Source organism: Plebeiibacterium sediminum (genome assembly GCF_026013605.1).
In the GTDB taxonomy this organism is placed as follows: domain Bacteria; phylum Bacteroidota; class Bacteroidia; order Bacteroidales; family Marinilabiliaceae; genus Saccharicrinis; species Saccharicrinis sediminus.
Genome location: NZ_JAPDPJ010000054.1, coordinates 1 through 42,430, shown reverse-complemented (window position 1 = coordinate 42,430; position 42,430 = coordinate 1). Strand labels below are relative to the sequence as shown.

Genomic DNA, 42,430 nt, shown 5'->3' with positions numbered 1-42,430 from the left:
TGAATCTTTACTTGGCCTTCAAAGCTTTTGATATTGATTTCAAAAAAGAAATGAACATATAAACAAACTCTGACACAGAATTTTGAACATACCCCAAGAATTTATGATTTTACTATATAAAATGGCTATAAATCTTATAATGTTGGCTTCATAGCTTACAAGAATGACATTTTTTGTTACAATTTTGGGTTAAATACCTACAAGGATGGCGTTTTGACTTACAAGATTGGGTCAAAATCTTACAAGGTTGGCATTTTGACTTACAAGGTTGGGTCAAAACCTTACAAGGATGGCGTTTTGACTTACAAGGTTGGGCCAAAATCTTACAAGGATGGCATTTTGACTTACAAGGTTGGGTCAAAACCTTACACGGATGGCGTTTTGAGTTACAAGATTGGTTTAATTCCTTACAAAGAGTGTAATAGGTGATTTTAATTTCCACAACTATTGGGGAGTAAATTACACTGTGCGGGTATACTAAGCTCAATTTCAGAATCGATAAGTGATAATAAAAATAAACACTTTAAAGGCACTATATCATTAGATTTATTTTTTGTAATATACCATTCCCACAAAACTTCCTCATTGGATATTGTATCACCTTCTGACAAAAACATATTAGTAGGAACATAAACACTAACTTCATATTTATCATACACCATAACCACCCTATACCAATCTACTACATTTGAAATACTACTAACATCAACAAATTCACCTTTAATAGGTGGCTTAAAGCTTTGACCCAATGAATCACCCATACTTATTGAAAAAGCATTAATTATTTGCTCTTTTTCTCCATTAATATACAAGGTAATCTTAATGAGATTTGTTGAACATGACTGTGAAGTGAGATTTTGACTTAAACACACATTTGAAACAAAAAGAATCAATATAATAATCCTAACTATCATAAACTATTTACTAGCTATCTCGAAATTTAGCATATCGTAACCAGTGAAATTTACATCATGTAAATATGATAAATTATCTCAACTTAAAACAATATAACTCTTTACAATAGTTGCCAGGATTTAGTTCCTTATTATTGCAACGCTCGGCATAGTTCAAGTAAACTTGACTCTGCTCTCTCTTAACGCAATAATTGCAATCCGGATAAAATATATTATCATCCGGATTACAAAACCTTAGTTCTTATCTCAAGTGATAAAATCATTCAATCCAAACCACTGTATATGATTTACAGCACGTACATTGCACGGAAAGAATTTCCGCGCTAACAACCGTGATATATCGGAGCCTACGGGGTAGGAAATTTATCTAAATTTTTCCCATTCCTCATCTGTTATGGACTCGAGCTTTTCTATAACTACAGGAATTTGATCTTTGGCTTTAATAATATCCGGATAGTCTTTATAATACTTCTGATCTTTCTCATCCCATGTATCTAAAAAATCAATAATAGGTTGCGCCCAATACTGCTCGTAGATATCATTAGCAGATGCAGGTGTATCATTAAGTATTTTACTTAAAACAACATCGTGGTAAAATCCTATCGCAAATTTATCCCAATGAAAATAAGATGTGATTTCTTTGTTGTTAAAAACAGGTTTCCATAATGCACCAGTAGCAGCATTATCTCGTATTGTTCGTCTTATACCTTTATAACTACCGTTTTTTTCGAACCACGGAATAACAAACTCACGGAACAATTTCTCAAATTTCACAGGAGCAACATCATATGTTTTATATGACAATTCTATTTGCCCCATATATGTTAAGTCTAAATCTGAAGAGAAGGCATTATCCAAAAGAATCCTAATCAACCTTCCTTTTACTGTGTAATCTCGTTCTGCAATTTTTTCTACAAAATCAGTTATCAATATATTTTCAATATAAAGTCCGATTGAAACACCCAAAGTTCCATTCATAAGTATAAAACGCAAACCAACTTCCTTATTCTTTTTGAAGCCCTCTCTTTTTGACTTAAGATACTTAAAACCAAATTCTTTAGCCAATTCCACCATCTTAGGTTCAATATACATTTTATAGCTCATAATCTATATTAAGTTTTTTAGTTTCAATATTTAATGTCTTTTCCAGATTTGCGTTTTCAAGAATATTTGTCTCATTGAGTTTTCCAAAAATATCCTTAGCATTTGCCCCCCGTTCTCGCGGATTTAGCGCAGCGTAATCCGTGAAATTTACATCATGTAAATATGATAATTTATTTCAATTAAAAACTATCTATCATTTTTGATTAGTTGGTAGGATTTGCAATCCGGGTTTATCTACTAATTATAAGTAACCAATTTCTGTGTTTCCAAAATAACATCAAGTAAATAAGGTAACTCAGCATAATTTCTTGCTGAACTATACAGGTAATCTTCAGCATTAGCTACAATCATATCTTCAACAGGATTTTGATGTATATAATTTAATTTCTGATCAAAGAATTGATTGCTATAAATCACTTCTGCATGATTACCATCTTGCCAAACTTTATAAGTCTGATCCCTTTTTAAATGCTCACAATATTTTTGAAATAGATCAAGCATCCACTCTCTGCGGCTTTCTGGTTCTTCTTTTATCTGCTTTACTATCCTCTTTGAAGTATGTTTTTTAAAATCTCTTAATATATCTGTTAACGCATATCCTTCTGCTGCAGAACAAATCATATGCAAATGGCTACCCATCAGAACCCATCCATATATTTCTAAACCTTTATTATGCTGACAATATTTTAGCGATTCAACAATGAGCATTTTATGGTTCTTGCGAGTAAAAACATCTATCCAGCCTACTGTGGTCATGGTAACAAAGTAAGCTGCTTGATTATCGAATATTTTGTATTTATCGGACATAGGGCTATGGGGTTGATTGTTATATCTGATAAAAATAGCAAAATATATTTTCATTAATTGACCAGATTATAAATCCTTACCCTTTTGCATAAGAGATAGAATCATTCATTCCAAAATCCCTGTATATGATTTATAGCTTGCTCCCCGTTCGCGCGGATTTAGTGCAGCGTAATCCGTGAAATTTGCATCATGTAAATATGATAAATTATATCAACTTAAAACAATATAACTTTGGGGAAGAGTGGCCAGGATTTAGTTCCTTATTATTGCAACGCTCAACATAGTTCAAGTAAACTTGACTCTGCACTCTCTTAACGCAATAATTGCAATCCGGGTAAAATATATTATCATCCGGATTACAAATCCTTAGTTCTTATCTCAAGTGATAAAATCATTCAATCCAAACCCCTATATATGATTTACAGCACGCACATTGCATGGAAAAAATTTCCGCCTAACAAACGTGATATATCCGAGCCTACAGGGGGGCGACTATAACCCACTACAATTCTCTTCTATCCATATCCCATCTTTCTTCAAATACACAATCTCATCAGTATTAAATGGAAAGCCTTCAATGGGTTTTCTAACTTCCCAAATACTATTTATTTCATCTAACTCTTTAAAAACGGCATGATATCTACCTGGTTCTGCAAATCCAACTCCAAAATGCTCTGCCTCTTCAGCCGTTATTGGCTCAAGTGTATACTTACCATCAATCAAATTCCAAATTCGCATTGAATAGCCGTCAATTTCACCCCATGTTTCTATTTTAAATGCACTATCTATTCTTTTCTTTCTAACAACTTTTGTATAATATTCATGACCTTGTATATACTCTGGAACAAATCCTAAATTCACATCCTCAATATCATGACTCACTAATGTTTTGTAATCTGTACTATAACCATACAACTTACCTTTATATTCCGCATATGAATATCGCAACCTTAATTCTATCATACTATTAATATTTTATAAATATTTCATGTTTCGCATCAAATACACCAACTAACCTTTCTGTACCATCATCAAGAGTTTCATAAATGGCCGCTCTTTTAAATTGTGCTCCACCACTTACTTGCAATTCAGGCACACCTAAAACACCATTACTACCCGCAGTGAAACCATGACCAGTATTGGGATATTTTGTTGCACTAGGTAAACCAATTTTACTTGTTTCATCTGTTGTGAAACGGAGTTTATACTTTGCATTTGATGGTGTAAAAGTATTATCAATAGAATTATAATCCCCGTTCGCGAAAATTTAGCATAGCGTAATCCGTGAAATTAACATCATGTAAATATGATAAATTATCTCAACTTAAAACAATATAACTTTTGGGAAGAATGGCCAGGATTTAGTTCCTTATTATTGCAACGCTCAGCATAGTTAAAGTAAACTTGACTCTGCACTCTCTTAACGCAATAATTGCAATCCGGTATTTAATCACAAAACACATAATCCACCCTACATTACAATTTATTTTTACCAAAACCGTTTAAAATAAATATCTTTGAATTCTAATAAACAGGAATTTCTTATTATGAAGATTATTTATAAATATATCATACTTTTTTTATTGAGTGTTGTTGCTATTAATACCAATGCTCAAATTATTGCAAATGGTAATACTGATCAGGCTACTTCAAATTCTGGTGCCCCCATTTTTCTTTTTTCAGATTTATCAAGCGGTTCTTTAAGTGTAAGCACTTTGCCTGAAAGTACCTATACCTGGTATACATACTCTGGAACAGGTTGGAACCAAATTCAAAGTAGCAATAATCCTACTTTAACAACTTCATTACTAGAAACCGGTTACAGGGTTGTTAGAAACAACACTACCTCAACTGATGAATTTTTCTGTTGGGTATTTCAACCTGAAATAATTTCAGCTGAAATAGAAACCACAACTTTTGATTGTATAAATCTTGACCTTGCTGTAATTCCCCAAGTTAAAACGCTTACATATTATAATTTCACAAATGGATCCCCTATTACATTAGATTATTCATACTCGTATCAATGGGAATCCTTGCCAGCCGGAGAAATTGATGGCTCAACAGAAGCCATTCCTGAAATTACTTCTCCTTATGAAAATACAAGTTACACAGTTAATCTGAGTGCATTTAATGGAGCTGCTACAACAACAGCAACAATAGATATTGAAGCTATAGCTGTTTCAGCTGCATTCTCATTTACACCAACGGACAGAGAAAACTATAACGAACTTCAAGAACTTAATTATAAAGGATCTGCACCTATGTCTGTTGCCTTTGAAAGTGAGTCATTAGGCACTATTACTGATTACGAATGGAACTTTATTAAAAATGCATTCGGAGATGATGAAGCTTACACCTATGCTCCACATTTAGAGCCCAACACCAACTTTACCTTTGAAGAAATTGGAACTTACAATATTACACTCACTGTTTCTAACATTTTTAGTGGATGCTCGAATATTAAAGAAATTGATACACCTTTAGAAGTAATAGAAATAAAACTTGAGGCTCCAAACGTTTTTACACCTAACGGTGATGGTATCAATGATGAATTTGTAGTAGTTTATCGATCTATTAAAAGCTTTAAAATGGTAATCGTAAATCGTTGGGGAAGAAAGGTTTTTACTACCACAAATCCGGCCGAAGGTTGGGATGGCAAAATTAGCGGAAGAGAAGCCTCTGAAGGAGTCTATTTTTACTACATAGAAGCCAAAGGATTTAATGAAGGTGAAACATTAGAGAAAAAAGGACCATTACATTTAATCAGAGGAAAAAAATAACCCATAAAAAATCCGGTATCAGAAAACAAATACCGGATTAATCATCAACAATTCACTAGAGGAATATTATACCTCCGCTAACTCTTTCTGGTAATCAGCAAGAAGTTGTTCCTGAACATCATGTGGCACAATATCGTATTTTGCAAATTTTAAAGTAAACATTGCTCTACCCCCAGTTATTGAACTTAACGACGTAGAATATTTATCCATTTCTTTTAATGGAACTTTAGCCTTAATTACCTCAAATCCTTTTTCACTATTCATTCCTTCAATTAATGCACGGCGACCTTGTAAGTCACTCATCACATCTCCCATCCTGTCCGAAGGAACTTTTACTTCAACATCATAAACAGGCTCAAGAATTTTTGGTCCAGCCTCTCTAAAAGCAGTGCTAAATGCATTCCTTCCTGCCAGTTTAAATGAAATTTCATTTGAGTCTACCGCATGCATTTTACCATCATAAACACAAACTCTGATATCACGGGCATATGAACCTGTCAATGGACCTTCTTCCATTTTTTCCATAATACCTTTTAAAATAGCTGGTAAAAAGCGTGCATCAATAGCTCCACCCACAATACAATTATGGAAAATAAGTTTACCTCCCCAAGGAAGCTTCACTGTTTCTGTTCCCCTAACATTCATCTTAAATTCCTGACCATTGAATTTATAAGATGTTGGATCTGGCATCCCTTCTTCGTATGGCTCAATAACCATATGAACTTCTCCAAACTGACCTGAACCTCCTGATTGCTTTTTATGTCGGTAATCTGCTCTTGCCGCTCTGGTTATTGTTTCGCGATAAGGAATTTTTGGACGATCAAAAACAACAGCCAATTTATCGTTATTCTCAATACGCCATTTCATTGTATTCAAATGAAACTCCCCTTGTCCGTACACAATAATTTGTTTTAACTCCTTAGAATATTCAATAATAAGAGTCGGGTCCTCCTCATGCATACGTTGTAATACTTCACCTAATTTTTCATCATCATGTTCATTTATTGGTCTGATGGCAGTTCTGAACTTATAGTCCGGATAATGAATAGGCTCAAATACATAATTACAACCCTTATCATTTAAGGTATCATTTGTTTTTGTTTCTTTCAGTTTAACTGTAGCACCAATATCTCCGGCAACCAGTTCACTAATTTTAGTTCTGTTACTACCTGCCACACAATATAGCTGTGATAATCTTTCTTTAGCACCTTTGGTCATATTAACCAGATCCATTCCTTCTGCCACTTTACCCGACATTACTTTAAAGAACGACACTTCGCCTAAGTGAGGCTCTATACTGGTTTTAAATACAAATATTGATGCAGGTCCTTCTGATGAACAGCTAACTTCTTCTGCATCTTTAGTAATAGGTTTTGGCATTTCAGACACAAATGGAACAATATTTCCTAAAAACTCCATCAGGCGCCTTACACCCATATCTTTAATTGCAGAAACACAGAATACTGGAAATAAATCGCGGGCAATAAGTCCTTTTTTCATTCCTGATCTCATCTGATCTTCATCCAATGTTCCTTTGTCAAAGAAAAGTTCCATTAAATCTTCATCATTTTCAGCAGCAGCTTCAACCAATGCGTTATGCAGTTCATCAGCTCTCTCCTTTTGATCTGCAGGGATATCTAAAATTTCAGGTTTTCCTCCATTTGGTCCCCACTGATACATCTTCATTTTTAATACATCTACAAGCGCATTAAAACCTTCTCCTACACTTACTGGGTATTGTACAATAACTACTTTACTTCCAAAACTTTCAACGGCCTGCTCAATAGTCTGTTCAAAATTTGATTTTTCGTGATCAAGCTGGTTTGCTATAAAAATAACCGGCTTCTTATATTGTTCGGTATATCTAAAGAGATTTTGTGTTCCTACTTCAACACCTTGAGTCGTATTTAATAACATCAAAGCTGTATCTGTTACATTTAAAGAAGTTACAGCTCCTGTAATAAAGTCGTCAGAACCGGGACAATCAATAAAATTGATTTTCTTTTCCAGCCATTCGGTATACATAACTGATGAAAAAACTGAGTAACCATACTCATGCTCCACCTTGTGATAATCAGACACTGTACTATTGTTGTCGATATTGCCTCTGCGGTCAATAACACCACCCTCAAGTAACATAGCCTCGGCGAGGGTGGTTTTACCCGAGCCAGCACTACCAAGTAGGGCTATGTTCTTAATTTGATTTGCTTGATATACCTTCATAAAACTTAAATTTGCGGTCCTCTTAACAATCAAATTTCAACATTAAAGTACAGCCCAACGTTCCAGGCTTTATAATCACTGTAAATGCATGAATATTTAAATTTCGGAGATGACCATGTTAATAAATTAAGGGATGAAGAGATCAATATTTGTTACCAAAGTATTCATCTCCAGGGATTGTCTTCAAAATTAGCAATATTTAGATAAGAACCAAGTAATCTGACGTTAAAGTTCATTGGTTCTGCAAAGTTTTTCAACCCAATTCAAAATTTTATCGAATCTTCAGTTTTTTCATTTCCCTTATTGATAGTGTCCGTATTAAGTCGTAATTTGAGCCTTGATGCACTAGTCGCATTTTGGTGTTTTCATATGCCTGGTTTGAATGATTTTTAGTGCAACAGATAACCGAAAGGACTAATGGTATAACATGGATCACCGCTATTAACCTTAACACAACACATTATGAATATAGAGGGAAAAGGGAAGAAACTGAAGATTATTATTCCAGAGGCAGATAAGGTATATCAACGTTCATTATATGAGGCCATAGTTTTTGCAGCCAAAAAATACACTCTGGCAGGAACCACCGTAACAAAAGGCTTTATGGGATATGGAGCAAACGGACTGGCCGATTCATCAAAAGCATTTGACATTTCGCACGAACCTCCTATTATAATTGAAATTGTAGATAAACAGGAACGCATTGAAGATTTTTCAAAAGTTGTTGCAGGACTTCTGGAAAAAGCAGATGGAGCCGGAATTATTTATATTGAGGATGTTGATATTGTAGCCTATCGTAAACACGAAAAAGCAAAAGTATATTAGTGCTTTAAGATATATCAGTTTTATTTGGAGATGTTGTTAAATGCTATTTATTTTGGCACTATGAAACAACTATGCCGAAAATTTATAGCTCTGGCAATCCTTATACTTGCCCTGTTACCTGTGTATTCACAAAATATGATCAAAACAAAAGTTCCTAAACTGGTTGTTTTTGTTAATATCGATGAATTACAAACCGAGCATCTCTTAAAATTCAAGAATAAATTTACGAAACACGGATTTAATCAGATTATTGAAAGAGGTACCTTCTTTCACAACTCTGATTATGAAACTTCCACCACTTATAAGGGAACCAAGCTTACAAATTTTTATACCGGCACCTATCCTGGTATGCATGGTATTATCAGCGACAAGTGGTATACTTTAAACCAACCAAACATTTCAAAGGCTTATTCATTTAATGCTGCCGATGCAGTAAATCATCCGGATTCCGGCTATTTCAGCACTTCTGAAATTCTTTCGAGCACAATAGCTGATGAACTGTTAATCATGAACCGGGGCAAATCAAAAGTTGCCTCTGTGGGAATTACACCTGAAGACATTGCTTTCCTTTCGCATTCTGATCAAACATCTCAATATTGGTTCGACAGAACAACAGGAAAAATGGTTTGCTCTTCTAAAGATTCATTGCAACAATGGGTTCAGAAGTTTAATTCAATGAAGTTTGCGGATATGTATATCAATCGTCAATGGGGACCGGCTTTTGACCTTAGAAACTACAATGAGTTTGTTACTGGTGGTGATAAGGAAATGAGGCATTTTATGTACGATTTAAAAGCTCCTGATCATAGTTTGATGCCATACAGTAAATTACCAGGAACTCCTTTTGAAAATTATCTAATACGAGATTTTGCTGCCTCTCTCGTTATTAATGAAAACCTGGGCAAAGATGAGTTTACGGATATTCTTTCTGTTAATTTTACATGCAAACCATTTATTGAAGACGAAATTGAGCTCTTTGATGCAGAAGTGGAAGACATGTTATTAAGATTAGATGAGCAAATCGAATCCTTTATTCAAGTTATAAAAGACAATGTAGGACTGGAACAAACCTTATTCATCTTTACATCTACACCTACTATTAATTGGGGCTTAAAAACATTGCAAAACAATAATATTAGCACTGGTTATTTTAACGGACAAAAAACATCGGCACTGCTTAATTTATATTTAATGGCTATTTATGGCCAGGGGAAATGGGTTAAAGGCTATGAAAACAAGCAGTTCTATTTAAATCACGAACTCATTAAAGAAAAGGATATTTCTTTTGAAGAGATACAAGATAAAGCTGCCAGATTTTTACTTGAAGTTTCCGGTGTGCAAAACACCATAACAGGCATTAATTTAAGAACCAATAATTATACAAACGGAGTTTATGGCCTGATGCAGAAATCCTATTACTTTGGTCGTTCAGGCGATTTATTTGTATCACTTAAACCCGGTTGGATTGAAGAGATTAAAGAGAATCAGAAACACTCATTTAAATCAAACCGATGCACCATACCAATGATATTTTTTGGCTGGAACATCAATCCTGCTCAGATCGTTGATAAGGTAAAAATGATTGATGTGGCACCAACTATTTCAACAATTCTTGAAATACCAAAACCCAATGGTGCCATAGGAAAGCCTATCAACGAAATTATAAAACAGATAGACCTTAAGAACTAAGATTCAGGCCTGAATTCGATTTATATTGAATTCAGGTTCTAGTATGCTGATACTATTTCTTTAAACTCCTTTAGTAAGGATAGATCTTTTTCAAAAGCATTACCAACAACAATAATATCAGCACCTGCATCACAGGCTGCTTTTACTTTTTCCTTGGTATTTAACCCACCTCCAACAATCAGCGGAATAGAAATATTTTGCTTAACCGCCTCAATCATTTCTACCGGAACCGGATTCAACGCCCCACTTCCACCCTCAAGGTAGATAAGTTTTTGTCCCAGCATCTCTCCTGCCATAGCTGTTGCAACGGCTATATCTGTTTTTAGAGCCGGAATTGGTTTTGTTTGACTCATATATTCAACAGAGGTAGTTGTACCTCCATCAATTAATATATAACCTGTAGAAATCACTTCCATACCTGAACTTCGAATAACCGGAGCTGAAGCCACATGATTACCAATAAGAAGTTCCGGATTACGACCTGAGATTAATGAAATAAATAATATTCCATCTGCATTAGTTGTAAGTTGTAACAGGCTTCCGGGGAATAGTAGTACAGGAATTGACAGATGTTTCTTTAAAACATCAACTGTGCTTTCTGTTTTCTTTGTAACCAAACTCCCTCCTACCAAAATAAGATCCGGAGCAGCGGTTTCCATTGCAGTAATAATCTTCAGAATGTTCTCTTCCGGAAACTTATCCGGATCAATAAGAACACAAAATACTTTCTTGTTCGCCTTCTTTTTATCTAAAACTGATTCTAAAATCATAAAAACACCTTAACAATGGTAAACCAAATAAAAATCTTTGGAAGTAATATATTTATAGGTCAACTCAACCTCTTTATTCAAACAAAACAATGCATTTATATCACCTTCTTCGCTTAATTTGAAAGGATAACACTTCAGATCCCGATTGAAAATAACACTTTTTTCATCGAAGATTTTATACATCGCTTCCTTCAAGCTCCATAATAATGTAAAATATTGGAGCTGTTGCGATTCTGGAATAAATGCTTTTTCATCTGCACTAACAAACCTGTCATACACTTTAATAACTCGTTCACTGGGATGCTCAATATCCACTCCTGAGAACTCACTTTCTGACAATGCAACTGCAGCAAAACCTTTTGTATGGCTAATGCTTAAATTAAACGATGAATTCTCTAAAACCGGTCTTCCTGAATCCAGATAGCTTATTACCGGATCTTTCTGAAGTAATGCTTTTAACAAACATCGAGTGGCCAAAAATTCTAATTTACGCTTATCTAACCTAAAGGAATTAAGCCTGTCCATTTCTGCTCCACTCAAATTCAACTGCAGCAATAGTTCTTCAACAGATTCAGTAATCTCCCATACCGCTAATATCCCGCCATTAGCTTCTTCCTTTTTTAAATATACAGGCATTACTTTGTTTTAGGTAAAGATTTCCACTCAAAGGTTTCCATCATATGCATGATATCCTCTTTTACAAAATCAACCACTGGTGCTAAAGAATCTTTATTGGGAATGGCATTAAAATATAATGAACCACGAAGAAAATTACGAACACTATCTGTTAAAAAGAACTGAATTGAAGATGCAGCATCTCCTTTTATATCGTACAAAATACCATATACTTTTTTTTCCGGAGCCATAAAAAGCTTTTCGCCAATTGCATCTGCTTTAATAGAGTGCTTATAGGCTAACTTTCTGTTGTCTTCCAGCATATCAGCCAAATTATTTTTAACAACCTTATAACTCAGGTGAATTTTACCATTATAAGCAGGATAATCGATGTTGATCCAATAAGGCTCAGCATTTACAGCTTTATCCTGTATGATTCTTGTATATTGAGGATATTCAAAAAAGTAAGGATATTTATTTTCTAGAGAATCATATTTATGTTCAGGAAATGAAATTCTAAAATACGCTCTTGGTTTAGGTGTAGGTGTATTTTTACAACTCCAAACCAATAACATAAGTATAGCCAAAGTAACACCTCTTTTTATTAATATCTTAAATTGCATAGCTTACTTATGATTTTTGTTTTTTATGTTCGTATTTTACTTTTTTAATTCTTCTGGAATCCACAGATGTAACCGTAAATGAATGTGAACCAAAACTAATTTTTTCATTCTTATCCGGTATCTCTCCTTTCATTTCTAAAAGTAATCCGGCTAAGGTTTCAGCCTCACCTTTAATTCCATCAAAAACATTTTCACTGATCTCGGTCACTTTATAAAAGTCATTCAATAAAGTTTTGCCTTCAAATAATATACTACCATCAGGCTGTAATGCATAAAGTGATTCTTCATCATCCATTTCGTCACTTATTTCACCAACAATCTCCTCCAGAATATCTTCCAGAGAAACAATTCCTGATGTTCCTCCATACTCATCAACCACAATTGCCAGGTGAACTTTATTCAACTGAAACTCCTCTAATAAATCATCTATCTTTTTGGTTTCAGGAATAAAATATGGTGCCCGCATTAATTGTTGCCAATCAAAATTCTCACCTTCATTTAAATATGGCAATAAATCTTTTACATAAAGCACACCTTTAACATTATCCGGGGTATTTTCAAAAATCGGAATTCTACTATAACCGGAATCAATAATAACAGAGAGTACTTTATTGTAATTGCTGGTAATATCAATGTCAATTACATCTATTCTGGGCGTCATAATTTCTGCGGCACTGATATTTCCAAACTTCACAATTCCTTCCAGAATATCTTTTTCATCTGTAATTTCATCACTGGTTAACTCGAGAGCCTGTGAGATATCATCCAACGAAATCATGGTTGATTTTTTTGCAATCCTTCTGTTTACAAAATTTGAAGAACTCACTAGTAGTATACTCAATGGACTAAAAACTCCTTTTATGACCATGATGGGATAAGCCATCACTTCAGCAAAACGTTTTGAGAATTTAGATGCATAAACTTTTGGTAAGATCTCACCAAAAAACAGAATTATTGCTGTAATACCAATTACTTCAACAACAAACTTAATCCATTCAGGTTTACCAAAATGCACTAATGAATTGGTAATAAATGCTGATAAAATTACAATTCCTACGTTTACAAAATTATTGCCTATAAGGATTGTTGCTAACAGCTGCTCCGGATTTTTTAGATGCTGTAATATTTTTTTACTCGTCTTATTATTCATCTCTTCAATTTCACTAATATCCTGAGGACTTAATGAAAAGTATGCTACTTCTGATCCAGATAGCAATGCAGAAAAGCACAGGAGAATAAACAATGCAAATATTGCCACTGATGTTCCTATTGTTAATGGCAAAAATTCAACAGCCATCATTGATGGCAATATATTTGAAATAATCAGGTCCGTTTCCAAGAATAAAATGATTAAGTGAATATTTAGAATGGTAAATCATCCTGATCTGAAGATTCACCAAGAATATCATCATGGCCCATTGTATTAGGCATTTGATTCTGATTCATCGGAGAATTATGATTTGGCATCTGTTGTTCCATTGTATTGGATGGTCCGTTGCTACCTGGATTATCAGACTTACGGCCTAACAACTGTATATTATCAGCATAAACCTCTGTGGTATATCTCTTGTTACCATCTTTATCATCCCACGATCTCGTACGAAGTTTACCCTCAATAAAAATCTGGGTTCCTTTTTTAACGTAGCTTTCAACAACCTTTGCCAAACCACCCCACACTACAACATTGTGCCATTCTGTACGGTCAGGAATTTGCTGACCGGAACTAGTTGTAAAACCACGCTCTGTTGTAGCAAGTGGAAAATTAGCTACAGCTCTGTCGTTTTCAAAATATCTTATTTCAGGATCCTTTCCTACGTTTCCTATTAAAATTACTTTATTTACTGACATATTCTTTTTTCAATTTTCTTTAAGAATGATAAAAATACAAAACTTAAATTCGTTTACAAATATACCATGAATAAGTATTATTGCTTATTAAATTGTACATTATAATATATGCTTACAAAAATTATCCAGTGGCTTAGGTAATGCATATTCTCCTATATCATTGAAATTTATTAACTGATAGTCAGGTGGTAAATTAGTATTATCAAACTTCACCTGTAAACTTATGATTCGAATATATAATGTTTGATGTGTCAGTTTATGCTTACTGCTGTTTACAGAATTTATAGTAGCTCCTTTAATAAATGCATAATTACAATTGCTTAAAACAATCTCTTCTGATTCTTCTTTACTCGTTTCTATTAGAGGAAATTGATACAATCCTTTCCAAATATCATTTTCATTGCGTCTTTGAATAATTGTTTGATTGTTTTGATCAATAACAAATAGAAAGTTCAGGAACCGATGTCTTATTTTTAGCTTTTTTTCTTTTACCGGAAGCTTATCAACCATACCGGTTTTTAAGGCAACACACTCTAATTTAAACATACAACCATTACATTTCGGAAGTTTTGGAGTACAATATATGGCACCAAATTCCATCAATGCCTGATTAAAAGTTCCATGATCTCCATCATCATTGAGTTCGTGAGCTAACGTTTCTACTTCCTTTTTCCCTTTAGAGCTATTAATAGGTGTATCAATACCAAAAATCCTCGTCAATACTCTGAATACATTCCCATCCACCACAGTTCGGTGTTCATTATAACAAATAGAACTAATTGCAGCTGCTGTATATGGTCCTATTCCTTTTAATTTGATCAACTGATCATAGTTATTTGGGAATTCACCTTTCAAATTGTAAGCAACCTCTTTTGCCGCCGCATGCATATTTCTGGCCCTGGAATAATACCCCAGTCCTTCCCATTGCTTAAGCACTTCATCTTCAGCTGCATTTGCCAAATCGAACACTGTTGGAAAGCAATTTACAAAGTTGATATAGTAATTTAATCCTTGATTTACACGGGTTTGCTGAAGTATAATTTCAGATACCCAAACCTTGTAAGGATCGCTTGTTTTACGCCATGGAAGATCACGTTCATTCTGTTTATACCACACAATCAGGCCTCTACTGAATCTTGACATTGAATTAATTTTTATCAAAAATAACCTTTTTGTTTTTTTTTATTTCGAAATCGTTATATCTTTGCAGTCTGAATTTTTAGAAAATTAATGTAATTAGTTGATATAAATAATTTTAAAGAGATATGACAAAGGCTGATATCGTAAACGAGATTTCTAAGAATACTGGAATAGAAAAAGTTACAGTACAAAAAACTATTGAAGCTTTTATGGATACTATAAAAGGTTCATTAGTAAAAGGAAAGAATGTTTATTTGCGTGGATTTGGAAGTTTTATCGTTAAAGAAAGAGCAGAAAAAACAGCTCGTAACATTTCAAAAAACACAACAATCATCATTCCTAAACACTATATTCCAGCATTTAAGCCTTCTAAAACTTTTGTAACAAAAGTTAAGAACAACGTTAAGTAACTGGATATTAATAAGTAAAAAAGTTGGATTATGCCAAGCGGAAAGAAAAGAAAAAGACATAAGATGGCTACGCATAAGCGTAAGAAAAGGCTTAGAAAAAATAGGCACAAAAAGAAGAAGTAATCTTCACCATTTTATTTAGAAAAGATTATAAAGAACAAACATTCGAAGTTATTTCTTCTTGTTTGTTCTTTGTTTTATGTACATGTTTGAAACCTGATATAAATGTATATTAGGTGTAATAGAATTTATTGTAAATACCTACTATAGTGAGTGCAGAACTATTTGTTGATGTATCTCCCGACGAGCTTTCAATAGCATTGCTCGAAGACAGAAGGTTAGTTGAGCTAAGACGCGAACGAAGCAACGTTCAATTTACAGTGGGTGATATTTATCTCGGAAGAGTTAAAAAAATCATGCCTGGATTAAATGCTGCCTTTGTGGACGTTGGTTACGAAAAAGATGCTTTTTTGCATTACTTAGATCTTGGACCCCAGTTTCGTACACTGAAAAAGTTTCTCAACATGACCAAAACTGCCAAAAAGGGAGGAGTTGCCTTACACAAAATGAAATGCGATCCGGATATCGATAAAAACGGTACCATTTCAGAAGTTCTCTCCGTAGGTCAGGAAGTTTTGGTGCAAATAGCTAAAGAGCCCATTTCAACAAAAGGGCCAAGGTTAACTTCCGAATTGTCAATTGCAGGGCGTAACTTAGTTTTAATGCCTTTCTCAGATAAAGTTTCCGTAAGTCAAAAGATAAAATCTGCTGAAGAAAGAAACAGACTGAAAAAGTTATTACAAAGCATTAAACCCAAAAATTTTGGAGTTATCGTTCGAACTGTAGCCGAAGGCAAGAGGGTTGCTGAACTAGATAAAGAACTCAAAACACTTTGTCGACGTTGGGATGAATCAACAGCTAAGCTGTTCAACCTAAAACCTAGAGCATTGGTTATTGGTGAGATTGGACGTACCTCTGCCATTCTCAGGGATATTATGAGTCCCTCTTTTAATAGTATTTATATTTCTGATAAAGAAATGTGTAAAGAGGTAAAAGAGTACGTGGGTTTAATTTCACCCGATCGAGAAAAAATTGTGAAAGAATTCAAAGGAGACGTTCCTTTATTTGATCAATTTGGTATTGAAAAACAAATTAAATCGCTTTTTGGAAAGACCGTATCATTCAAAAGCGGGGCATATCTTATTATTGAACACACTGAAGCACTACATGTAATTGATGTGAACAGTGGCAACAGAGCTAAAACAGCTGCAAATCAGGAAAACAACGCCTTAGAGGTAAACCTTGCAGCTGCCGATGAAATTGCTCGCCAATTGCGACTTAGAGACATGGGTGGTATCATCGTTGTTGATTTTATTGATATGCAGAAAGCAGAACACCGACAAAAGGTGCATGAACGAATGAAGGAAGCTATGAACTCGGATAGAACCAAACATAACATTCTTCCTCTTAGTAAATTCGGATTAATGCAAATCACTCGTCAGCGTGTTCGACCAGAATTAGCCATTGAGACCAATGAAACGTGCCCAACTTGTTTTGGTACTGGCAAAATTGCACCAGCCATCCTGCTGGAAGAGAAATTGGAAGACAGCATTAGAAAAGCTGTTGAAGGACAAAAGAAAAGAAAATTGACCCTGAAGGTTCACCCATATTTGGGAGCTTATTTGAAAAAAGGTTTTCCATCCATATTTTTAAAATGGAAAATGAAATATTCATTTGGGCTGAAATTGATTCCTTCTGCCTCTTTAAGCTTTTTGGAGTTCAAGATCTTAGAAGAATAAAAAAAAGGGTTGTTCAAAAGAACAGCCCTTTTTCATCTTTTTATATTTTATTTTTTAAGCTCAGATGGAACTCACAAAATAGGATCATCTTCTTTTGTGAGATAAACCTACTCAAGATTCGTTTCATATCAATAAAACATATCTTTAATTAAAAGAAACATCTCCCAGATTTTTCGTTTTTTCATCCTCTTGTTCTTCCTGAAATTTAGCTCCTAAGAAGGCTAAATAATTACTGAAAGACTTAATGGCCTCCTGAGTTCCTTTGGATACCTCTTTACCTTGTAATCTTAGCAGAAACTGACTATAAATACCTGTAAGACATAATTCGATCTCATTACTTAAGCTCTTTCCTGTTTTCTCATCAAATTCCTTAATAAAGGGTAAGGTTGCATTATAAATATGACGATATGCGACTTCAGTAGATTCGTTCAGCAATTGTACATGCAGCCTGTTTAAGTCATTAACCAGATTAGAAATAACCTGTAAATGCCCTTTTTCCTGGATTTGCTCCAGTTTCATCATTTCAATGAGGTTATCATACCAATCTATTGTTTCCTGCAGCAAATCACCCGACATATTATATTGAGGGATAATACCAGTTTTAATAGCTTCAATATCGAACTTATAAGCCCTTATTAAATCCTCAATTTGCCACATATATAATATGTACTCAATAATATTACTTTGTCTTTTTTCTCTTGCTACAATCATCCTGTATCAGTTATCTGTTATTTTAAGCGCTAATATATAATGTAATGATTAGAAGTCCCAATCATCAACTTCGTCCAGTTTATCAAGCTCTCTGCGTTCTTTTTTAGTGGGTCTGCCAAGTCCCTTTCGTCTCCCCATTGCATTAGACATCCGGGTAAGTTCCATTAACTCTATTTGATCATCTGTAGTAACTTCTTTCATAAAATCAGGAACCAATTTTGCACCCATTCGCTTACCACTAATAGCCAAAACTTTAAATGAACGGGTAATAGGTGGAAATTTTACATTAATCGTCATACCAACCTTTACTACCCTGGAGTTTTTTACTGGCTGTCCATCAATCATAACCCTGCCCTTTTTTATTGCCTCTGCTGCTATACTACGGGTTTTAAACACTCTAATGGCCCACAAATACTTATCAATACGAACACCTTCATCCATAAAGCTTATTTTTTATTGTATTCATTCATAGTTCTGGAGGCGCCTATTGTAACAAACCCCTTAACCATCTTAATGGCATGATCAATTAACAATGGTAATTCTGCAAATTCACCATCTGACCATTTTCCCAACACATAATCGATCTGCTTTCCTCTGGAGTAATTATCACCTATACCAAACCTGATCCGACTGTAATTATTATGACCAAAGAGTTCTTGAATATTCTTTAATCCATTATGTCCGGCATCACTTCCTTTCTGCCGCATACGAATTGACCCGAAAGGTAATGCTAAATCATCTACTATAACCAATAGATTCTCAGGCAGAATTTTCTCCTGCTGCATCCAATATCTAATTGCTTTTCCACTTAGGTTCATGTATGTACTTGGCTTTAATAAGATTAAATTCTTTCCTTTAAACTTATAATTTGCAACAGCACCATATCTTAGGTTTTCAAATTTTAGATCCTCTTGTTTCGCAAGCTCATCTAAAACATTAAAACCAATATTATGTCTGGTATCAACATACTCACTTCCAATATTACCTAATCCCACAACTAAATACTTCATTTCGCCCGGTATCTTTTCCTTTTTATTTTTAAATAAAAACCTAAAAATCATATTTTCCGCATTAATGGTTTACGGATAAAATACAAAAGCCTCCATATTAGAAATATGGAGGCCCCAATATGTAATAAAATTACAATTAGCTTTGTTGCTGTGCTGCTGCACGAGCTGCTCTTGTAAGCTTAACTGCAGCAACTGTAGAGTTCTTAGCATTTAATAATTCTAAGTTATCAAAAGCTAACGCTCCAACTTGAATTGAGTCACCTAATTTAAGTGCATCAATATTTACATTTAATGTATTTGGTAAATTAGCTGGTAAACCTTTAACACGTAATTTACGTTGTTCAAGAGTTAATCTACCCCCTGCTTTAACACCTTCTGCAAAACCTTCAAGTTTAACTGGTATTTCAATAACTACAGGCTTATCTTCAAAGATTTGTAAGAAATCAATATGAAGAATTCTATCACTTACTGGGTGAAATTGAATGTCTTGTAAGATAGCTTCAACTTCAACTCCATCAACTGTTAACTTAACGATATATACATGTGGTGTATATACTAAAGCTTTAAGTTGCTTTTCTTCGATAGCGAAATGAACTACTTCATTTCCACCATAAAGTACTCCAGGTACTTTTTCTTCTTTACGAAGTTCTTTGGTAGCTTTTTTACCAATAACTTCTCTCTTTGAACCTTTTAATTCAATCTTTTGCATTTTCTTAATTTTATGTGCTACTCAAAATAAATCATTAGTAATGAAACATTTACTTCCCATCACACGATTTGCCCTAAGGCGGCTGCAAAGATAATCAAATTATATTAAAAATTGATTACTAATTGACTTATAATAATAAACTTTTTCAATCGTATCTGCCAATAACTCAGCAATTGAAAGAACTTTTATCTTTTTAGATTCCTTTTTTAAAGGAATAGAATCTGTAACAAATAATTCTTCTAATGAAGAGTTTTCGATATTTTCATATGCAGAACCTGAAAGAACAGGGTGTGTAGCAATTGCTCTTACACTTTTTGCTCCTTCTTCCATCATCATATCGGCAGCTTTTGTTAAGGTTCCAGCTGTATCAATCATATCATCTACAATGATCACATTTTTATCCTTAACATCTCCAATTATTCTCATTTCGCTTACCACGTTGGCTTTTGCCCTTGATTTATGACAGATTACCATAGGTGTACCAAGAAATTTAGAATAAGTACTTGCTCTTTTACTACCACCCACATCTGGTGAAGCTATTACCAAATCATCAAGATTCATACTCTTGATATGTGGTAAGAAAATAGAAGACGCATACAGGTGATCAACCGGAAGATCAAAAAATCCCTGAATTTGATCTGCATGAAGGTCCATTGTAATTAACCTGTCAATTCCTGCTGCAGTAAGCATATCAGCGGCTAATTTAGCCCCGATAGATACACGGGGTTGATCTTTTCTATCCTGACGAGCAAGACCAAAATACGGTATCACGGCAACAATTTTATATGCCGAAGCTCTTTTGGCTGCATCAATCATCATTAATAACTCCAACAAATTATCTGCTGGCGGAAATGTTGATTGAATCAGGAATACATGAGACCCCCTGATTGTCTCCTGAAAACCCACGGCAAACTCGCCGTCACTGAAGTTCAACTTTTTAATATTTCCCAAATCCCTACCGGAATAATGACTTATTTTCTCGGTCAAATAACGGCTAGATGTTCCCGAAAAAATTTTAATGGGTGCTTTTGGTGGCATCGCAAATTGTTGTTTTTCTATTAATTATTTTTAAGACGCTGCAAAGATATAAAAATCATCATTGTTATAACTGCCACAGCGCGCTATTTAAATTGTTTCCTTATAGTTAGAAATTTCTTTAAGTAAGATGAACTCTTACCAACTTTTATTTACTTCATCAATAAAAGATAAAATCTCTTCCTGCCCCTCTTTTTTTACTGCAGATGACACAAAATACTGAGGTAATTCATCCCAATCCTCCAAAAGAGCATTTTTATAGTCGGTTGTATTTTTTTCAATTTCTTCAGGTTTAAGCTTATCAGATTTTGTAAATACAATAACAAAAGGAATACCCCAGTTACCCATTTGAAACATAAACTCTAAATCTACCTTTTGCGGTTTATGTCTGATATCAATCAAAATAAACAAGCACATCAGGTTAGATCTATGTCTTAAATAGCCATCAATGATTAACTTAAATTCTTTCCTTTGGGTTTTCGATACTTTTGCATAACCATATCCGGGTAAGTCAACCAAATACCAATCATCATTAATAACAAAATGATTTATTAACTGTGTTTTTCCTGGAGTAGAAGAAGTTTTAGCCAGTGAATTCCGATTACACAGCATATTAATCAAAGAAGATTTTCCAACGTTAGATCTTCCGATAAATGCGTATTCAGGTTTATCAGGTTTAGGACATTGAGCAGGTTTTGCACTTGAAGTAAGAAATTCTGCTTGTTTAATTTCCATCAGTTTTTTGTGCAAAGTTACATTTTGTTATAATAAAATCAGCATTTAATACAGGCAATATATGGCCTGAAGTATTGATTTTGTACCTTTATCAACTTAAATGATAAAATCTGGCAATTATGAATACTTCATTATACCCTTTAAAATTTAAACCCATATTAAAGAATACCATTTGGGGCGGAAACAAACTCAGAACTATCCTGAACAAAGAAAGCAACGAGGATAACATTGGTGAATCCTGGGAATTATCGGGTGTTCAAGGAGATGTTTCTGTTGTCTCAAACGGATTTCTGGAAGGAAATTCACTGGAAGAGATAATAGAAATATATATGGGAGAAATCGTGGGCGATCCTGTTTTTAATAAATTCGATAAGGAGTTTCCTTTGCTATTTAAATTTATTGATGCTACTCAGGATCTTTCTATACAGGTACATCCCAACGATAATATCGCAAGAGAGCGCCATAATGCATACGGCAAAACTGAAATGTGGTATGTTATTGATGCAGAACAAGGCAGCCAGTTAATTTCAGGATTTAACGAACCATCAAGTAAGGAACAGTATCTGGAAGCGTTTAAGAAGAATGAAATTACTTCGTTATTAAAATCGCATAAAGTTGAGCGTGAAGATGCATTTTTTATTCCTGCTGGCGAAATACATGCCATTGGAGCAGGTATTCTTTTGGCAGAAATTCAGCAAACATCTGATGTTACCTATAGAATTTATGATTACAACCGAAAAGATGCTTCCGGAAAAGAACGGGAATTACATACTGATTTAGCATTGGACGTAATAGATTACAAAAGTACCAACGACAAAATTAGCTACGATAAAAATGACCTGAACGAAACAGTAAATATCGCTGCTTGCGAATACTTTGTAACAAATTTTTTAAACCTGACTGAAACATTATTAAGAGATGTATATCTGCTTAATTCTTTTGTTGTATACATGTGTACTGAAGGTTCTGCAACTATAATTTGCGAAAATGGCACTAAAGAATCCATTAAAAAAGGTGAAACAATACTTGTGCCTGCCAGTATTCAATCTATTGAAATTACACCTGATAATAGCTGTAAATTATTAGAAGTATATATAAAGCTTTAAGCCACTAAAAAAATGGTTTATCATTATTTAAAAGGATTAATGATAAACCATTTTACTTTTATAGATGTAAGCTATTTACACTAATCTCTTCATTTAAAAAATAACCAGCTGTTTGCTTAAACTTCTCAACATTTTCTGTTGTATAAAACTGAGTAATTCCACCTTTACTACATTTAATATCCATCTCTGGATGACGTTTTAAATAGTCTTTTAAGCTTGAAGCGACAATATCACCTTGAGAAATAACACATACATTACTGGGTAGATATTGCTCAATTTTGTTTAGTAACAATGGATAATGCGTGCAACCTAATATTACGGTATCAATATCTCTATCTTGATTCATCAATTGATGAACATTCTTTTTTATAAAATAGTCCGCACCTTCATTCTCTCCTTCGCCATTTTCGACTAGAGGAACCCACATTGGACAAGCTTCCTGGAATACTTCGAGAGCTTCATTTTGCTTTTTTAGTTCAATAGGATATGATAATGACTGAACGGTTCCAATAGTTCCTAAAACACCAACTTTATTTGTTTTTGTATAGTTTGCTACCGCCTCAGCGCTAGGACGAATTACGCCTAAGACCCGTTTTTCTGGTGCTATTAGTGGTAAATCCTTTTGTTGAATATTGCGAAGTGCTTTTGCAGATGCTGTATTACAAGCCAAAATAACTAAATGACATCCCATAGAAAACAATTTTTTAACTGCCTGCAATGTATATTCATACACTATATCAAAGGATCTGGTTCCATAGGGAGTTCTGGCATTATCCCCGAGATACAAAAAATCATACTCAGGCATTTGTTTTCTTAATTTATCCAGCACAGTTAAACCTCCATACCCTGAATCGAAAACTGCGATTGGTCCAATATTATCACTCATAATAAAAACAAAAAAGGATGACTAATATTAGTCATCCTCAAATATAATAAGTTTGTTATAATCTATTAAAGAGTTGCCAATTTTGCTTTAACCAATTCTTCAACATCTACACTTTTTTCTGAGTGGTAAACCACTACTCTTGAACTAACATCAAAAATATAGATAAATCCATTTTCAGCACCTACTTCATCAATTGCTTTTTGCACCGCTTCAATGATTGGCTGTAAAAGTACTTGCTCCTTTTTTTGTAAATCCTGAGAGGCCATTGCCTGGAAATTTTGTAATCTGCTATTAATTTCCTGAAGCTCTTTTTCTTTTGTAGCACGGATTAACTCTGGTAAAGTATCTCTCTTTTCCATATAATCTGTATACTTTGCCTCAAGCTCTTCGTTCATTACTTTAAGGTTCGACTCTAATTTTTGAGCCTCTTGTTGTAATGTTTTATCTGCTTCTAGTTTTGCTGGTAATTCAGCAACTAATTTTTGAATATTAACGTGACCAAACTTTAAGTCCTGAGCAAATGCACTTGAACTAACTAAAATGGTAACAACAACTAATAATAACTTTATAGATTTCATTATAATTCAATTTTTAATTATTCCTAATTTTATTGGATTCCTAATTTAGCTTTAACAAGAGGTGCAACATCTACACTTTTTTGAGACTTATACACTGTTAAACCACCAATTTCTTCAAATATATACAAAAAACCATTTTCTGCACCAACATCCTTAATTGCATTAGTCACTTTCTCAAAAACAGGAGTTTTTAACTCTTGCTCCTTTTGTTGTAGCGACTGTTGTGACTGTTGATAAAAAGTCTGCACTTTGTTATTCATTTCCTGAATTTGAGTTTCCAAAGAACTTCTTTCTTCAGGTGCTAATGTATTAGCTTGCATTTTTTGTATATACTCTTGCTGTAACCCTTTTAAAGTTTGTTGCATATCTGTAAGCTGAGTTTCCAACTGAGTGTACTCAGCTTGCAACTGCTCATCTATGGTTTTTAATTCGGGCATAACACTTAATATTTCCTGAGTGTTCACATGACCAAACTTTAACCCGGATTGGGCAGAAGCAACAGTGGCTGTCATAAGTACCAATCCAACAATAAGATTTTTAATTAAATTCATAATTTTTCTTCAAATTTCAAATGATTCTAACCTGACTCCTCTATCATGTGACAAAACATCAAGTATTACATAAGTATTAAATTGACTTAAATTGAACCAACTTGGCTAATAAATACTTTACTTTTTATATCCTAGTTTTTCTAAAACTAAATCGCTCATATCATATTTTGCATCAGAAAAAAGAACCACTCCACCTGATGCTTTATCAAATATTGCAGCATATCCTTCTTCATCAACTAATTCTCTAATGGCATTATAAATATCATCCTGAATCGGTTTTATCAGGGCCTCTCTTTTTTTACCCAATTCACCTTCCGGACCAAAATATCGGGTTTGCAACTGACGAGCTTCTTTCTCCTTCTGAACAATCTCTTCCTCCTTTTTAACTTTCATTTCATTGGATAAGAATACACTTTCAGTCTGATAATTCTGATACATTGTTTCAACTTCAGCATATACTGCTTCAATTTCCTTTTGCCAGTTTAATGATGCCTGATTTAATTGTTCATTGGCTGCTTCGTAAGCAGGAATATTTTTTAAAATATACTCTGTGTCGACGAAAGCATACTTTTGAGCATTGGCAAATAATCCAAGCCCAAGTACAAGTGATAAAATAAATATTTTCTTCATCTTCTTTCCTTTTAGGTATACAATAATCTTTGTCGAACAGTCCAATCACAAAAATTAAACCACATTAAAATTGTTGTCCGATAACAAAGTGGAATTGACTTCCATTAGCTCCTGGTTGATTCGCTATTTCATCAAAACCATATCCCCAGTCAATTCCCATTAATCCAAAGATAGGTAAGAAAATTCTAACACCAACTCCGGCAGATCTTTTTAAACTGTATGGATTAAACTCTTTAAACTCAGCCCAGGCATTACCTGCTTCAAGGAATGCTAATGCATAAACTTGTGCAGATGGTTGTAATGTTAATGGATATCTCATTTCAAAAGTAAGCTTACTATAAAGGTTACCATTTTGACTTCCTCTTGAGTAAGGTGTTAACGAAGAGTTTTCGTAACCTCTTAATCCTACTGTCTGGCTACCATACATACTATATCCTGACATTCCGTCTCCACCAACAACGAACTTCTCAAACGGTGAACGAACATATTCATTATAATAACCAAGGAATCCCATTTCATATTTACCCATTAACACCAATTTTTCTCCTTTGTCAAGTGGTGAGTAAACAGTTCCTGAAGTGGTCCATTTATGATATTCTATTAACTCATATAATTCTTCTTCTGCTTTTTCCTGAGCATCAGCATCACTATAGTTTAATGATGTTTCATATAAGTTTTCATAATTCTTATCTGTAAATGCAGAATAAGGAGGAGTAAACTCTAAACCAATTGAGAAGTTAGATCCTCTACGTGGGTAAAGTGGGTTATTAATAGAGTTACGAGAGAAAATAAATTTGAAATTTAAGTTCTGTGAAACACCATTCTGCATAATAAAATAATTCCAGTCACTTAAGTGATAATACTGATAACTCAACTCACTATAGAATGAAAAGAAGTCATCCGGCCATGTAAGTCTCTTACCAAAACCTACTGACATACCAGTAATTTTCATAAACTGTTTTGTATTCACACGACCATAGCCACCATAACCTCCGTAGCCACCATAACCACCATAGCCTCCGTAACCACCATAGCCATAACCTGAACTATATGGGTTATATCCGTAGTTTCTTGAAACTCCTGTTTGAACAGATCGGTATAATGAGAAAGTAAATGAATTTGGTTTTTTACCTCCTAACCAAGGCTCTGTAAAAGATAAACTATATGACTGATAAAATTTACCATTAGTTTGAGCTCTTAAAGATAATGTTTGTCCGTCACCTGTTGGTAATGGTCTCCACGCTTCCTTATTAAGTATGTTTCTAACAGAAAAGTTTGAGAATTTAAGACCTAAAGAACCTACAAACATACCAGCTCCCCAACCTCCTGATAATTCAATTTGGTCATTAGCCTTTTCTGTAAGATTGTAAACTAAATCTACTGTTCCTTCTTCAGGATTTGGATTTACATCCGGGGTAATATTTTCCGGGTCAAAATGCCCTAATTGCGATAGCTCTCGAATAGTACGTATTAATTCTGACTTACTAAATAACTCACCCGGCTTGGTTCTAATTTCACGACGCACTACATGTTCGTGAGTCTTAGTATTTCCTTTAATTACAATATTATTAATTGTAGCCTGCTTTCCTTCAAAGATACGCATTTCAAGATCAATGGTATCGCCATATACTTTTAACTCTACTGGTGTAATGTTTGAGAATAAATATCCATTATCCATATAAAGATTGTGTACCGCATCATCATCCTGGAACAATCTTTCATCCAGTTGTTTTTGATTAAAAACATCCCCTTTACCAACTCTTAATACAGCACTCAAATAATCTGAAGGATAAATACTATTACCTATCCATGTAATATTACCAAAATAATACTTTCTACCTTCATCAATTTTAATATTGATATCAACAGTATTGTTATCATTTTTAGATATTGAATCATATTCAATAATCATATCACGATAACCTTTTTCGTTGTACTTATCTATTACAGCTTGTAAATCCTCCTGATAAGTTTCTTCAATAAATTTCTTTGTTCTGAAAAAGTTTAAGATTTTTCCTTTCTCATTGGTTTTTTTCATTGTTCTGTTCAGTTTCATATCCGAAAGAACATCGTTACCAAGAAAATCTAATGAGTTAACTTTTACTTTTTCTTTTTTATCAACTGTAATATCTAAATATACATGATTGTTCTGTAGTGTATCATCTTTTTGAACAACCCTTACTTCGGTATTATAAAAACCTTTATCTACAAAATACTTTGTAATATATTTTTCAGCTCGGGTAATAAAGTAAGGTGTAACCTGACTACCTTTCATCATGGCTACCTTTTCCTCAACTGTTTCTATTTCAGATTTTTTTAATCCGTAATAATTAATTTCTGATAATCGAGGTCTTTCCTGAAGTAGAATCTCAAGCCAGATTTTTCCATTTTCTATTTTCTTTGCCTCTACTTTAACATCTGAAAAAAGCCCATGCTGCCAATACTTTCTGATTGCTTCAGAAATTTCATCACCTGGAACATTAATTCGTTGTCCAACTCTTAATCCTGATAAGTTCACAAGAATTTTGGGATCGTAATTTTGAATACCTGAAACTTCAATATCCGCAATTTCATAATTTCTGGGTGAGCCTGTATAACTTATTGTAGGTACGTCAGCATCTGACTGTGCAAAAACAAAAGTAGGTAATAGGGTAATCAGGATTATATAAAAGGTAAACTTTTTCAGCATGCTATATTTTAATATATAAGTTCTATTTCTTTAACTGTTCACTGGTTTTTCCAAACCTTCTTTCTCTATTCTGATAATCTGAAAGAGCCAAATAAAAATCTTCCTTACCAAAATCCGGCCAAAGCGTATCACAGAAATACAACTCTGCATATGCTAATTGCCATAGTAAGAAATTACTAATTCTTAATTCACCACTGGTTCTGATCATTAATTCAGGATCAGGCATACCGGAGGTTGTAAGATTATTTGAAATCATCTCAGGTGAAATATCCTCTGGTTCAATTTCATTATTTTTTACTGATAGTGCTATTTTCTTAACAGCTTCTGTCATTTCCCAACGAGAACTATAACTTAAAGCCAGATTTAATGTAAGTCCGGTATTATTTGACGTATCTTCAATACACTGCATTAACTTTCTTCGAACGTCCTTTGGGAGATTATCTATACAACCAATAACTCCTAATCTGACATTATTTTCCATTAATGTTTTTGTTTCGGAGCTAATTGTAGAAACCAACAATGACATTAAAGCATCCACTTCAAGCTTTGGTCGATTCCAGTTTTCTGTTGAGAATGCATATAAGGTTACATAGCCGATCTGCAATTCAGCCGCAGCCTCAGTAACTGCACGAACAGCCCTAACTCCATTCTTATGTCCAAATACTCTTGAATTGCCCCGCTTTTTTGCCCATCGTCCGTTACCATCCATGATAATGGCAATATGCTGCGGTAATTTGTCTTTTATCAGTTGGTCTTTTACTGACATATTAATTTGTCTTTGCCTTTTTAATATCCACTTTTACATTCGGTTTTTCTTCTAAACATGCTAAAGGTAACCATCACTCCTGCAAAAGAATATAAATCATTATTATGAACTGTAGTCCCTCCTTCAAATCCGTAAGGATCATCTGTTCCTTCGAAGGGGATATTACGTCTTATTCTTATGTCAAGATCATCCACAAAGGTTTTTCTAAAACTCCACTCTGCTCCTACCCTTATCCATTTGTTTATTTTATACTTAAAACCTACACCGATTGGCAAAGATAATATAAAAACCATTTGTTCAGAGCTATTTTCAAAATCTGATGAAATTCTTTGATAAATTGTCGTTCCTACTCCAAATGAAACATATGGCGTAAAGGTTGTTGTTTTTATAAAAGGATGATCATAAGATCTGAAATTAAACTCCATTTGCAGCGCCACATCTCCAATACTCCTTTTAAAAGAATAATTACCATTCCCGTTTGGGAAAGATGTACCATTATAAGATTCTTCTCCTTTAATATTCATTAAAGCAGCGGAACCTTTAACTGCAAATCTATCTGTTAAAACATATCGTGCTACACCTCCATACGCTAATGAAGGTTTGTAAAATTGCTTTTGTGGATTTAAATCTCCTAAATAATAAGAAGTTCCTGCCATCAATCCAACTTCAAGTCTATCTTGAGCCTTTATAGTAAAGAATGAAAATAAAAACAACAGTGTTAATATAAATCCACATTTCTGTAATGCAAATCCAAACAATTTTAATTCTCTTTTTTTCTTCATTCTGAAAGCCCCTAAATTAATTTCTATTCAAATCAGGCAGCCACAAAAGTAATATTTATATGCAAAATGCAATAATATATCATTTTAGCGCCGTAAATATAACCCCGAATTTTGATATTTATTGTCGATTGATAGTTAAAATCGAGTTAAAGTTAATCGTAAACAAACCTTGTCAAAATCATTTTTTTAATTGATTTAGCTTGCTAATTTTGGGTAAACAAAAAATCATCAATAATTATGTACGGAGATTTTAAAGATTACCTCGCCTCAGAACTCGATAATATTAAAGAGTCAGGACTATATAAAACAGAAAGAATTATTACCACTCCCCAGGGTGCAGACATAAAAGTTAGCACAGGAGAAGATGTACTAAACTTTTGCGCTAATAACTATTTGGGATTATCATCACACCCAAGAGTTGTTAAAGCTGCACAAGACATTATGAATTCGCATGGATACGGGATGTCATCCGTTAGATTTATTTGCGGAACGCAGGATATCCATAAAAATTTAGAAAAGAAAATTGCAGATTTTCTAGGTACTGAAGACACCATATTATATGCAGCTGCTTTTGATGCAAACGGAGGTGTTTTTGAACCTTTATTTTCTGCTGAAGATGCAATTATTTCTGACGAGTTAAACCATGCTTCCATTATTGACGGTGTCAGACTTTGCAAAGCGGCTAGGTATAGATACAAGCATGCAAACATGGCTGATCTTGAAGAGCAACTTGTAAAATCACAAGAGCAACGTTATCGCATTATTGTAACTGATGGTGTTTTTTCTATGGATGGAGACATTGCCAAATTAGATCAAATATGCGATTTAGCTGAAAAATACAAGGCTTTGGTTATGGTTGATGATAGTCACGCTTCAGGTTTTATTGGTAAAACAGGAAGAGGAACTCATGAATATCATAATGTGATGAGCAGAGTTGACATCATTACAAGTACCTTAGGAAAAGCATTAGGGGGAGCTCTGGGAGGATTTACTACTGGAAAAAAAGAAATTATTGATATGCTACGTCAAAGATCCCGCCCTTATCTTTTTTCAAATTCCTTAGCCCCTGCAATTGTAGGCGCTGCCTCTGAAGTATTTGACATGCTAAGCGCATCAACAGAATACAGAGACAGAGTAATTGAGAATGCTGATTATTTTAAATCAAAAATAAAAGAAGCTGGTTTTGATATTAAGCCAACTGACTCTGCCATCGTAGCACTTATGTTATACGACGCAAAATTATCACAAGAGTTTGCTGATAAATTGCTACAGGAAGGTATTTATGTAATTGGTTTTTATTATCCTGTAGTTCCTAAAGGACAAGCTAGAATCAGAATTCAAATTTCAGCAGCTCATACAAAAGATCATTTAGACAGGGCAATTGCAGCCTTTACTAAAATTGGAAAAGAACTTAAAGTTATTGAGTAAAATAAATTTGATATAAAAACAAAGGTCGGATAAAACTATCCGACCTTTTTAATTTTTATATAATGCCCTAAATGGCATAATATATTTATGTCTATTCAAACATATTTTTCATTCTACTAAAAAAACCTTTTTCTTGCGAGCTTGGTTTTGGGGTGAAGTTATCCGACTCAGCCATTTTTTCCATAGCTTTCTTCTCATCTTTCGAAAGATCCTTAGGAATCCAAACATTTATTTTCACTAATAAATCTCCTCTTCCATAGCTATTAACTTCAGGCAGTCCCTTACCTCTAAGTCTTAATACTTTTCCTGGTTGAGTACCTGCTTCTATCTTCACCTTCACTCTACCTTCAAGGGTTGGAATTTCAACAGGCGCACCTAATGTAGCATCCGGAACACTTACAAACAGATTGTACAATAAGTCACGACCATCACGAACTAACTCTTCATGTTCTTCCTCATGAATAAGAACCAATAAATCTCCGTTAATTCCACCTCTTCTGGCTGCATTACCTTTTCCGGAAACAGAAAGCTGCATTCCTTCTTCAACACCAGCTGGAATATTTATAGAAATTACTTCTTCATCACGAACAACACCTTCTCCTGAACAATGCTTACACTTGTTAGTAATAATCTTACCTTCACCTCCACATGTTGGACATGTTGAAGCGGTTTGCATTTGTCCTAAAATCGTATTTGAGATACGTGTTACCTGACCAGAGCCATTACATGTAGTACAAGTACTATGTGATGCACCACCTTCAGCTCCTGAACCACTACAGTGGCTACATGGCACATATTTCTTTACACGGATCTTTTTTTCAACGCCGTTCAAAATTTCATTAAGGGTTAATGTTACCTTAACTCTTAAATTTGAACCTTTATTAACTCTTTGACGACTTCTTCCGCCTCCGCCGAATCCTCCGAATCCGCTAAAGCCTCCAAATCCGCCTCCGCCAAAAATATCACCAAAATGTGAGAATATATCATCCATTGACATACCACCACCAAAGCCACCACCAGAAGATGCACCACCTACCCCGGCATGGCCAAATTGATCATAGCGCGAACGCTTGTTCTGATCGCTTAATACTTCATAGGCCTCTGCAGCTTCTTTAAACTTTTCTTCCGCAGCTTTATCTCCAGGGTTTTTATCCGGATGGAATTGAATGGCTTTCTTTCGATAAGCCTTCTTTATCTCCTCTGGAGTTGCATTTTTTGAAACTTCTAGAACCTCGTAATAATCTCTTTTAGACATAATGATAACCTCTGTTTCTTAACTATTCTCCAACAACTACTTTTGAGAAACGCATTACTTTATCATTAAGCATATATCCTTTCTCTATACAATCAATAACCTTACCTTTTAATTCCTCAGTTGGAGCAGGTATTTTGGTTATTGCCTCATGCAAGTCTGTATCAAATTCTTTTTCTTTAGCCTCAATTTCAGAAACACCATTCTGCTTAAGAAATTCCTGAAATTTGTTATAAATTAAATCAATTCCTTCCTTAACTGCATTTAAATCCGATGCTTCACCTAAGTGAGAAATTGCTCTGTCAAAATCATCAACTACAGGTAAAATTCCTTTTAAAAGACCCTCTCCCGCACTTTTAGTCAACTCCATTCTTTCCTTAAGTGTTCTTTTTCTGTAGTTGTCATATTCAGCAGTCAAACGCAAATATCTATCGTTAAGTTCAGCCACTTTTTGAGTTAATTCCTCAATCTGTTTTTCTTCAGAACTTAAGCCATTTTCTTCAGCTTCTTTGTTGTCTTCAACCTGCTCTTCTGCTACATCATTCTGAGTTTCCTCAAGGTTTTCGTTAGTTGTTACTTGCTCGTCAACTACTTCCTCCTGCTTTTCTTTTTGTGATGCTTTCTTTGTCATTATATTAATTTCTTACATTTTCGTATTTACAGCTCAACGCTTAACAATTATTTTGCCACTCAATAAAAGAGGGACAAATTGACAGCGTTTTGTAATCAAAACGAAAATCTTGTCACTGCAAAATAAAAAATGGCAGAATACTAAAGGATATTCTGCCATAATAATTATCAGTTATTACTTATTTAAAGTCAATTATTTTAACAAGCTCTCTAATGCTTGTTCTAAAGCCGGCCCTCTTAATCTTTTTGCAATAATAATTCCGTCTTTATCAATTAAAAAGTTATCTGGAATTCCTCGAATATTATATACCTCAGCCCCAAGAGAATTCCAACCTTTTAAATCACTTACATGGTTTGGCCATTCAAGCTTATCTTGCTCAATAGCTTTTTTCCACATCTCTTTGCTCTTATCAAGCGACACGCTATAAACAGTAAAACCTTTGCCGTTTTTAAACTTTTCGTCCTTATACTGCTGATAAGCATTTACCACATTAGGATTTTCTCTTCGACATGGTCCGCACCATGAGGCCCAGAAATCGATAAGAACTAACTGTCCTTTCAAAGAGGATAGTGATATAACTTCTCCTTCAGGAGATAGTAATTTTAATTCAGGTGCTTTATTTCCTATTCCTAATCCAACCTTTTGTGCTTCGCCAGAAAAAGTAATTCCCATTAGAAACAGAACCACTATTAAAATCTTATTTCTCATATATAAAAGTTTTATTACTAATGACTTCTTAATTATGATTCAATATATTTTACAATTTATTTTACAAATTGTTCAGATACATAAATCATACAAAAATGCCAATAGATTATCACTAATACATCATTTTTAATAAAAAAAAGGAAATAATTTTAATTTCTGCGAAGGTATTCAAGTGACGAAGCCACTTTATCAATACTTGTGCTGCTGGCAATTAATCTGCCATCACCATCAATAAGGTAGTTTGTAGGTTTTTCTACATTGTAGGCTTTTGCAATAGACGATTCCGCTCCTAAGTAGTCGCAGATGTGCAGGGCATTTGTCATACCGTCTTCTTCAATAGCCTTATTTAAGGGAGATTTAAATCGGTCAAGGGAAATTGCAACAACTACAAAACCTTCACCATTGTAAAATTTGCAATTTGCAAATTCTTTTTGAAGTCTCATCTTTTGATGATTATCAACTCGGGATTCCCCATCATATGACGCCCAAAAGTCAACAAGAACCATTTTTCCACGTAATGACTCCAGATCGAAATCAGCCCCATTAATCAGGGTAGTTTTAAATTCAGGAACTTTATCTCCAATTCCAAGACCTACCTTTGGTTCCGGTAAGCCATTGATAAAAGAAATAAACCCTGGCCCTGCTAAAACAACTAAAATAATTAGTTTTAGCTTTCTCATACACACACAATTTTGGTTTATAATCACATCGCAAAGTTTATGATTTTTGCGATACGGTTCGTCTTTATTTAGACCAACACTTCCGTTTTCATGACAAATGTTAGGAAAACGATGGGCAAAAATATGTCACAAAACAGTAAAAAACAAAACTAATTCTTTTGAAAAGTCGAAAATGATTATTATTTTAGTCGATTCTGACCAAATGTTAACAGAACATAAAAGCCCTAACACCTATCTGTATCCATTATAAAATATACTAAAATGAAAAAAGGCCATTGTACGTTTTAACTTGTACAACAGCCTCTTTGTTAATATTTATTAATTTTACTATTTAGAATTTACTCTTTTTATTCTTGCCCCAAGTTTTTGAAGTCGGATATCGATATTTTCATACCCCCTGTCAATCTGATTAATATTTTGTATAACACTCTTACCTTTAGCAGATAAAGCTGCAATCAAAAGAGCTACTCCGGCACGAATATCTGGTGATGTTAAAGTTGTACCTCGTAACATCGTTTCTTTATTTAATCCAATAACGGTTGCCCTATGTGGATCACACAAGATAATTCTTGCTCCCATATCAATCAACTTATCTACAAAAAACAAGCGACTTTCAAACATCTTCTGATGAATTAGAACACTACCTTTAGCCTGTGTTGCAATAACAAGGAAAACACTTAATAAATCCGGTGTTAATCCTGGCCATGGAGCATCTGCAATGGTCATTATTGATCCGTCAATAAAGGTTTCTATTTCATATGAATCCTGTTCAGGAATATAAATATCATCTCCCCTTCTTTCAAGCTTAATTCCCATTCTTCTGAATGAATCCGGAATAATACCTAATTCATCGTATGCAGTATCCTTAATAGTTATCTCCGACCCTGTCATGGCAGCCATTCCAATAAAACTGCCAATTTCAATCATATCTGGCAGAATTCGATGGTTACAACCTGCAAGAGTCTCAACGCCTTCTATATGAAGTAAATTAGAGCCTATTCCATCTATTTTGGCTCCCATGCTAACCATCATTTTACAAAGTTGCTGTAAATATGGTTCACAGGCAGCATTATAGATACTGGTTTTTCCAGGAGTTAACACTGCAGCCATTACAATATTGGCAGTTCCGGTAACAGAAGCTTCATCTAAAAGCATGTAACAACCTTTAAGCTGATCAGCTTCTACACTATAAAATATTTCGTGTGGATTATAATGAAATTTAGCTCCTAATTTTTCAAATCCGATAAAGTGAGTATCTAGTCGACGTCTTCCTATCTTATCGCCACCCGGCTTCGGAAAATATGCTTTTCCAAACCTGGCCAACAAGGGTCCCATTATCATAATTGAACCACGCAATGAAGACGCTTTTTTTCTAAAATCTTTTGATTGAAGATACTCCAGATCAATATTCTCTGCTTTAAAAGAGCATTTATCTTTTGATATTCTATTTACTACAACACCTATATCTGATAGAAGATTAATAAGGTTGTTTACATCTACGATATCCGGAATATTAGTAATGGTAATTTCTTCTTTTGATAAAAGTGTAGCACAAATTACCTGAAGTGCTTCGTTCTTCGCCCCTTGTGGAGTTATTTCGCCAGAAAGCTTATGACCCCCTTCAATTTCAAAACAATACATCTTTGTATGTAGATTATTTCAATTTGATTCTATTTTCTATCGTCGTATCTTTTAAACGGACGCTTCTTCCTATTTCTATTTTGATTCTGATTCTGATTCTGGTTTAGACTTTGGCTTTGGCTGTAATTCTGATGTTCTCTTTGCTCCGGAATTTTTAGATCGGAAGGGATTTCCAATTTATTACCTGAAAGCTCAACCATATCAGAGAATACTCTTTCGTCGCCAGGGAAATCTTTATTCCACTGCAAAAGCGACTTTTTCATATTGTTTGCTATTAATAACAGAAGATGATGTTTTAATTCTCCTTCTTCCATATCAACAGCCTTTTCAATCATTTTTTCAATTGTGCGGCCATAATGACGATATCTGATTCGTTCATTATCATAGGCTAACTTTTTAGGACGTTGATAAAGTGTTTCCTTTTCAGGAAGGTCAAATGGTGTTTCAATATCAAGTTTAAAATCTGACATAATAGCCAAATGATCCCAAAGTTTGTGTTTAAAATCGTTTACATCACGTAAATGAGGAAACATATTTCCCATATTACCAATAATGGATTGGGCACATCTTGTTCTTTCGTCTTTATCTTCAATTGTAACACAGTAATCTACCATCTTCTGAATATGTCGCCCATATTCAGGTAGAAGTAATTTCTTCCTATTTGAGTTATAATCCATACTTAATTATAAAATCCTACTTCTTTATTATTTTCTTTAAGAAATTCAGCTGAAACGCACCTGAAGTATACCGATGCTTTCAGAAATGGGGATAACGTTTGTTAAAAAAGTGCAGTAACCATGTGAAAAAGTTCATGCAGTGCTATCGCCACAAATCTAACCCAAAATTTTAAGTTTGGCAAATTTTAGTAATAATTGTTTAACTCCTGCATTATCAAAGTCTACCATAGCTTTTGCATTTGGTATTTGACCTTCAATATTTACAATTTTACCTCTACCAAAACGTATATGTTCTACTATTACTCCCGGCTTAAGATTACCTACCGATCCGCTACCTAACGAAGAAGGTCTGTTTTGAACGGTATGACTATTAACTTTTTTAAAGTTATATCCTGGTTTTGAAGGTGAATCTGAAGATCCGAAAGACCTCTTTGGTGCAGATGATGCAGAAAATCTTCCTTGTACTGCAGGTATTTTTATCTGATCTCCTGAAAACTCAATATATTCACTATCAATTTCATTGATAAATCTGGATGGTCTGCAAAATGATGATTCTCCATATTTATATCTTGTTCTGGCAAACGAAACTGTTGCATTATCCTCTGCACGTGTAATAGCAACATAAAACAATCTTCTTTCTTCCTCAACACCCTGCTCACTCTCTATTGTCATATTTGAAGGGAATAAGCCTTCCTCAACACCAACAACATATACATTTTTAAACTCCAAACCTTTGCTGGAGTGAATGGTCATTAAGGTAATTTTATTGATATCGTCTTCCGATTCATTATCCTGATCTGTAAGCAACGACACTTCTTCAAGGAAATTTACCAACCCGGTTTCTCCCCCTTCTTCCGTTTTATTCATGGTAAATTCCTGAATACCATTTAATAATTCCTGAACGTTTTCTTGTCTTGCCACACTTTCAGGAGTTCTGTCCTGATACAACTCTTTCATCATACCACTTTGAGTTGCTATTTCAGTTACCAACTCATAAGCCGAAAGTTGATTAACTCCTGCCCTAAAACCAGAAATTAATCCCACAAAAGAATTTAATTTCTTCTGTGTTCCAGCATTAAATAACTTGCTTGTATTTTCAACTGAAACCAAAATTTCCCACATACTTTTTCCCGTAGCACTGGCTGCTGCTTCAATTTTATCAAGAGTTGTCTTTCCAATTCCCCTTGCCGGATAATTGATAATCCTCTTTAACGCTTCCTGATCAGACGGGTTTACAGTAATTCTACAATAAGCCAATAAATCTTTAATTTCCTTACGTTGATAGAAACTTAGTCCACCATAAATTTTATAAGGCATTGAGGCTTTTCTTAAGGCTTCCTCAAAAATACGCGACTGCGCATTTGTTCTGTATAGAATTGCAAAATCCTGATAATCGTAGTTCTGTCTGAGATGCTTTTCCTTAATATCATTTATTACTATATATCCTTCTTCTATATCGGAAATAGCATTATGGATTTTGATCTTATTACCCGTATCCTTTTCTGAAAAAACATCCTTTTTAATTTGTTTGGAGTTTTTAGCAATAATACTGTTTGCAGCGTTTACTATTGTCTGTGTAGATCTATAGTTCTGTTCCAGTTTATATAACTTATAACCCGGGTAATCATTTCTAAAATTAAGTATGTTTTCAATTTTCGCACCCCTAAAGCTATAGATACTTTGAGCATCATCTCCCACAACACATATGTTATTGTGCTTTTCTGCCAGCTTTTTGATAATGATATACTGAGAATAATTGGTATCCTGATACTCATCTACCATAATGTATTGAAAGATATTCTGATACTTCTGTAATGCTTCCGGATGATCACGAAAAAGTATATTGGTATTTAACAACAAGTCATCAAAATCCATCACTCCTGATTTATAACAGTATCGCATATAGCGAGTATAAATCTCATATATCATTCCTTTCTTAGTAGCCTGATCCTCCATCATGCGATGCTGATCACGAGCATAAGAAGCGGGTGTTACCAAATCATTTTTTGCAGCAGAAATTCTTCCTAACACAGCACCTGGCTTATATTCTTTATCGTTAAGTTTCATCTCCTTAACAATGGACTTAACTAGACTTTTAGAATCTGCTGTATCATAAATTGTAAAAGAAGAAGGATAACCAATTCGTTCCGCTTCACTTCGTAATATTCGGGCAAAAATAGAGTGGAAAGTTCCCATCCAAAGGTTTCGGGCAATATCATTACCAACGATAGATGCAATACGTTCTTTCATTTCTCTGGCTGCTTTATTTGTAAATGTCAGCGCCAAAATACGATGTGGAGGAACACCCTGAGTTAATAGGTGAGCAATCCTGAATGTTAGAACTCTTGTTTTTCCGGAACCAGCTCCTGCTATAACCAACGACGGCCCTGAAGTGTTAACTACTGCTTCTCTTTGCGAACTATTTAATTGATCTAGATATTTTTGCACGAATATTTTCTGTTTTTTTAGATTGACAAAGATAAATTAAATCTGCTTTCTGCCATAGGCATTTTCATGCATTACTATAAATATGTTTCCTTCAAAAGCCCATCAATCTATCGTAATGCAAAACATGAATTTACTCAAATTTGAGTATAGACTACTGCTTAATATGGAATTAACTTAGTGCTGTTGTTTTAAAAACCTGATTCAACTTAGTATCACTATTAAAAAACCTTACCAACATAACCTTTTTAACTCTTGAGATTTTTATGCATAAGCATACGTTCAACTTACTAGAAATCTGAATGGGCAAAAGGATTTCTTTTATTTTCCAGGAGTCTTAAAGTTTAAAAGCCTCCATATTAAAAAAACTATAAACTATACATTATGAAAAGGGTTTTATTATTTACTGTATTGATTGTATTCTCTCTGATAAGCATGGCTCAGGTATACAATTATGAAGAAGTTATTGTTAGAGCACCTAAATATTCCGGTCCGGTTTATGGAGTAGAAAATACAAAGGACATGATTAATCCTATTAGTAAATTCTTATATCAGGATTTATCAAATAAGGTTCAAGCTGAATATACAGAATTTCAGGAAGGAACTGTTGTTATTGATTTTACCGTAAATGAAGATGGCTCCTTAGAGAATTTTATTGTTCGAAATTCTGTTTCTTATACAAATGATAATGAGGTAATAGAAAGTATTAAATCAACCTCAGGAAAATGGATACCTGGTTCAAAAGATGGCGTTCCTGTTCAAATGGAAAAAAGAGTTGTAATTGCATTTTCTGATGAAAACAGTCCTGCTTTGGAAGAACAAGCTATATACTACTCTACCAAAGGAATTAGAAAATTCTATAAAGCGGAGCAATGTGAAAGCGATCCTTTCTTAAGTGATGAAGTACGTTTAAAAAGATCTGACAGAAAATATCATACTGCTTTAAACAGATTTAATAAAGCAGAATCTCTTAGACCTGAAGAAGCTCAAATTATTTTTTGGCAAGCAAAAACATATGAAAAACTTGGCGACGATTTAATGAGAGATTTAAAATTACTAGATTTTGATGAATTGGTTGAAAGTGCTAAATATGTAACCACTGAAGTAATTAACGTATACATATAATCAAGTTCTATTTTAATAATGAATTGAAAAATCCGGAGTTCCCGGATTTTTTTTTATTTCTATCCCTTTAAAATACCCGACAAATAATTGACATCGATATCTCACTTGAGTATCTTTAATATTTTAATAGCGGTTTAAGATGTCTGAATATGAATTTTCATTTAATGATTTAGTACACTTAGTTGAAAAACTATCAGGTACAACAGATGGTAACCATCTGCTAAATAAACCGCAAGCTGATTATAAAGAACTGCAAAATTTAATTTGTTTGGATAATCAGTTCTACCATATAATACAATTCCCACAATTTAAACTCTTTTTTACGTCCCATAACATCTCTAATATTTTAGGATACCATCCTGAAGAATTAACACTGAAAAGACTCTACAGTTATATTCACCCCGAAGATTATCCTGTGGTATTGCTGGCTACAAAAAAAATGTGCGAATTCGTTATTACGGATATTGACAACCTAAAACCTTTCAGAAGCATCACTTCTATGGACTTTAGAATTCGACACAAAGATGGACACTACATCAGACTCTTAAATCAAAATTGCTTATTCAAAAAAGGAGAAGAGAAGCATAGTTTTCAAACTTTATCTTTTAATACGGACATATCACATATTAAAGAAAGTCTGAAAATTGAATTTAACTACACTAACAATGGCGACAATACTTGTTTTTGTTTTCCAGATGAAGAGCTAACTGAACTTTCATCGGTATTTACAAAAAGAGAAAAGGAAATTCTGGCATTGTTGGCTATGGGCAAGAGTAGTAATGAAATAGGTACTATGCTTAATATTAGTAAACACACTGTTGACACCCACCGCAGAAAGATGCTCTCAAAATCTCACTTATGTAACACAGCTGAATTAATTGCTTATTCTATTTCAAACCATCTTATTAAGGAATAACATACTGTTAAACAAATGGATTTTATTTGTTAATATATGTTAATTAAAGCGATTTGTAATTTAGTAGCTATTTGATATAATGAACATTAAAAAAAGTATACTCATATATAAGTATAGACGATTTACGGGTCTGTTATTATTTTTATATAGGAATTAAGAAACATAGTTAACCCATTTTTAATGTTACAATACAAATTTTTAATACTTATATGTCATGAAAAAATATGGATTATTACTCACAGCTTTATTGATTTCAGTATTTGCATTTTCACAAAACAGACAATTAACTGAAACCGTTGTTACTTCTCCTTATTTCATCGGATCGCAAGATGTAAATTATGATGATAACAGCTCTAAAATGAACCAATTTATTAATACAAACATCAACAACGAAAATCTTGAGGCTGGTGTTGTTGTTGCATTGTTTACAATCAATGATGACGGATCTGTTTCAAATATCAGTATTTTAAATTCTGTATCAAAAAGTACAGACAGAGAAGTTACTGCTTGTCTTGAAAAATCATCAGGCTTATGGATGCCAGGTCATGTAAACGGTAAACCTGTTGCTATGGAAAAAGAAGTTCATATAAACTTCACAGATCCGAACTTACCTTCACTTAAAGACTTAGCAAATATGAACTTAGAGCGTGGTTTATCTAAATTTCAATTAGCAGAGTACACAAGTATAAGATATAATTTAACTCAGGATCAAGCTGCTAAAAAATCTGCAAGACAATTCGAAAAAGCAATAAGATATTTAGAAACTGCCAATAAATACCAACCACAAGAACCATCTATTATTTTTTGGCAGGCCCGTGTATATGAAAAAGCTGGTTATGAATTAAAGAGTGCAGATAAGATGAATAGATTTAATGAAATTACAAGCTCTTCTTATGTAGCAAATACAGAAACAATTAATATTAAACTTCAATAAAGTGATGAATTATTTAACTACCCTGAGTTCAAATTAGGTTTTTAGATTAAACGCACACATAAAAAATTACCATTTTACAATGTGCACATTGCCCACTTAAAATTTAAATTGAACTCAGGTAAATTGTAATTTCTATTGTATTATTTATTTATGAAAATGCAAAATAAACCACTATGGACTGAAAGTCCATAGTTTTGAGCGACCTGAATGACTAAAAGTCATTCTTTAGCTCGTTTCTCATCTATTCTAAGATGA

At 33.9% G+C, this 42,430-nt stretch carries 43 protein-coding genes; 11 read left to right on the top strand and 32 right to left on the bottom strand.

Annotated elements, in window-relative coordinates:
- Positions 1-173: 173 nt before the first annotated feature.
- A complete protein-coding gene (locus tag OM075_RS18585; RefSeq protein ID WP_301192046.1) occupies positions 174-422 on the top strand; it encodes a hypothetical protein in 249 nt (82 codons plus the stop codon).
- Positions 423-431: 9 nt separating this feature from the next.
- Here the strand turns inward: OM075_RS18585 and OM075_RS18580 are convergent, their stop codons facing one another.
- The 5 genes from OM075_RS18580 to OM075_RS18560 all read right to left on the bottom strand — a co-directional run bounded on the left by OM075_RS18580 (position 432) and on the right by OM075_RS18560 (position 3,921).
- The gene (locus OM075_RS18580; protein WP_301192045.1) at positions 432-914 is read right to left on the bottom strand and encodes a hypothetical protein; all 483 of its coding nucleotides are present in this window, start codon (positions 912-914) and stop codon (positions 432-434) included.
- Positions 915-1,277: 363 nt separating this feature from the next.
- Positions 1,278-2,018 carry a hypothetical protein gene (locus OM075_RS18575; protein WP_301192044.1) on the bottom strand — a complete coding sequence of 247 codons (741 nt, stop codon included), beginning with the start codon at positions 2,016-2,018 and terminating at the stop codon, positions 1,278-1,280.
- Positions 2,019-2,255: 237 nt separating this feature from the next.
- The gene (locus OM075_RS18570; protein ID WP_301192043.1) at positions 2,256-2,879 is read right to left on the bottom strand and encodes an REP-associated tyrosine transposase; all 624 of its coding nucleotides are present in this window, start codon (positions 2,877-2,879) and stop codon (positions 2,256-2,258) included.
- Between the two features lie 438 nt (positions 2,880-3,317).
- Positions 3,318-3,788, bottom strand: a complete 471-nt coding sequence (locus tag OM075_RS18565) for a UCP033725 family protein (protein ID WP_301192042.1) — start codon at positions 3,786-3,788, stop codon at positions 3,318-3,320.
- Between the two features lie 4 nt (positions 3,789-3,792).
- Entirely contained in the window at positions 3,793-3,921 is a 129-nt protein-coding gene (locus OM075_RS18560) for a hypothetical protein (RefSeq protein WP_301192041.1), read from the bottom strand.
- Positions 3,922-4,342: 421 nt separating this feature from the next.
- Here OM075_RS18560 and OM075_RS18555 point away from each other — a divergent pair, with 421 nt between their 5' ends.
- The gene (locus OM075_RS18555; protein ID WP_301192040.1) at positions 4,343-5,608 is read left to right on the top strand and encodes a T9SS type B sorting domain-containing protein; all 1,266 of its coding nucleotides are present in this window, start codon (positions 4,343-4,345) and stop codon (positions 5,606-5,608) included.
- Between the two features lie 66 nt (positions 5,609-5,674).
- On the opposite strand, the gene fusA2 is transcribed toward OM075_RS18555, so the two are convergent.
- Positions 5,675-7,831, bottom strand: a complete 2,157-nt coding sequence (fusA2, locus tag OM075_RS18550; RefSeq protein ID WP_301192039.1) for an elongation factor G2 — start codon at positions 7,829-7,831, stop codon at positions 5,675-5,677.
- A gap of 462 nt (positions 7,832-8,293) precedes the next feature.
- Here fusA2 and OM075_RS18545 point away from each other — a divergent pair, with 462 nt between their 5' ends.
- Entirely contained in the window at positions 8,294-8,656 is a 363-nt protein-coding gene (locus OM075_RS18545; protein WP_301192038.1) for a DUF190 domain-containing protein, read from the top strand.
- Positions 8,657-8,791: 135 nt separating this feature from the next.
- Entirely contained in the window at positions 8,792-10,345 is a 1,554-nt protein-coding gene (locus OM075_RS18540) for an alkaline phosphatase family protein (protein WP_301192037.1), read from the top strand.
- A 38-nt stretch (positions 10,346-10,383) separates the two neighbouring features.
- Here OM075_RS18540 and OM075_RS18535 read toward each other — a convergent pair whose 3' ends face one another.
- From OM075_RS18535 to mutY, 6 genes are all read right to left on the bottom strand, one after another.
- Positions 10,384-11,115 (bottom strand): phosphoglycerol geranylgeranyltransferase, encoded by a 732-nt coding sequence (locus tag OM075_RS18535; protein ID WP_301192036.1) that lies wholly within the window; start codon positions 11,113-11,115, stop codon positions 10,384-10,386.
- A 9-nt stretch (positions 11,116-11,124) separates the two neighbouring features.
- The gene (locus tag OM075_RS18530; RefSeq protein ID WP_301192035.1) at positions 11,125-11,751 is read right to left on the bottom strand and encodes a 4'-phosphopantetheinyl transferase family protein; all 627 of its coding nucleotides are present in this window, start codon (positions 11,749-11,751) and stop codon (positions 11,125-11,127) included.
- Complete coding sequence (gene gldD, locus OM075_RS18525) at positions 11,751-12,353, bottom strand: gliding motility lipoprotein GldD (RefSeq protein ID WP_301192034.1); 603 nt, start codon at positions 12,351-12,353, stop codon at positions 11,751-11,753. The genes OM075_RS18530 and gldD overlap by 1 nt, the downstream gene beginning before the upstream one ends.
- A gap of 7 nt (positions 12,354-12,360) precedes the next feature.
- The gene (gene gldE, locus OM075_RS18520; RefSeq protein WP_301192033.1) at positions 12,361-13,692 is read right to left on the bottom strand and encodes a gliding motility-associated protein GldE; all 1,332 of its coding nucleotides are present in this window, start codon (positions 13,690-13,692) and stop codon (positions 12,361-12,363) included.
- Between the two features lie 23 nt (positions 13,693-13,715).
- Positions 13,716-14,201: a single-stranded DNA-binding protein gene (locus OM075_RS18515; RefSeq protein WP_301192032.1), complete on the bottom strand. Its 486-nt coding sequence runs from the start codon at positions 14,199-14,201 to the stop codon at positions 13,716-13,718.
- Between the two features lie 99 nt (positions 14,202-14,300).
- Positions 14,301-15,344 (bottom strand): A/G-specific adenine glycosylase, encoded by a 1,044-nt coding sequence (gene mutY / locus OM075_RS18510; protein ID WP_301192031.1) that lies wholly within the window; start codon positions 15,342-15,344, stop codon positions 14,301-14,303.
- 122 nt (positions 15,345-15,466) lie between these two features.
- Between mutY and OM075_RS18505 the strand changes: the two genes are divergently transcribed.
- Positions 15,467-15,751, top strand: a complete 285-nt coding sequence (locus tag OM075_RS18505) for an HU family DNA-binding protein (RefSeq protein ID WP_301192030.1) — start codon at positions 15,467-15,469, stop codon at positions 15,749-15,751.
- Positions 15,752-16,020: 269 nt separating this feature from the next.
- The gene (locus tag OM075_RS18500; protein ID WP_301192029.1) at positions 16,021-17,550 is read left to right on the top strand and encodes an Rne/Rng family ribonuclease; all 1,530 of its coding nucleotides are present in this window, start codon (positions 16,021-16,023) and stop codon (positions 17,548-17,550) included.
- A 144-nt stretch (positions 17,551-17,694) separates the two neighbouring features.
- On the opposite strand, the gene OM075_RS18495 is transcribed toward OM075_RS18500, so the two are convergent.
- The 6 genes from OM075_RS18495 to yihA form a co-directional block, all read right to left on the bottom strand.
- Entirely contained in the window at positions 17,695-18,261 is a 567-nt protein-coding gene (locus OM075_RS18495) for a DUF4924 family protein (protein ID WP_301192028.1), read from the bottom strand.
- Positions 18,262-18,309: 48 nt separating this feature from the next.
- Positions 18,310-18,702 (bottom strand): RNA-binding S4 domain-containing protein, encoded by a 393-nt coding sequence (locus tag OM075_RS18490; protein WP_301192027.1) that lies wholly within the window; start codon positions 18,700-18,702, stop codon positions 18,310-18,312.
- Positions 18,703-18,707: 5 nt separating this feature from the next.
- Entirely contained in the window at positions 18,708-19,322 is a 615-nt protein-coding gene (gene pth, locus OM075_RS18485) for an aminoacyl-tRNA hydrolase (protein ID WP_301192026.1), read from the bottom strand.
- An 85-nt stretch (positions 19,323-19,407) separates the two neighbouring features.
- Positions 19,408-19,980, bottom strand: coding sequence for a 50S ribosomal protein L25/general stress protein Ctc (locus OM075_RS18480; protein ID WP_301192025.1), 573 nt, complete (start codon positions 19,978-19,980; stop codon positions 19,408-19,410).
- Between the two features lie 99 nt (positions 19,981-20,079).
- On the bottom strand, positions 20,080-21,018 hold the full coding sequence (locus OM075_RS18475) for a ribose-phosphate pyrophosphokinase (RefSeq protein ID WP_301192024.1): 939 nt from the start codon (positions 21,016-21,018) through the stop codon (positions 20,080-20,082).
- 135 nt (positions 21,019-21,153) lie between these two features.
- On the bottom strand, positions 21,154-21,750 hold the full coding sequence (gene yihA / locus OM075_RS18470) for a ribosome biogenesis GTP-binding protein YihA/YsxC (RefSeq protein WP_301192023.1): 597 nt from the start codon (positions 21,748-21,750) through the stop codon (positions 21,154-21,156).
- A gap of 119 nt (positions 21,751-21,869) precedes the next feature.
- On the opposite strand from yihA, the gene OM075_RS18465 reads away from it, so the two are divergent.
- The gene (locus OM075_RS18465; protein ID WP_301192022.1) at positions 21,870-22,856 is read left to right on the top strand and encodes a type I phosphomannose isomerase catalytic subunit; all 987 of its coding nucleotides are present in this window, start codon (positions 21,870-21,872) and stop codon (positions 22,854-22,856) included.
- Between the two features lie 58 nt (positions 22,857-22,914).
- Here the strand turns inward: OM075_RS18465 and murI are convergent, their stop codons facing one another.
- From murI to porG, 7 genes are all read right to left on the bottom strand, one after another.
- Positions 22,915-23,742 carry a glutamate racemase gene (murI, locus tag OM075_RS18460; protein WP_301192021.1) on the bottom strand — a complete coding sequence of 276 codons (828 nt, stop codon included), beginning with the start codon at positions 23,740-23,742 and terminating at the stop codon, positions 22,915-22,917.
- Positions 23,743-23,807: 65 nt separating this feature from the next.
- The gene (locus OM075_RS18455; RefSeq protein ID WP_301192020.1) at positions 23,808-24,320 is read right to left on the bottom strand and encodes an OmpH/Skp family outer membrane protein; all 513 of its coding nucleotides are present in this window, start codon (positions 24,318-24,320) and stop codon (positions 23,808-23,810) included.
- Positions 24,321-24,349: 29 nt separating this feature from the next.
- A complete protein-coding gene (locus OM075_RS18450) occupies positions 24,350-24,871 on the bottom strand; it encodes an OmpH/Skp family outer membrane protein (protein WP_301192019.1) in 522 nt (173 codons plus the stop codon).
- A 117-nt stretch (positions 24,872-24,988) separates the two neighbouring features.
- A complete protein-coding gene (locus OM075_RS18445) occupies positions 24,989-25,501 on the bottom strand; it encodes an OmpH/Skp family outer membrane protein (RefSeq protein WP_301192018.1) in 513 nt (170 codons plus the stop codon).
- 64 nt (positions 25,502-25,565) lie between these two features.
- Complete coding sequence (locus OM075_RS18440) at positions 25,566-28,190, bottom strand: BamA/OMP85 family outer membrane protein (RefSeq protein WP_301192017.1); 2,625 nt, start codon at positions 28,188-28,190, stop codon at positions 25,566-25,568.
- 22 nt (positions 28,191-28,212) lie between these two features.
- The gene (uppS, locus tag OM075_RS18435) at positions 28,213-28,956 is read right to left on the bottom strand and encodes an undecaprenyl pyrophosphate synthase (protein WP_301192016.1); all 744 of its coding nucleotides are present in this window, start codon (positions 28,954-28,956) and stop codon (positions 28,213-28,215) included.
- Positions 28,957-28,976: 20 nt separating this feature from the next.
- Entirely contained in the window at positions 28,977-29,738 is a 762-nt protein-coding gene (gene porG / locus OM075_RS18430; protein ID WP_301192015.1) for a type IX secretion system protein PorG, read from the bottom strand.
- A gap of 237 nt (positions 29,739-29,975) precedes the next feature.
- Between porG and kbl the strand changes: the two genes are divergently transcribed.
- Entirely contained in the window at positions 29,976-31,166 is a 1,191-nt protein-coding gene (gene kbl / locus OM075_RS18425; RefSeq protein WP_301192014.1) for a glycine C-acetyltransferase, read from the top strand.
- A gap of 91 nt (positions 31,167-31,257) precedes the next feature.
- Here kbl and dnaJ read toward each other — a convergent pair whose 3' ends face one another.
- The 7 genes from dnaJ to OM075_RS18390 form a co-directional block, all read right to left on the bottom strand.
- Complete coding sequence (dnaJ, locus tag OM075_RS18420; RefSeq protein ID WP_301192013.1) at positions 31,258-32,421, bottom strand: molecular chaperone DnaJ; 1,164 nt, start codon at positions 32,419-32,421, stop codon at positions 31,258-31,260.
- Positions 32,422-32,443: 22 nt separating this feature from the next.
- Positions 32,444-33,049 carry a nucleotide exchange factor GrpE gene (locus OM075_RS18415; protein WP_301192012.1) on the bottom strand — a complete coding sequence of 202 codons (606 nt, stop codon included), beginning with the start codon at positions 33,047-33,049 and terminating at the stop codon, positions 32,444-32,446.
- Positions 33,050-33,241: 192 nt separating this feature from the next.
- Entirely contained in the window at positions 33,242-33,757 is a 516-nt protein-coding gene (locus OM075_RS18410) for a TlpA family protein disulfide reductase (RefSeq protein ID WP_301192011.1), read from the bottom strand.
- A gap of 149 nt (positions 33,758-33,906) precedes the next feature.
- On the bottom strand, positions 33,907-34,437 hold the full coding sequence (locus OM075_RS18405; protein WP_301192010.1) for a TlpA family protein disulfide reductase: 531 nt from the start codon (positions 34,435-34,437) through the stop codon (positions 33,907-33,909).
- Between the two features lie 327 nt (positions 34,438-34,764).
- Positions 34,765-36,078, bottom strand: a complete 1,314-nt coding sequence (gene murA / locus OM075_RS18400) for a UDP-N-acetylglucosamine 1-carboxyvinyltransferase (RefSeq protein WP_301192009.1) — start codon at positions 36,076-36,078, stop codon at positions 34,765-34,767.
- Between the two features lie 29 nt (positions 36,079-36,107).
- Positions 36,108-36,755, bottom strand: a complete 648-nt coding sequence (locus tag OM075_RS18395; protein WP_301192008.1) for a DUF4290 domain-containing protein — start codon at positions 36,753-36,755, stop codon at positions 36,108-36,110.
- Positions 36,756-36,911: 156 nt separating this feature from the next.
- Positions 36,912-39,203 carry an ATP-dependent helicase gene (locus tag OM075_RS18390; protein ID WP_301192007.1) on the bottom strand — a complete coding sequence of 764 codons (2,292 nt, stop codon included), beginning with the start codon at positions 39,201-39,203 and terminating at the stop codon, positions 36,912-36,914.
- Between the two features lie 381 nt (positions 39,204-39,584).
- Here OM075_RS18390 and OM075_RS18385 point away from each other — a divergent pair, with 381 nt between their 5' ends.
- From OM075_RS18385 to OM075_RS18375, 3 genes are all read left to right on the top strand, one after another.
- Positions 39,585-40,325, top strand: a complete 741-nt coding sequence (locus tag OM075_RS18385; RefSeq protein WP_301192006.1) for an energy transducer TonB — start codon at positions 39,585-39,587, stop codon at positions 40,323-40,325.
- Positions 40,326-40,464: 139 nt separating this feature from the next.
- Positions 40,465-41,241, top strand: a complete 777-nt coding sequence (locus OM075_RS18380; RefSeq protein ID WP_301192005.1) for a LuxR C-terminal-related transcriptional regulator — start codon at positions 40,465-40,467, stop codon at positions 41,239-41,241.
- A gap of 214 nt (positions 41,242-41,455) precedes the next feature.
- Positions 41,456-42,175, top strand: a complete 720-nt coding sequence (locus OM075_RS18375; RefSeq protein ID WP_301192004.1) for an energy transducer TonB — start codon at positions 41,456-41,458, stop codon at positions 42,173-42,175.
- Positions 42,176-42,430 lie beyond the last annotated feature (255 nt).

Excerpts from the sequence above, each read along its gene's own strand:
- OM075_RS18580 (WP_301192045.1), bottom strand. The coding sequence starts at position 914 with ATGATAGTTAGGATTATTATATTGATTCTTTTTGTTTCAAATGTGTGT.
- OM075_RS18570 (WP_301192043.1), bottom strand. The coding sequence starts at position 2,879 with ATGAAAATATATTTTGCTATTTTTATCAGATATAACAATCAACCCCAT.
- gldD (WP_301192034.1), bottom strand. The coding sequence starts at position 12,353 with ATGCAATTTAAGATATTAATAAAAAGAGGTGTTACTTTGGCTATACTT.
- OM075_RS18490 (WP_301192027.1), bottom strand. The coding sequence starts at position 18,702 with ATGGATGAAGGTGTTCGTATTGATAAGTATTTGTGGGCCATTAGAGTG.
- OM075_RS18415 (WP_301192012.1), bottom strand. The coding sequence starts at position 33,049 with ATGACAAAGAAAGCATCACAAAAAGAAAAGCAGGAGGAAGTAGTTGAC.
- uppS (WP_301192016.1), bottom strand. The coding sequence starts at position 28,956 with ATGTCAGTAAAAGACCAACTGATAAAAGACAAATTACCGCAGCATATT.
- OM075_RS18410 (WP_301192011.1), bottom strand. The coding sequence starts at position 33,757 with ATGAGAAATAAGATTTTAATAGTGGTTCTGTTTCTAATGGGAATTACT.
- OM075_RS18545 (WP_301192038.1), top strand. The coding sequence starts at position 8,294 with ATGAATATAGAGGGAAAAGGGAAGAAACTGAAGATTATTATTCCAGAG.
- OM075_RS18575 (WP_301192044.1), bottom strand. The coding sequence starts at position 2,018 with ATGAGCTATAAAATGTATATTGAACCTAAGATGGTGGAATTGGCTAAA.
- kbl (WP_301192014.1), top strand. The coding sequence starts at position 29,976 with ATGTACGGAGATTTTAAAGATTACCTCGCCTCAGAACTCGATAATATT.
- porG (WP_301192015.1), bottom strand. The coding sequence starts at position 29,738 with ATGAAGAAAAAAAGAGAATTAAAATTGTTTGGATTTGCATTACAGAAA.
- OM075_RS18375 (WP_301192004.1), top strand. The coding sequence starts at position 41,456 with ATGAAAAAATATGGATTATTACTCACAGCTTTATTGATTTCAGTATTT.
- OM075_RS18465 (WP_301192022.1), top strand. The coding sequence starts at position 21,870 with ATGAATACTTCATTATACCCTTTAAAATTTAAACCCATATTAAAGAAT.
- OM075_RS18380 (WP_301192005.1), top strand. The coding sequence starts at position 40,465 with ATGTCTGAATATGAATTTTCATTTAATGATTTAGTACACTTAGTTGAA.
- OM075_RS18530 (WP_301192035.1), bottom strand. The coding sequence starts at position 11,751 with ATGCCTGTATATTTAAAAAAGGAAGAAGCTAATGGCGGGATATTAGCG.
- OM075_RS18495 (WP_301192028.1), bottom strand. The coding sequence starts at position 18,261 with ATGATTGTAGCAAGAGAAAAAAGACAAAGTAATATTATTGAGTACATA.
- pth (WP_301192026.1), bottom strand. The coding sequence starts at position 19,322 with ATGATTTTTAGGTTTTTATTTAAAAATAAAAAGGAAAAGATACCGGGC.
- murA (WP_301192009.1), bottom strand. The coding sequence starts at position 36,078 with ATGTATTGTTTTGAAATTGAAGGGGGTCATAAGCTTTCTGGCGAAATA.
- OM075_RS18440 (WP_301192017.1), bottom strand. The coding sequence starts at position 28,190 with ATGCTGAAAAAGTTTACCTTTTATATAATCCTGATTACCCTATTACCT.
- OM075_RS18445 (WP_301192018.1), bottom strand. The coding sequence starts at position 25,501 with ATGAAGAAAATATTTATTTTATCACTTGTACTTGGGCTTGGATTATTT.
- OM075_RS18480 (WP_301192025.1), bottom strand. The coding sequence starts at position 19,980 with ATGCAAAAGATTGAATTAAAAGGTTCAAAGAGAGAAGTTATTGGTAAA.
- OM075_RS18515 (WP_301192032.1), bottom strand. The coding sequence starts at position 14,201 with ATGTCAGTAAATAAAGTAATTTTAATAGGAAACGTAGGAAAGGATCCT.
- OM075_RS18535 (WP_301192036.1), bottom strand. The coding sequence starts at position 11,115 with ATGATTTTAGAATCAGTTTTAGATAAAAAGAAGGCGAACAAGAAAGTA.
- dnaJ (WP_301192013.1), bottom strand. The coding sequence starts at position 32,421 with ATGTCTAAAAGAGATTATTACGAGGTTCTAGAAGTTTCAAAAAATGCA.
- yihA (WP_301192023.1), bottom strand. The coding sequence starts at position 21,750 with ATGGAAATTAAACAAGCAGAATTTCTTACTTCAAGTGCAAAACCTGCT.
- OM075_RS18475 (WP_301192024.1), bottom strand. The coding sequence starts at position 21,018 with ATGCCACCAAAAGCACCCATTAAAATTTTTTCGGGAACATCTAGCCGT.
- OM075_RS18455 (WP_301192020.1), bottom strand. The coding sequence starts at position 24,320 with ATGAAATCTATAAAGTTATTATTAGTTGTTGTTACCATTTTAGTTAGT.
- OM075_RS18505 (WP_301192030.1), top strand. The coding sequence starts at position 15,467 with ATGACAAAGGCTGATATCGTAAACGAGATTTCTAAGAATACTGGAATA.
- fusA2 (WP_301192039.1), bottom strand. The coding sequence starts at position 7,831 with ATGAAGGTATATCAAGCAAATCAAATTAAGAACATAGCCCTACTTGGT.
- OM075_RS18405 (WP_301192010.1), bottom strand. The coding sequence starts at position 34,437 with ATGAGAAAGCTAAAACTAATTATTTTAGTTGTTTTAGCAGGGCCAGGG.
- OM075_RS18565 (WP_301192042.1), bottom strand. The coding sequence starts at position 3,788 with ATGATAGAATTAAGGTTGCGATATTCATATGCGGAATATAAAGGTAAG.
- OM075_RS18450 (WP_301192019.1), bottom strand. The coding sequence starts at position 24,871 with ATGAATTTAATTAAAAATCTTATTGTTGGATTGGTACTTATGACAGCC.
- OM075_RS18385 (WP_301192006.1), top strand. The coding sequence starts at position 39,585 with ATGAAAAGGGTTTTATTATTTACTGTATTGATTGTATTCTCTCTGATA.
- mutY (WP_301192031.1), bottom strand. The coding sequence starts at position 15,344 with ATGTCAAGATTCAGTAGAGGCCTGATTGTGTGGTATAAACAGAATGAA.
- OM075_RS18540 (WP_301192037.1), top strand. The coding sequence starts at position 8,792 with ATGATCAAAACAAAAGTTCCTAAACTGGTTGTTTTTGTTAATATCGAT.
- murI (WP_301192021.1), bottom strand. The coding sequence starts at position 23,742 with ATGAGTGATAATATTGGACCAATCGCAGTTTTCGATTCAGGGTATGGA.
- OM075_RS18395 (WP_301192008.1), bottom strand. The coding sequence starts at position 36,755 with ATGGATTATAACTCAAATAGGAAGAAATTACTTCTACCTGAATATGGG.